At 45.1% G+C, this 57,671-nt stretch carries 57 protein-coding genes and 2 pseudogenes (1 of these 59 running past the window's edge); 31 read left to right on the top strand and 28 right to left on the bottom strand.

Annotated elements, in window-relative coordinates; all coding sequences use genetic code 11:
* On the top strand, positions 1–37 hold the end of the coding sequence (locus tag QUA57_RS02690; protein WP_333035619.1) for a DMT family transporter. The gene continues 890 nt to the left of window position 1, outside the view; the window shows 37 of its 927 coding nt (coding positions 891–927); its start codon lies beyond the left edge, outside the window; it ends in the stop codon at positions 35–37.
* 163 nt (positions 38–200) lie between these two features.
* Positions 201–1,058, top strand: a complete 858-nt coding sequence (locus QUA57_RS02685) for an Hpt domain-containing protein (RefSeq protein ID WP_333059334.1) — start codon at positions 201–203, stop codon at positions 1,056–1,058.
* Between the two features lie 138 nt (positions 1,059–1,196).
* Here the strand turns inward: QUA57_RS02685 and QUA57_RS02680 are convergent, their stop codons facing one another.
* Positions 1,197–1,571: a hypothetical protein gene (locus tag QUA57_RS02680; RefSeq protein ID WP_333035615.1), complete on the bottom strand. Its 375-nt coding sequence runs from the start codon at positions 1,569–1,571 to the stop codon at positions 1,197–1,199.
* 488 nt (positions 1,572–2,059) lie between these two features.
* Here QUA57_RS02680 and QUA57_RS02675 point away from each other — a divergent pair, with 488 nt between their 5' ends.
* From QUA57_RS02675 to QUA57_RS02665, 3 genes are all read left to right on the top strand, one after another.
* Positions 2,060–4,582: an ATP-binding protein gene (locus tag QUA57_RS02675; protein WP_333059335.1), complete on the top strand. Its 2,523-nt coding sequence runs from the start codon at positions 2,060–2,062 to the stop codon at positions 4,580–4,582.
* A 123-nt stretch (positions 4,583–4,705) separates the two neighbouring features.
* Positions 4,706–6,169 carry a CIA30 family protein gene (locus QUA57_RS02670; RefSeq protein WP_333059337.1) on the top strand — a complete coding sequence of 488 codons (1,464 nt, stop codon included), beginning with the start codon at positions 4,706–4,708 and terminating at the stop codon, positions 6,167–6,169.
* Positions 6,170–6,434: 265 nt separating this feature from the next.
* Positions 6,435–7,313, top strand: coding sequence for a sugar ABC transporter permease (locus QUA57_RS02665; RefSeq protein ID WP_333059338.1), 879 nt, complete (start codon positions 6,435–6,437; stop codon positions 7,311–7,313).
* A 158-nt stretch (positions 7,314–7,471) separates the two neighbouring features.
* Here QUA57_RS02665 and QUA57_RS02660 read toward each other — a convergent pair whose 3' ends face one another.
* Positions 7,472–8,173 (bottom strand): DUF4079 domain-containing protein, encoded by a 702-nt coding sequence (locus QUA57_RS02660; protein WP_333059339.1) that lies wholly within the window; start codon positions 8,171–8,173, stop codon positions 7,472–7,474.
* 510 nt (positions 8,174–8,683) lie between these two features.
* Here QUA57_RS02660 and QUA57_RS02655 point away from each other — a divergent pair.
* Positions 8,684–8,800, top strand: a pseudogene (locus QUA57_RS02655) (winged helix-turn-helix domain-containing protein); the annotation flags it as partial.
* Positions 8,801–8,894: 94 nt separating this feature from the next.
* Here the strand turns inward: QUA57_RS02655 and QUA57_RS02650 are convergent.
* Positions 8,895–9,317 carry a DUF6335 family protein gene (locus tag QUA57_RS02650; RefSeq protein WP_333059341.1) on the bottom strand — a complete coding sequence of 141 codons (423 nt, stop codon included), beginning with the start codon at positions 9,315–9,317 and terminating at the stop codon, positions 8,895–8,897.
* 239 nt (positions 9,318–9,556) lie between these two features.
* Complete coding sequence (locus tag QUA57_RS02645) at positions 9,557–9,763, bottom strand: hypothetical protein (RefSeq protein ID WP_333035607.1); 207 nt, start codon at positions 9,761–9,763, stop codon at positions 9,557–9,559.
* A 165-nt stretch (positions 9,764–9,928) separates the two neighbouring features.
* On the opposite strand from QUA57_RS02645, the gene QUA57_RS02640 reads away from it, so the two are divergent.
* Entirely contained in the window at positions 9,929–10,342 is a 414-nt protein-coding gene (locus QUA57_RS02640) for a peptide chain release factor 1 (RefSeq protein WP_333059343.1), read from the top strand.
* A gap of 231 nt (positions 10,343–10,573) precedes the next feature.
* Here the strand turns inward: QUA57_RS02640 and QUA57_RS02635 are convergent, their stop codons facing one another.
* On the bottom strand, positions 10,574–10,720 hold the full coding sequence (locus tag QUA57_RS02635; protein WP_333059344.1) for a hypothetical protein: 147 nt from the start codon (positions 10,718–10,720) through the stop codon (positions 10,574–10,576).
* 36 nt (positions 10,721–10,756) lie between these two features.
* Positions 10,757–12,085 (bottom strand): FAD-dependent oxidoreductase, encoded by a 1,329-nt coding sequence (locus QUA57_RS02630; protein ID WP_333059346.1) that lies wholly within the window; start codon positions 12,083–12,085, stop codon positions 10,757–10,759.
* A gap of 101 nt (positions 12,086–12,186) precedes the next feature.
* Between QUA57_RS02630 and QUA57_RS02625 the strand changes: the two genes are divergently transcribed.
* The 4 genes from QUA57_RS02625 (at position 12,187) to QUA57_RS02610 (ending at position 16,402) form a co-directional block, all read left to right on the top strand.
* The gene (locus QUA57_RS02625) at positions 12,187–13,035 is read left to right on the top strand and encodes an ABC transporter permease (protein WP_333059348.1); all 849 of its coding nucleotides are present in this window, start codon (positions 12,187–12,189) and stop codon (positions 13,033–13,035) included.
* 85 nt (positions 13,036–13,120) lie between these two features.
* Positions 13,121–13,978 (top strand): ABC transporter permease, encoded by an 858-nt coding sequence (locus tag QUA57_RS02620; RefSeq protein WP_333059350.1) that lies wholly within the window; start codon positions 13,121–13,123, stop codon positions 13,976–13,978.
* A 51-nt stretch (positions 13,979–14,029) separates the two neighbouring features.
* Positions 14,030–15,091, top strand: a complete 1,062-nt coding sequence (locus tag QUA57_RS02615) for a spermidine/putrescine ABC transporter substrate-binding protein (protein ID WP_333059352.1) — start codon at positions 14,030–14,032, stop codon at positions 15,089–15,091.
* Between the two features lie 222 nt (positions 15,092–15,313).
* The gene (locus tag QUA57_RS02610; RefSeq protein WP_333059354.1) at positions 15,314–16,402 is read left to right on the top strand and encodes an ABC transporter ATP-binding protein; all 1,089 of its coding nucleotides are present in this window, start codon (positions 15,314–15,316) and stop codon (positions 16,400–16,402) included.
* Between the two features lie 274 nt (positions 16,403–16,676).
* Here the strand turns inward: QUA57_RS02610 and QUA57_RS02605 are convergent, their stop codons facing one another.
* Entirely contained in the window at positions 16,677–18,764 is a 2,088-nt protein-coding gene (locus QUA57_RS02605; protein ID WP_333059356.1) for a thioredoxin domain-containing protein, read from the bottom strand.
* A gap of 127 nt (positions 18,765–18,891) precedes the next feature.
* Between QUA57_RS02605 and QUA57_RS02600 the strand changes: the two genes are divergently transcribed.
* Complete coding sequence (locus QUA57_RS02600) at positions 18,892–20,466, top strand: outer membrane protein assembly factor BamB family protein (RefSeq protein WP_333059357.1); 1,575 nt, start codon at positions 18,892–18,894, stop codon at positions 20,464–20,466.
* A gap of 380 nt (positions 20,467–20,846) precedes the next feature.
* On the opposite strand, the pseudogene QUA57_RS02595 reads toward QUA57_RS02600, so the two are convergent.
* Positions 20,847–21,077 (bottom strand): annotated as a pseudogene (locus QUA57_RS02595) (DUF255 domain-containing protein); the annotation flags it as partial.
* 1,459 nt (positions 21,078–22,536) lie between these two features.
* Between QUA57_RS02595 and QUA57_RS02590 the strand changes: the two are divergent.
* The 3 genes from QUA57_RS02590 (at position 22,537) to QUA57_RS02580 (ending at position 25,800) form a co-directional block, all read left to right on the top strand.
* Positions 22,537–23,262 carry a PEP-CTERM sorting domain-containing protein gene (locus tag QUA57_RS02590; RefSeq protein ID WP_333059358.1) on the top strand — a complete coding sequence of 242 codons (726 nt, stop codon included), beginning with the start codon at positions 22,537–22,539 and terminating at the stop codon, positions 23,260–23,262.
* Between the two features lie 1,034 nt (positions 23,263–24,296).
* Entirely contained in the window at positions 24,297–25,133 is an 837-nt protein-coding gene (gene crtA / locus QUA57_RS02585) for a cyanoexosortase A (protein ID WP_333059359.1), read from the top strand.
* A 169-nt stretch (positions 25,134–25,302) separates the two neighbouring features.
* The gene (locus QUA57_RS02580) at positions 25,303–25,800 is read left to right on the top strand and encodes a 2TM domain-containing protein (RefSeq protein WP_333035588.1); all 498 of its coding nucleotides are present in this window, start codon (positions 25,303–25,305) and stop codon (positions 25,798–25,800) included.
* Positions 25,801–25,989: 189 nt separating this feature from the next.
* Here the strand turns inward: QUA57_RS02580 and QUA57_RS02575 are convergent, their stop codons facing one another.
* The 10 genes from QUA57_RS02575 to QUA57_RS02530 form a co-directional block, all read right to left on the bottom strand.
* Positions 25,990–27,159, bottom strand: coding sequence for a hypothetical protein (locus QUA57_RS02575; RefSeq protein ID WP_333059360.1), 1,170 nt, complete (start codon positions 27,157–27,159; stop codon positions 25,990–25,992).
* 138 nt (positions 27,160–27,297) lie between these two features.
* Positions 27,298–28,311, bottom strand: a complete 1,014-nt coding sequence (locus tag QUA57_RS02570) for a CHAD domain-containing protein (protein ID WP_333059361.1) — start codon at positions 28,309–28,311, stop codon at positions 27,298–27,300.
* Positions 28,312–28,704: 393 nt separating this feature from the next.
* On the bottom strand, positions 28,705–29,043 hold the full coding sequence (gene petJ, locus QUA57_RS02565) for a cytochrome c6 PetJ (protein WP_333035581.1): 339 nt from the start codon (positions 29,041–29,043) through the stop codon (positions 28,705–28,707).
* A gap of 125 nt (positions 29,044–29,168) precedes the next feature.
* A complete protein-coding gene (gene psbV2, locus QUA57_RS02560) occupies positions 29,169–29,669 on the bottom strand; it encodes a photosystem II cytochrome PsbV2 (protein ID WP_333059362.1) in 501 nt (166 codons plus the stop codon).
* Positions 29,670–29,823: 154 nt separating this feature from the next.
* Complete coding sequence (psbV, locus tag QUA57_RS02555; protein WP_333035576.1) at positions 29,824–30,312, bottom strand: photosystem II cytochrome c-550; 489 nt, start codon at positions 30,310–30,312, stop codon at positions 29,824–29,826.
* Positions 30,313–30,457: 145 nt separating this feature from the next.
* Positions 30,458–30,649, bottom strand: a complete 192-nt coding sequence (locus tag QUA57_RS02550; RefSeq protein WP_333058460.1) for a translation initiation factor IF-2 — start codon at positions 30,647–30,649, stop codon at positions 30,458–30,460.
* Positions 30,650–31,032: 383 nt separating this feature from the next.
* Positions 31,033–31,983 carry an acetyl-CoA carboxylase, carboxyltransferase subunit beta gene (gene accD, locus QUA57_RS02545; protein WP_333059363.1) on the bottom strand — a complete coding sequence of 317 codons (951 nt, stop codon included), beginning with the start codon at positions 31,981–31,983 and terminating at the stop codon, positions 31,033–31,035.
* A 129-nt stretch (positions 31,984–32,112) separates the two neighbouring features.
* Entirely contained in the window at positions 32,113–32,334 is a 222-nt protein-coding gene (locus QUA57_RS02540) for a hypothetical protein (RefSeq protein WP_333035572.1), read from the bottom strand.
* 61 nt (positions 32,335–32,395) lie between these two features.
* Positions 32,396–33,226 (bottom strand): prepilin peptidase, encoded by an 831-nt coding sequence (locus QUA57_RS02535; protein WP_333035755.1) that lies wholly within the window; start codon positions 33,224–33,226, stop codon positions 32,396–32,398.
* 421 nt (positions 33,227–33,647) lie between these two features.
* Complete coding sequence (locus QUA57_RS02530; protein ID WP_333035570.1) at positions 33,648–33,908, bottom strand: hypothetical protein; 261 nt, start codon at positions 33,906–33,908, stop codon at positions 33,648–33,650.
* Between the two features lie 88 nt (positions 33,909–33,996).
* Here QUA57_RS02530 and QUA57_RS02525 point away from each other — a divergent pair, with 88 nt between their 5' ends.
* The 9 genes from QUA57_RS02525 to ssuC all read left to right on the top strand — a co-directional run bounded on the left by QUA57_RS02525 (position 33,997) and on the right by ssuC (position 44,697).
* Positions 33,997–35,574 carry an adenylate/guanylate cyclase domain-containing protein gene (locus QUA57_RS02525; protein WP_333059364.1) on the top strand — a complete coding sequence of 526 codons (1,578 nt, stop codon included), beginning with the start codon at positions 33,997–33,999 and terminating at the stop codon, positions 35,572–35,574.
* Between the two features lie 731 nt (positions 35,575–36,305).
* Complete coding sequence (locus tag QUA57_RS02520; protein WP_333059365.1) at positions 36,306–37,355, top strand: aliphatic sulfonate ABC transporter substrate-binding protein; 1,050 nt, start codon at positions 36,306–36,308, stop codon at positions 37,353–37,355.
* A 164-nt stretch (positions 37,356–37,519) separates the two neighbouring features.
* Entirely contained in the window at positions 37,520–38,347 is an 828-nt protein-coding gene (locus tag QUA57_RS02515) for an ABC transporter permease (protein ID WP_333059366.1), read from the top strand.
* A 52-nt stretch (positions 38,348–38,399) separates the two neighbouring features.
* On the top strand, positions 38,400–39,152 hold the full coding sequence (locus QUA57_RS02510) for an ABC transporter ATP-binding protein (RefSeq protein WP_333059367.1): 753 nt from the start codon (positions 38,400–38,402) through the stop codon (positions 39,150–39,152).
* A 42-nt stretch (positions 39,153–39,194) separates the two neighbouring features.
* Positions 39,195–40,016, top strand: a complete 822-nt coding sequence (locus QUA57_RS02505; RefSeq protein ID WP_333059368.1) for a methyltransferase domain-containing protein — start codon at positions 39,195–39,197, stop codon at positions 40,014–40,016.
* Between the two features lie 63 nt (positions 40,017–40,079).
* Entirely contained in the window at positions 40,080–41,288 is a 1,209-nt protein-coding gene (locus QUA57_RS02500; RefSeq protein ID WP_333059369.1) for an acyl-CoA dehydrogenase family protein, read from the top strand.
* 340 nt (positions 41,289–41,628) lie between these two features.
* The gene (locus tag QUA57_RS02495) at positions 41,629–42,711 is read left to right on the top strand and encodes a sulfonate ABC transporter substrate-binding protein (protein ID WP_333059370.1); all 1,083 of its coding nucleotides are present in this window, start codon (positions 41,629–41,631) and stop codon (positions 42,709–42,711) included.
* Between the two features lie 22 nt (positions 42,712–42,733).
* Positions 42,734–43,915, top strand: a complete 1,182-nt coding sequence (ssuD, locus tag QUA57_RS02490; RefSeq protein ID WP_333059371.1) for an FMNH2-dependent alkanesulfonate monooxygenase — start codon at positions 42,734–42,736, stop codon at positions 43,913–43,915.
* Entirely contained in the window at positions 43,912–44,697 is a 786-nt protein-coding gene (gene ssuC / locus QUA57_RS02485) for an aliphatic sulfonate ABC transporter permease SsuC (protein WP_333059372.1), read from the top strand. Before ssuD ends, ssuC begins: the two co-directional genes overlap by 4 nt.
* Before the next feature lie 103 nt (positions 44,698–44,800).
* Here the strand turns inward: ssuC and QUA57_RS02480 are convergent, their stop codons facing one another.
* From QUA57_RS02480 to QUA57_RS02460, 5 genes are all read right to left on the bottom strand, one after another.
* The gene (locus QUA57_RS02480) at positions 44,801–45,073 is read right to left on the bottom strand and encodes an acyl-CoA dehydrogenase family protein (protein ID WP_333059373.1); all 273 of its coding nucleotides are present in this window, start codon (positions 45,071–45,073) and stop codon (positions 44,801–44,803) included.
* A gap of 138 nt (positions 45,074–45,211) precedes the next feature.
* Positions 45,212–45,961, bottom strand: coding sequence for a sulfite exporter TauE/SafE family protein (locus tag QUA57_RS02475; protein ID WP_333035546.1), 750 nt, complete (start codon positions 45,959–45,961; stop codon positions 45,212–45,214).
* Positions 45,962–45,985: 24 nt separating this feature from the next.
* On the bottom strand, positions 45,986–47,194 hold the full coding sequence (locus tag QUA57_RS02470) for a YeeE/YedE family protein (RefSeq protein WP_333059374.1): 1,209 nt from the start codon (positions 47,192–47,194) through the stop codon (positions 45,986–45,988).
* A gap of 187 nt (positions 47,195–47,381) precedes the next feature.
* Entirely contained in the window at positions 47,382–48,359 is a 978-nt protein-coding gene (locus tag QUA57_RS02465) for a sulfurtransferase (protein ID WP_333059375.1), read from the bottom strand.
* A 283-nt stretch (positions 48,360–48,642) separates the two neighbouring features.
* On the bottom strand, positions 48,643–48,756 hold the full coding sequence (locus QUA57_RS02460; RefSeq protein WP_333250942.1) for a hypothetical protein: 114 nt from the start codon (positions 48,754–48,756) through the stop codon (positions 48,643–48,645).
* 354 nt (positions 48,757–49,110) lie between these two features.
* Here QUA57_RS02460 and QUA57_RS02455 point away from each other — a divergent pair, with 354 nt between their 5' ends.
* The 6 genes from QUA57_RS02455 (at position 49,111) to QUA57_RS02430 (ending at position 52,962) form a co-directional block, all read left to right on the top strand.
* Positions 49,111–49,713 (top strand): carbonic anhydrase, encoded by a 603-nt coding sequence (locus QUA57_RS02455; RefSeq protein ID WP_333059376.1) that lies wholly within the window; start codon positions 49,111–49,113, stop codon positions 49,711–49,713.
* 87 nt (positions 49,714–49,800) lie between these two features.
* On the top strand, positions 49,801–50,193 hold the full coding sequence (locus tag QUA57_RS02450) for a carboxymuconolactone decarboxylase family protein (RefSeq protein ID WP_333059377.1): 393 nt from the start codon (positions 49,801–49,803) through the stop codon (positions 50,191–50,193).
* Positions 50,194–50,237: 44 nt separating this feature from the next.
* Positions 50,238–51,242, top strand: a complete 1,005-nt coding sequence (locus QUA57_RS02445) for a 2-oxoglutarate and iron-dependent oxygenase domain-containing protein (protein ID WP_333059378.1) — start codon at positions 50,238–50,240, stop codon at positions 51,240–51,242.
* Complete coding sequence (locus QUA57_RS02440; protein ID WP_333059380.1) at positions 51,239–51,424, top strand: hypothetical protein; 186 nt, start codon at positions 51,239–51,241, stop codon at positions 51,422–51,424. Before QUA57_RS02445 ends, QUA57_RS02440 begins: the two co-directional genes overlap by 4 nt.
* A gap of 121 nt (positions 51,425–51,545) precedes the next feature.
* Positions 51,546–52,757 carry a chromate transporter gene (locus QUA57_RS02435; RefSeq protein WP_333059382.1) on the top strand — a complete coding sequence of 404 codons (1,212 nt, stop codon included), beginning with the start codon at positions 51,546–51,548 and terminating at the stop codon, positions 52,755–52,757.
* A gap of 4 nt (positions 52,758–52,761) precedes the next feature.
* Positions 52,762–52,962 (top strand): hypothetical protein, encoded by a 201-nt coding sequence (locus tag QUA57_RS02430; protein ID WP_333059383.1) that lies wholly within the window; start codon positions 52,762–52,764, stop codon positions 52,960–52,962.
* A gap of 279 nt (positions 52,963–53,241) precedes the next feature.
* Here QUA57_RS02430 and QUA57_RS02425 read toward each other — a convergent pair whose 3' ends face one another.
* From QUA57_RS02425 to ssuE, 4 genes are all read right to left on the bottom strand, one after another.
* Entirely contained in the window at positions 53,242–53,469 is a 228-nt protein-coding gene (locus QUA57_RS02425; RefSeq protein WP_172190219.1) for an EF-hand domain-containing protein, read from the bottom strand.
* Between the two features lie 66 nt (positions 53,470–53,535).
* Complete coding sequence (locus tag QUA57_RS02420; protein WP_333250931.1) at positions 53,536–53,694, bottom strand: tyrosine-type recombinase/integrase; 159 nt, start codon at positions 53,692–53,694, stop codon at positions 53,536–53,538.
* Between the two features lie 127 nt (positions 53,695–53,821).
* On the bottom strand, positions 53,822–54,856 hold the full coding sequence (locus QUA57_RS02415) for a sulfonate ABC transporter substrate-binding protein (RefSeq protein ID WP_333059384.1): 1,035 nt from the start codon (positions 54,854–54,856) through the stop codon (positions 53,822–53,824).
* Positions 54,857–54,877: 21 nt separating this feature from the next.
* Positions 54,878–55,447: an NADPH-dependent FMN reductase gene (gene ssuE / locus QUA57_RS02410; protein ID WP_333059385.1), complete on the bottom strand. Its 570-nt coding sequence runs from the start codon at positions 55,445–55,447 to the stop codon at positions 54,878–54,880.
* Between the two features lie 540 nt (positions 55,448–55,987).
* On the opposite strand from ssuE, the gene QUA57_RS02405 reads away from it, so the two are divergent.
* Positions 55,988–56,806: an ATP-binding cassette domain-containing protein gene (locus tag QUA57_RS02405; protein WP_333059387.1), complete on the top strand. Its 819-nt coding sequence runs from the start codon at positions 55,988–55,990 to the stop codon at positions 56,804–56,806.
* Positions 56,807–56,903: 97 nt separating this feature from the next.
* Here QUA57_RS02405 and QUA57_RS02400 read toward each other — a convergent pair whose 3' ends face one another.
* Complete coding sequence (locus tag QUA57_RS02400; protein WP_333059389.1) at positions 56,904–57,413, bottom strand: N-acetyltransferase; 510 nt, start codon at positions 57,411–57,413, stop codon at positions 56,904–56,906.
* Positions 57,414–57,671 lie beyond the last annotated feature (258 nt).

Genomic DNA, 57,671 nt, shown 5'->3' with positions numbered 1-57,671 from the left:
TACCCTCGGAGCAAAAAAAATTACTGTCAACAGTTAAGAGTTAACAGTTTTCGACATTGCCACTACAGTTGCCGTAAGTCAGAATAAAACAAATTAGGGCTTAAAAACCCCAATAACTCATCAGTGAAATATCGATTCAAAACTATCAAAGGTCTGAGTAATGACTAATAATACTCGGCTGCCTTTAGGAGAATAAAATTATGCTGCCAGAACAACTACAGCGGATCATCGGCTACTTTATCGAAGAAGCCACAGAACAGATCCAAATTATCGAACCCGGCTTGCAAGGTTTGCAAAACACCGTGCCAGAACCCCAAAGAATACACCAGCTCATCCGAGCCTCGCACTCGATTAAAGGGGGAGCAGCTATGCTCGGATTTAGCAGCATTCAGCGCATTGCTCATCGGTTGGAGGATTATTTAAAGCTGCTGAGAGAATGTCCGATCGCCATTGATAGCAGGCTACAATCGCTCTTAACCGAAGTTTTTGATATTTTAGCCGCCCTCGTGTCCAAGGTTTCTAAGGGTTTTGGGCTCAACCACGAAGACGCAAACCAAATGCTCTCCCTCGCCGAACCGGTTTTTGACGAACTCGACGCTTACCTGAGATTGCGAATTCCTACTCGCCTGACTGTGAGAGCTACTACGGACGAACATATTCACGTTTTCTCCGGTTACTGCACCTCCCTGAGCGAATTTTCCTCGGCTATCGCTTCGCGCGTTGGTTTGCTGGGAGGCACTATTACCCGCCACGATCAGGATAGCCAGGGGATACGCCTGTGTATTGACATTTACCTGCCGCCTTACACCAGGATCGAAAACATCCGCCAAGCTGTCGAACTCTCGGGCGCTATTATCGGGAATGTTCAGACGCAGCGGGACTTTTCGCTGCTGGCGACTGCGGATTATCCGGTTTACCAAAGTGCGATCGAACCTCCCGCAATTTGCATCGGATGCCGCTACTATTACGGCAGAAGCGATGGCGGCTACCTGCTCAACTGCACGATCCATCCCCGCGGCCCGGAAACAGAAGATTGTCGCGATCGCGAACCGGAATAAGCGCGGAAAACTCAGCCCCCGGAACTACGATTGGTCACCCGAAAAACTTTCTTCTGATACCAATATTTTCCCGGAAACATTTCACATTACCCCCTGCCTATTTTTTTTTGAGTTGCTAGATAATTAGATCTTTCTCTGTTAGACAACTAAATCCTTGTTCCTTCTGAAAGCTCCCCTAACAACTGATACCGCAACTCTAATTAATTGCATCATGCTTGCAGGATGAGCTATCGCCCAGACATTGATTGTCAGACAAGTGATTCCCATAACTAGCAAGATGTATGTCGGAGGCATGACTACCCCGATCGCGAACCAGGTAAAAACATGAAATATCATTGCTGTAGCCCAAAGGCTGGCGACAACTACAGACGCCCAAATTTGCATTCGAGGTCGGTTTAGTCCTATCAAAATCGCTGTCTGCAAAGTAGTCAGCAAGTTTGCCGGAACTAAAAAGGCACAGATAGCTATGCAGTAGGTATGAGAAAATTCAGTAACTGTATTGAAGTCGATCATCAGTCTAATTGTCGGGCCTGTTGGGTATACTTAAAGAGCTTAGCGTGACTTGACTTTCAGATCTTGTCACCATTACCTTAACTTAATATTTCAGTAAGTAGGCCGCTCTGGAGACGCATTTCTCTCCCCCTTTTGCAGCAGGCAAAATCTTACCACAAATATTAAAGTTTTGGGAAATTATTAAACATACTTGAAGAATGGCAACAATTGCTATGATAATTAACATCGGGAAACGATAGTATAGAAGAGCCAAGTCGATAAAATTTCTAGAAGGCTGAAGCGGCTTGAACAGCCACACATAGGGCAGGCTGATTTTCGACTAAATCATTTTGATGCGCTGATTCTCGGATGATTGATTCTCAGTGTCCGTCCAGGGCTCGATCCATTATGCGATCGAACAATATGAGATTATTATGGAAAAGCCAATTTGCTCTCAAATCTCCAATCATTAGAACCCTCTCGACATTTTACAGCGGAAGACAAAGAAAATGGATCTACAAATCACAATTCCCGCACTCGAAGAAGTTGACTTGACAAACTGCGACAGAGAACCCATTCACATATCGGGGCACATTCAGCCACACGGAGTGCTACTTGTTGTACGAGAACCTGAACTAGAAATACTGCAAGTCAGCGAAAATACGCAAGATTTGTTAGGAGTAGATCCGGAAAGTGCGATCGGTCGAAATTTGAGCTTATTCTTCAATCGAGTTCAACTAAAAAAACTCAAGCTTTGTTTGTGTAATGAAAACTTAAAAACCGTTAATCCCATTAAACTCTCTGTCATAAACAAAGGTAAATATTTAGAATTTGACTGCATCCTCCACCGAGTAGAAGAAGTATTGATGGTCGAGTTGGAATTAGCCACCAGCCCCGAAAATCTTTCTGTTTTTAGTTTTTATCATTCAGTGAGAGCCACGATCAGCAAAATTCAAAGCGCCCAAAATCTCAAGGAATTATCTCAAATAACTGTAGAAGAAGTCAGAAAAATATCTGGTTTTGATAGAGTGATGGTCTATCAATTTGACCACGAAGGCAACGGCGCTGTAATCGCTGAAGACAAAGCAGAAATGCTGAGTCCTTTCTTAGGATTAAACTACCCAAGTTCAGATATTCCAAAACAAGCCAGACAACTGTATGCGTTAAATTGGCTGAGGTTAATCCCAGATATTAATTATCAACCAGTCCCCCTTGTTTCAGGAAATAATGCTGTCACGACCCAGCCCCGAAACCTGAGTTTCAGCGTATTGAGAAGCGTTTCTCCCATTCACATAGAATACCTGCAAAATATGGGCGTTGCAGCTTCGATGTCAATCTCATTAATCAAAGACAAAAAACTGTGGGGATTGATTGCTTGCCACAACTATACACCAAAACACCTCAACTATGAATTGCGCGCCGCCTGCGAATTTATCGGGCAAGTAATGTCCTTAGAACTGCAATCAAAAGAAGGAAACGAAGACTACGACTACAAATTATACTTAAAATCCATTCAAACCAAGATTTTTGAAGACATATCCACGTCCGAAAACTTGTCAGAAGTGTTAGTTAAATGTCAGCATAATTTGCTAGAAGCAGTCAACGCCCAGGGAGCAGCAATAGTATTTGGAGACAATTGCTATCAAGTAGGGCAAACACCTCAAGGAGAAGCGCTCAAATACTTAACTAATTGGGTGCAAGAGCATTTAAATCAAGAAATTTTTTATACAGACTCGCTCACAAAATGCTATCCAGAAGCTGAGGAATTTAAAGACACAGCCAGCGGGTGTTTGGCCATAGCAATATCCCCGACTCAGAAAATATACGTTTTGTGGTTTCGCCCGGAAGTAATTAAGACCGTAAATTGGGCGGGCAACCCCAACAAACCAGTTGAAACCGATGAAGATGGCAACCCTCGACTGTCTCCTCGGAAATCCTTCGAGCTGTGGAAAGAAAATGTGAGGTACAAATCGTTGCCTTGGAAACAATGCGAAATAGACGCTGCATTGGAACTGAAAAAAGCAATGATTAATATAGTGCTGTGTCAAGTCGATAAACTCGAAAAATTAAATAGAGCACTAGAAGAATCAGTCGCCCGGGAACGGGAAAAAACTGCTAATTTAAAAACAGCGATGTCCGAGCTTAAGCGGGCGCAAACTCAATTGGTGCAAAGCGAAAGAATGTCAAGTTTGGGACAGTTGGTGGCGGCGGTAGCCTATGAAGTCACTAACCCGATTAACTTCATCTACGGCAATCTTAGCTATGCTAATGAATACAGTCAAAAAATGATCAATTTATTGCAGCTTTACGACCAGCACTATCCGTCGCCTTCGCCAGAAATTCAAGCACAAATAGAAGCAGTAGAATTAGAGTTCATAGTTGAAGACTTACCGAAGTTGCTGGGTTCAATGAAAGTAGGAGCTAACCGCATCCGCGAGATAGTTCAGTCGCTGCGAAATTTCTCTAGAATTGACGAAGCAGAGATTAAACCCGTTGACATTCACGACGGATTGGACAGCGCTTTGCTGATTTTGAGCAATCGACTCAAACCGAAGCCCGATCGCCCTGCAATTCATCTCATCAAAGAATATGGCTCTCTGCCTTTGGTGGAGTGTTACGCAGTTCAAATCAACCAAGTATTTATGAATGTACTGGCAAATGCAATTGATGCTCTCGAAGAGGCCTTTGTCAACAATAATTTATCCTCGCAAGCCGGGGACAAAGAAGAGCCAGTTAAGTACGGACAAATTCGGATTGTGACTGAACTTTGTCCGGGAAAAAAAGCCGTAGCAGTTCGGATCGAGGACAACGGTTGGGGCATGACCCAAACAGTTCACCAGAAAATTTTTGAGGCGTTTTTTAGCACAAAACAGGTGGGCAAAGGTGCGGGGATAGGTTTGGCGATTAGCCACGAAATTGTGGTAGAACAACACGGTGGCAAATTGACTTGCATTTCTGCCCCCGGAGAGGGAACCGAGTTGATTATTGAGATTCCCTTGAGCCAAATTCATCCGACACCAATTGTCAAGTGAAAAAAAGTCCGCGCTAGCGAAGCTATCCCAAAGGCTAGGAAATCGACCAAATTCACAAATCGAAAATTAGATTAAAATACAAAAGCAGCTAAGTAGATTTGAGCCAATTCAGAGGAAGCTAGTATGACTGAAAAAAAAACCGCCCAATGGGATGCCGGCCGGTTTCTCAAAACCTTGGCTTATTTCGGCGTCATTCCCTTCATTGGCAGCATTAGCTGGCTGCAACAACTCTTTGGAAGCAGCAGCAAAACTAAAAAAGACCAACCCAAACTGGTACTGGTAGCCGGTGCCACCGGCGGCGTCGGGAAGCGAGTTGTCAAGCGGCTGCAACAGCGGGGATATAAAGTACGCTGCCTCGTCAGAGATGCTAAAAGAGCAACAGAAATTTTCGGCAAAAATGTCGAGTTAGTCGAAGGAGATATCACACTCCCAGAAACCCTAACACCGCTAGTAACCGAGGGCATAGAAGCAGTTATCTGCTGTACCGGCACTAAAGTTCAACCAGTAGAAGGAGACACTCCAACCAGGGAAAAATACTATCAAGGCATCAAATTTTATATGCCGGAAGTTGTGGATGTTCCCGAAATAGTCGAATACAAAGGCCTCAATAATTTAGTCCAAGCTGTTCGCCGCCAGCTAATTCAAGCAGGCGAAAAAACAATTTTTGACTTCACAAAACCCAGCCAAGATTTAAAAGAAACTTGGGGTGCGCTCGACGACATTGTGATGGGCGGCACTAGCGAAAGTTCGATCCGGCTGACAGACAATACGGCTATATTCACAGGCAATGTTTCTACAGCCAACTCGGGTGGCTTTGCTTCGGTGCGTACCCGCAACTTCGATCCTCCGCTTAATCTCGCAGGATTTAGCGGCCTCTACCTGCGCGTCAAAGGAGACGGCAAGCGCTACAAATTGATTGTTCGCAACGAAGCTAAATGGGATGGAATTGGCTATTGCTATTCGTTTGATACTGTTTACAATACCTGGATTACTATCACCGTTCCTTTTGATGAGTTAATTCCAGTATTCCGCGCGAAAACTGTTAAGGATGGCTCTAAATTTGATGGCAGCAGTATTTTTTCTTTTCAGTTAATGTTGAGCAAGTTTGAATATGACGGCGCGCTCAACCCGAAATTTACACCGGGTATTTTTCAAATCGAGTTAGAATCTATTAAAGCTTATGGGGGACAGACTTTGCCGCGATTTGTGATGGTGAGTTCGGCAGGAGTTACCCGCCCTGGCCGTCCGGGAATTAACTTGGAAGAAGAACCGCCGGCAGTCAGGATGAATGATATGTTGGGGGGGATTTTGACTTGGAAGCTGAAAGGGGAAGATTGTGTGCGATCGAGCGGCATACCTTATACTATTGTCAGACCCTGCGCTTTGACTGAAGAGCCGGGAGGCAAAGCTTTAATATTTGAACAAGGAGACAATATTAGGGGCAAAGTCAGTCGGGAAGATATTGCAGAATTGTGCGTGGAGGCTTTGGAACAACCTCAAGCTTGCAACGTTACTTTTGAGGTGAAAGAGGGGGAAAATGCCAGTTCTCCCGGAGACTGGCAGGCTTTGTTTTCGGGAGTTAAATAATTATTATTTGTAGGGTCGAAGTCTAGATACCCCCTAACTCCCCTTAAGAAGGGGGGGACAAGAAATCGTTTCAAGGACTCAGCGCAGGTGCGCCGAATAGCACCCTACAAATGCGAGTTTTATAACTGGTTCCCAGGCATAGCCTGGGAATCAATTTCCAGAGGCTCTGCCTCGCTTGTGAGTAGGAAAATTGGAGGCAGAGCCTCCGGATATGCGTTACCAGGCAGAGCCTGTTAACGAGTAAAATTACCAATTACCCATTACTATGTCTGTGACTTTTTCCCGACGCTCCTTGACGCCTTATTTGTTTTTGCTACCGGCTTTATTTATTTTGAGCTTGACTGTTTTATGGCCGGCGGTGCAAGCTTTTTATTTGAGTTTTACCAACTACGAATATGATTTAACTCAAATGCCGCAGTGGGTGGGTTTAAAGAATTTTAACAGGCTGTGGGGCGATCGCACATTTTGGCAAACTTTGACGAATACGCTGCTGTATCTCGCTTGCGTTGTGCCTGTATTGGTTGTTCTACCGTTGGGAATGGCGATTTTGTGCAACCAAAAACTTAAGGGGATGAACTGGTTTCGAGCAGCATACTACACGCCGGCGGTGATTTCGATGGTTGTCGCCGGGATTGCTTGGAAGTGGCTGTTTGCTGAGACTGGACTGCTGAATCAGTTGGGGGAATTGTTGGGTTTACCTCCTGTTTCTTGGCTGGCTAATCCGAAGTTAGCAATCTTTAGCGTCATGGCGGTTACTATCTGGAAAGGATTGGGCTATTACATGGTGATTTATTTGGCAGGGTTGCAAGCTATTCCGGCAGAACTTTATGAGGCTGCTGCTATTGATGGTTCTGATGGTTTGGGAAAGCACTGGGATATTACTGTGCCGCTGATGAAGCCTTATTTAGTTTTAGTTGCGGTAATTTCTGCGATTTCTGCTACTAAGGTTTTTGAAGAAGTTTATATTATGACTCAGGGCGGGCCTCGCAATAGTTCTAAGACTGTGGTTTATTATCTTTACGAACGGGCTTTTAAGGATTTGGAAATTGGCTATGCTTGTACGATCGGGCTGGTTTTGTTTTTGCTAATTTTGGGTTTGTCGATTTTGCAAGTTAGCCTTCAGGGTTTGACTCGCAATGATTAAGATTTATGACGGATTAGAAATGACGCGCTCCGGCCATCATAAACTTTGTTTCTCGTTCTCATTCCTGTGATTACCAGGAGTTTGTTAGATTCAGAAACCGGGTTTATTGGTCTAATTTCTACTAATTTTAGACTGGAATCTCGAAGTAATGCGATCGCTCACGGTTTTGGGCAGGTCTTATTGGCGAAATCACAGGTATAAATATAGGGTTTCTGCCAGTTCAGAGGAATTTCTAATAAATCCCTGGTTCCGGTCATTCCCTGTCCCAGAAAGAGCAGCACAGCGATCGAGCTCAAGATGACATGGATAGTGCGCCAGCGATTTGAGCGGTCTTTGTAAATGTCTTCAATGATGGCAAGCGAGAAAACCATAATTAGCGCAGCGGTGATGCCAATGTAGTAGTGAGACCAATACCATTCATTGGTTCGCCGATAAACGCCATCTTGAGTGCCAAGAATTACCAAACCAGTACCTGTTAGGGTTGCAAATATGCCGCGCCATAAAGCGGGTGTAGCTCGATATAGCATGACCAAAGAGGCGACAGTTGCAACAAACATCAGCACAATGAAAATGACCTGAAACGAGTTTTTGCTCCAAACATCCTTGCTCAAAATATGCTCAAAAATCGGGTAGGCTAGACCCAACAAAGTCACTCCTACCACAGAACCTGAGAGGATTCGACCTGCTTTGACGTGTTCGGGGCCGACTACAGGTGGAATTTTGCTCTTGGTGTCGATCGCAATTTGCTTCCGACGCTGCATGGTTTGCCACCCCATATTGAGAACAATACCAAGCATAGGAAAAACAATCGCTACAGCTAAAATAGGATGCAGCAAAGCCAGAAAATCTTTAAATTCCATAGATCACCTTTTTGTTGAAGAGGGTTGGCTTCATCAACCCGGTTTTTGCGATACATAATATCATACCCGGCGATCTAAGCACAGTAAGTTTGCAGTCAGGACTAATAGTTATTATTCACTGGCATAGAGAGGATTGAAGTCCTGACTACAAACACGCTTTATGAAAGGTAACTCACCAGAAATGGTGATAAATCAGAAGCTAGGATATAGCAGTTGTCAATTGCGTGAGGTACAGCTTTCTCAATTACGCAATTACCCAATTACAATTACCTTGTTCTCAGGGAAATGAAAACTGCTGGCAGTAAGGTCAGTGGCGCTTAGCGACTAATTACCTGCATCACTTTGAGCTTAGCTGAACAGTTCTTTGTTATTCACAATAATAGGCTAATTTTTGTTCGCTAAAGCAATGTCACCAGGGATATCGCCCATCCACTGTGCTTGTACTTTCTTGTCGTAGTTGAGATAAAGCTTCCGATTAACGATTTTCTAGGCGTCACAAGGGTTGGCTTGTGCAACCTTATTGAAGTGTATATTCGTGCGTTACGGATTAAATTAGAAGCAAGTAACTCAAAACGCCTGCTGCATACTGTTCGGGGAGTTGGATATGTGCTGCGAGAGCAAAAGTGATGAGGGGCGGGTTTACAAATACTTGGGATATGAAGTATGGATACTGGTGAACCCGCTCCTATTATACTACCTATTTTTTTTGTAAAAAATAGACTTAGAAATCCGGCCGTTCCTGATAATCTTCCGCAGAACTCGGGTCTAATTCCCAGCGACTTCCATCTCGATGTTCAAGCATATTTGTTGTGTTCAAAATAGCACCATCGGCCATCTCTATGCCCGCAGCGGCTCCGAGTTCGTCAACCATATCCATGTCGGGAGTAGGCGCTGTTCCGCCCACGGATTGCTCGCCAGTGGCACTTTCTTGTTCCGCAGCAGGATCGCCATCCTCGCCGCCGATTTGGGAACTGGTGGAAGAGTATTCCGAACTGCTGTCCTGCAGGGTTGTTATGTCGTCTTGGCTCGCTCCCGGTTGATCGATGACGCCGGTACCGTAAGATTCGGTAATTTCTTGAGGCAATTCGCCCAAATTATCGCGTTCTGTTGTAGTTTTTTCGTTGCTTTTCTTTTGCTGTGCCACGATACTTGCTCCTGTTTGTTTTTGAACTACATTAAATTAAAGATGTCCGAATTTGGCTTTAACAGAATTGTTTTTATTATATTGCCATTGGCTATAATTAAGTCGTATTATAATTGCTATTTAAGCTTTTAGCTTCTATCCCAGGAAATATATTGAGTCGGCTCAGCTATTTCATTGGGAATACAAAAAGCGATCGCCCTTTTGCAACGGGCGATCGCTTTTTAATGGGGAGGGTAATTCTATTCAGGAAAATCAGGAATTATCCATTTGGGGGGTTCCGTCCGTTTCCTTCTCACCGCTTCCTCTGCTATTTCTAGCATTTTATCCAGAGAAGTATTTTCAATAAAGTTGGACGTTGCTTGTGCGTATTCCCGCTTCGGGCACTTGTCGCCCAGAACGCAGCCATTGACGCAAGCTACAGCACAATCGACAGTGTTCTCCACCATAACTTTTTTCCTTTCACGGTTCCAACAACTAATAGGCAGGTACTCTGGGGGAATTTGTCAAGAGACTGCTCTATATCTTTATTTTACTTCACAAATTGTCATCAAAGGTCGATCGCCAGGGCAAAACTGTTATAAAATCAAAGCAACCTACCTAATCTGCCGATCGTGAGTAATTTTCTGCGGCGCTTAAAGCTTTTACCTTGGCGAGAAATGCTGCAAATTGCCGCCCTCGTCAACTGCATCGTGCTTGGATTGGAGTTATTTTTAGCCTGGGGTTTCACGCAATCGCGACCAATCCGCAACGTCGTGACGCTTCTTTACAGCCCCTCCCTCGGGACATTGATACCTTTCGCTGCTGCAGTGGGAATGGGAGCTTTAGCAGTGTACTTTTTAGAGTATTGGCAACAACAATTTTTGCTCAACCGAATTAGTTTGTGGGTTTTAGTTTTCTGCGTGCTCTTGGGTTTGGTGTTAAAGTCATTCCTACCCATCCCTCCTTTATTAGCAAGTTTATCGGAAGCTGCACTAATCGGAGTTACTGTGGGAGTTTTTTGGAAGGGCCGGCCTTATTGGCGATAGTCATGCCATTTTAGATTTTAGATTTTAGATTGGCTATGACTGATGAAGATTCCGGTTTCGAGCTTGTCTACAGTTGCATTTTTTTGTGAAAATAGTATCATTAGTCATTGGTCATTGCTTATTAGTCTATATGTAGGGTGCGCCGGGCCGCGCACCTTACCGCTTCAAGCAAGAAATTCCTTATTCCTTCTTCCTTCCCTCCGTTAAATCCGTTGCCGAACTTCCTTCTTCTTATGGCAGCCAAAAATCTGGAATGAATGTTTTAGTCAAACTGCGAGTAAACTGATTAATCTTTCTCCCGATTTGAATGTGCGGTTCGTCAGCTTCCACGGGAATAATTGCCGCTTTGTTGCCGATTCTGAAACGCGAAATTACCAAATTTGCCGCTTCTAAACCAGTAACATAAGCTTTTTCCTACGACCAAGAACCGTGGCGGGTCACAACCCAATCGCCGCTCATGAATACATTATCATAACTTGTTACCGCAGGCAACAAATATTGATAGCTGCCAGGGGCAAAATGCGTCACCGCCCGCGACAGCCGAATCGCACTGCTGTCAATTACTTTGGCCTCCCGAAAAGCGGGAATGCAAGTCGCTAAATCCCGCTGAACTAAGGAAACTATTTCCTCATCTTTTAGGGGAATTAATTGGTTTGCGTGATAAAAGTCAGCTTCGACAACTGTTCCCGGTTCGTCTCGAAATTCGTCGTGCAAAGCATTCAAATCAAAAAACGTCCAACCTGTAGTTGAACTAAATCCAAAACAGGCATTGGAAGGCAGCGGAATGTCAATTTTTCTGTCAAACCACAGGCGAACAGCTAACACGTCAACGGCACCCAAATTCATCGCATCCCTAAACTCTTGGCGGCTTTGCAAAGCTGGGCTGCTGCTGATAATTTTTTGCATTCCCGTGACGCCAACTGCCAAAATAACTGCATCTGCCTCAAAGGTTTCTTCGCCGCAAACAACGCCTGTGGCTCTGTTGTTGCTGTCAACAATTAAATCAGTAACTCGCCGCTGAGTCAATACTTTTGCGCCGATTTTTTCAAGGCGATCAACCCAGGGACGAAAGATTTTTTCTCCGACTGTTCCGCGACACCAAACTACATCAAAATCAGGTTGTTGTGCTAATATGAAATAATACAGCATTCCCAAAGCTGCGGCGGCAGAACATTGTTCTCCTGGTGCAAATAAACCTACTAATAACATCGGTTCAAAAGCATCGCGGTACAGTCTTGCAGAAACGCCAAACTGTTTGAATAATTCGCGGGCCGTGACGCGATCGTACCTGCGCCAAGCTTCGTCGGAATTGTCGAAATCTAGGACGGCGTAGAGTAAGGGTAAGGCTGAAAGCCGATCGACTAATGGCAGCCTTTTAAATCGGGTGTAAAGAAAGGTTCCTAACGGTGTGGGAAGGCGCGGTTCGTCCTGAAAAATCGGCGATTCTACTTCCAATCCGGCGGGTGAATACTGACAAGAACGAGTCCAAGGCGTGAAGGGATCGAGTCCTAATTCCTTGACTAAGGAAAAGATATTTTTGTAGGGATACCAGAAGCCATGAATACCTGCTTCTACGGAACGGCCGCCGGCGGTTTTCCACCCCGCAACTAACCCACCCGGATAAGGGCCTGCTTCTAGCAGGGTGACATCATAGCCTTGCTGGGCTAGGTGATAGGTAGCGCCTAAACCGGCCCATCCTGCACCGACGACGACTATTTTTGGGGTTGACGATTCTGCTGACATTGCGTACCTCTTGATAATTTATTAATGATGACATAATTCATAAAATCCGGATTTGATATAAAATGTGTTGGATTATGTGCTAAATTTCGCTTGAGTGAATAATGAGTGTCAAAAACCGCCAGCAAACTAACCTGTTGCTGCTATTATTTCCCGCTACGGCATGGCTGATGGTTTTCTTCATTTTGCCCGTGCTAATTGTACTGTTGTACAGTTTTTTAGAACGCGGTACTTACGGGGGCGTTACTTGGATATTTACTCTCAGCAACTACCAGCGTTTGTTCAGCGGGCTTTTCTTAGGAGTAATTGGGCGATCGCTCTGGCTGGCTTTTCTGACAACCGCCGCTTGCTTGTTAATTGGCTATCCCCTAGCATTCTTCATCGCCACCCGTTCTCCTCGCTGGCGAAATGCTTTGCTTTTACTGGTAATTATTCCATTTTGGACTAATTTTTTAGTGAGAACCTACGCCTGGATTGTACTCCTGCGTAGCGAAGGAGTAGTTAACACCGCCCTGCAAAGCTTGCAAATTATTAGCGAACCGTTAAACTTGCTTTTTACGCCTTTCGCTGTGGCGATCGGTCTTATTTACGGCTATTTACCTTTCATGGTTCTGCCTTTATATTCTAGCATAGAACGCTTCAATTTTTCACTGGTAGAAGCAGCTCACGATTTAGGAGCAAATGATATTCGCACTTTTTGGCGCGTATTTTTACCATTGACAAATCGCGGTATTGTTGCAGGTTCAATTATGGTTTTTGTTCCAGCCGTCGGCGCTTTCATCACACCGGATATATTGGGCGGTTCTAAAACAGTTATGGTGGGAAATTTGATTCAAAATCAGTTTATGAAAGCCCGCGACTGGCCTTTTGGGTCGGCGCTTTCTATGCTGTTGACTGTAATCATATTGATTCCGGTTTTAATTTACTTCCGCGTGTCTGATGAAACTCAATAAGGTAAGGTATACACAAATCGTTGCAGCCTGCGTTTAGGTTAAGAGGCGCTAATGACTAATGACTACTGACTAATGCTACTGACTAATGACTAAAACAAAACTAGATTTACTCGTGCGGGCGATCGGCAAAAAGTGGCTTTGGGTACAAGCTGCACTAGCATTTGCCTTTCTTTATTTGCCAATTCTCATCTTAATTATTTACTCCTTTAACGCCTCCAGATTCAATGCCGTTTGGCGCGGCTTTACCCTCGATTGGTATCGCAGTTTGTTTAGCAATGCAGGCGCGACGATTGCTACGAGTAGCAGCGCCGGAATCTGGACAGCACTCAACAACAGCTTGCTAATTGCAGCTATTTCGACTGTGCTAGCAACCGTTTTTGGTACAATGCTCGCCCTAGCACTGGAACGCTTTCATTTTCCGGGGCGCAAAGCAGTAGAAGCTTTACTGTTTTTGCCGATTATTATGCCCGAAATTACGATCGGCATTTCGCTGCTAGTTTTCTTTACCCTAGTATTTCGGATCGTAGAAAATCTCACTGGAATTCGCCTCAATCTCGGCTTACCTACTGTAATTATCGGTCACATTGTCTTTAATATTTCCTTTGTGACTATTACTGTCAGGGCGCGTTTGGCGGAACTAGATCCTCAATTAGAACAAGCAGCTTTTGACTTAGGTGCTAACGAATGGCGGGCTTTTTGGCGCATTACTCTCCCTCTCATTTGGCCCGCTATTTTCAGCGCGGCACTGCTGGCTTTTACTCTGTCGCTGGACGATTTTGTCGTGACCTTTTTTACCACAGGCGTCGGTGCGATGACGCTGCCCTTATTTGTTTATGGTCTGATAAAATTCTCAGTGACGCCAGCGATTAATGCCATTTCAACTTTGATGTTGTTGGCTTCCTTGTTGTTGGTTGTATCATCGTTAAAAGTTCAGAAAAGTTAAAAGAATTGCTTTCTGTGTCATAATTATTTTTGTCTGCAACTAACAAAACCTATGAAACGCCTCCTGACTTTCCTACTTTTGTTCGTGATGAGTGCAACGGTGGCTTTCGGCTGTAGCCCCACAGGTGGCAACCAACAGCAAGTGCTCAGCATTTACAATTATGCAAGTTATATCGCCCCAGAAGCGATCGCCCAATTCGAGAAAGAGAACAATGTTAAAATTCAATATGACACTTTCGAGAACAGCGACGCACTCTATGCCAAACTCAAACAGGGCAACCCCGGTTACGACTTAATATTTCCCGCAGATTACATGGTGAAAATCATGATCGCAGAAAATATAATTGAGCCGCTGAACTTAAACAATATTCCCAACAAAAAGAACCTAGAACCTAAGTTTATAAATCAAGCTTTTGACCCGGGAAATAAATATTCCCTGCCATACCAGTGGGGAACCATGGGGATTGGCTATAACGTGAAAACAATCCAGGGAGAAATTAACAGTTGGGGGGTGATGTTCGACCCGAAATATACCGGGAAAGTCGCGTGGCAAGACGATGCCAGATACACATTAGCAGGAGTTTTAATGTATTTAGGATTTGACCCAAATACAACAAATCCCGAAGAGATTAACAAAGCCCGCGATTTGCTGATTAAAAGTAAAAATATCATTGCAGCTTTTGTTCCCGACACCGGGCAAAATATGCTAGATCAAGGAGAAGTAAATTTGGCAATGGAATGGAGCGGTGATATTTTCCAAGTGATGACAGAAAATCCTAATCTCCGTTACGCTATTCCCAAAGAAGGAACAATCATTTTTTCTGACAACATGGCCATTCCCAAAGGTGCGCCCCAGAAAGAGTTAGCGGAGAAATTTATTAACTTTATTTTGCAGCCCCAAGTCGGCGCCCAAATTTCCAATTTTACCCACTTCGGCTCGCCGAACAAAGCAGCAATCGATCAAGGTTTAATCGACCCGAAAGATTTGAAAAATCCTCAAATTTACCCGCCGGCTGAGGTGTTTGGCAAAATGAAATTATTGCAGGATGTCGGGAAAGCAACCGCATTGTACGATCGAGCTTGGACGGAAGTTAAAGCAGGGGCCGGAAAGTAGATATAAAACAGGTTCCTGCCCGGGCTGGTTCACTTAAATTTTTAGTTTGCATTGAAGTTGCACCATCGTCAAGAACGGGCTCTTCGGCCCGTTCCACAAAACTTAATTTTCTTGGGGAACCAGCCGGAGAGCCCGTTCCCAAACAAGTAATTGAGAATGGTGCAAGATATCAGTTTAACGGGACTAGAACTCAAATTTTTATTACTCACACATACTAACACAATGCACTCTGTCGAGGTTTTAGAAGTTTCCAAAATATTTAAAAGTGTCCGCAGTAAAGATTTCTTAGCTGTAGATAACATCAACCTGAAAATTTACGATCGAGAATTCTTTTCTTTACTCGGCCCTTCTGGCTGCGGCAAAACTACAACTTTGCGAATGATCGCCGGTTTTGAAATTCCCACAGCCGGGGAAATTTACATTCACGGCCAACCGATGCAAAATCGCCCGCCATTTCACCGCCCAGTAAATACGGTATTTCAAAACTATGCTTTATTTCCGCACATGACAGTAGCACAAAATGTCGCTTTTGGGTTGGAAATGGAGAATATGCCTCAGACAACAATTCGCGATCGCGTTGCTGAAGCCTTAGAATTAGTACAGTTAACCGAGGTAGGAAAACGCTATCCCCGCCAACTGTCAGGGGGACAGCAGCAGCGAGTAGCATTAGCAAGAGCATTAGTCAAACAGCCGTCTGTTTTGCTATTGGATGAACCCCTAGGAGCGCTGGATTTAAAATTGCGTAAAGAGATGCAATTAGAATTAAAAAAAATGCAGCGAAAATTGGGAATTACGTTTATTTATGTAACTCACGACCAGGAAGAAGCGCTAACGATGTCGGACAGAATTGCAGTGATGGATGGAGGAAAACTGCAACAAGTCGGCACGCCTGTTGATATTTATGAATATCCTAAAACGCGGTTTGTTGCTGATTTTATTGGCGACAGCAATTTTTTAAGTGGTCGAGTAGTAGAAAAGCAAAACGGTAAAATAATCGTGTTGGTTGACCAGCAGTTGCCAGTGTTAGTTGCGACAGCAGAAGATATGCCCGCTGGCAAAGTTGTCACCCTAGTGTTGCGGCCAGAAAAAGCTGCTATTTATCCGGCTAATTATGATGATGAAAATAGCTGGCCGGGAATAGTAGAAGAGGCTATTTATATTGGCACTGATACGCGCTATACGGTGCGGTTGACTGCTAAAAGTTCGATCGCCCTTCGCCGACAAAACTTGCACAGAGATGATTTGCAGCGACACCAAGTCGGCGACAGCGTTCGAGTCGCAGTGCCGCCGGAAAGTATCTACATTGTTTGACACTTAAGCGGGCTGAAGCCACTGAGATTCTGCAGACAGAGTAAGATTACTTACTGTCCGAAGTCTAACTATCGCTAATGTCGTCAAGCACCGTCTAACCAGTAAGGTTAAGTCCAAGCTACATGACACTGGAAGACTTAGTTGAGATTTTGGAAGATTGAGGGGCAGACTGAAGATGCGATTCCTTCCCGGTAGAAGATAATCTACTTCTTACTTCTGCTTCCTCCTTCTTCCTTCGCGTCTTCGCGGTTCAATAATATAGACTGTATTGGTGCTAAACTCGCGTTTGACTTTGCAAAATTTCCTCCAACAGTCGCTCTTGACTTTTCGCAGGTTCCTTGCAAGTCAAACACTCGCAAACTAACCCGATAACACCTTCAGGCAAATCAGCCTCAATCTGACAGACAGCAGTCGGATAATACTGGGAAATCAAGCCAGAAATTCGATCGGGAGTCGTGCGAATCAGGGTAGAATGCTGATACCAGTCGATCGCCGAAAGTAGACTCGGACAAGCTTGCGGAGCATCTTGCACAATACTGCTGAAAGCTTGCAAACCTTGCTCGGCGCGATCGAGATATTCTAAATTCGGAACCAATAGCGCGAGGCGAACCAAAGAGGCGATCGCAATTCCATTCGCCGCCGGAGTTGCATTGTCTATATAGCTGCGTTCCCGCACCAACAAATCTCCGCTAGCATCCTTAGCAGTATTGTAATATCCTCCCAATTCCACGCTCCACAAAAACTCATCAAACTCTTCTTGCACCTGCACAGCTTTCTCCAACCAAAACTGAGAATTAGGCAACTGTTTTGCCTCTTCCCCGTTGCCTAAAGTCAAACTCGCTTGGTGCAAATCTAACAAAGCTTTCACAAACAAAGCATAATCTTCCGACTGCGCCGTTACAGCAGAGTGCCCGTCATAATTCAACCGCTGAAACCGCCCATCCGTCCACTGATTGTCTAAAATAAAATTAGCAGTTGTCACAGCTAATTCTAGATATTCCCAATTTCCAAAAACCGCTGCAGCGCGGGCTAAACCAGAAATCATTAAGCTATTCCAAGCAGCAATCATTTTCGTGTCAGTAACGGCGGGAATTCTACCCGGCCAACTGTCGTTTTTAGCTTCTTGATTGTTGCGGGCTGGCGGAAAGGTTTTTACACTATCGGGATTGCCACCGTAGCGAACAGCAAAGAGTTTAGCCAAAGCCGTTTCTACCGTGTCGCTCAGTTTTCCTGGATGGCGGCGCTGTAATACATTCTTGCCTTCAAAATTGCCGCTGCGGCTAACAGTAAACTGTGCTTTAATTTCTGCCAATTCCTCAGCAGTTAATAGTTGTTCCAGTTCGGCATAACTCCAGACATAAAACGCTCCTTCTTCCGGTTCAAATTCTTCAGAAGTGTTAAAGCTGTCCGCATCCTGTGCAGCATAAAAATAGCCTGTTGGCGCAATCATTTCTCGCTTCAACCATTCTACTGTCCCCGCGATCGCAGTTTCCAAAGCGGGTTCTTGTATTCCCGCGCTCCACAAATTTGCTAAATACTCAACAATTTGACCGTTGTCATAGAGCATTTTTTCAAAGTGTGGCACAGTCCAAGTCGCATCAACCGTATAGCGGTGAAATCCGCCTCCTACGTGGTCATAAATGCCGCCCAATGCTAAGTCTAATCCGCGCTGAGTGCAGACTTGTTTGCTGTCGTGTTTTGATTCAAAATTAAATCGCGTTCCCCGCAGAGCTAGCTCAGCATAAGGTATCATCGGAAAACTGGGGCCGGGGTTGCTGCCCGCAATAATTCCGGTGTTGAGCTCTAAGCCTTTTTGAAAGAGTTCGCGATTTAATTCGGCGGTTACTCCTGACAGCGCTGCCGACTGTTGGAGGTTGCCTAAAATCTCTGCTTTGAAGGCTTCTACTTTGCCTTTTTCTGTGTCGTAAAAGCGGCGAATTGCTTGCAAAACTTCTAAAAATCCCGGCCGTCCATATCGCGGTTCTACGGGGAAATAAGTGCCTCCGTAGAAGGGAACTCGCTCGTCTGGAGTGAGAAAAACGTTGAGCGGCCAACCGCCTTGACCGGTCATCATTTGCAAGGTTTGCATATAAATGCTGTCGATATCCGGGCGTTCTTCACGATCGACTTTTATCGGTATAAAATGCGAATTCATGTATTGGGCGATCGCGCGATCGGAAAATGCTTCTCCTTCCATCACCGTACACCAGTGGCAGCTAGAGTAGCCAATTGACAGGAAAATCGGTTTATTTTCGCTTCGGGCTGTTTCCAAGGCTTCGTCGCACCAAGGCCACCAGTCGATCGGATTTTCGGCGTGTTTCCGCAGGTAAAGGCTTTGGGATTGAGCAAGACGGTTGACCATAATCAAATCCACTTTAACTCGTGCTGAGTAAGCTTGTCAGTTCTCTAGCAGTTTAGCGCGAGATGTTTTAGTTGAGTTGTCGCTGATAATTATGTTTTAATATTAAGGCTGATTATCTCGATCTAATATGAGCTTATCATCTCGGAGAACCTTCAATCAACAGCTCGGACAATTTTTGCTGAGTGCTGCTGTTCCTCCTGCTGTTATCAAACTGATCCAAACTGAATCCTCGGATCAAGCTTTATTAGAAACTAATCTTAACAATTTTTTGGCTAAAGCAGACCCAGAAATAGAATTATTAGTCCCAACATTTTTAGGTAATGACAAGCGCCGCTTTTACGGCAGAGGTGTTCCGAAAAGCTTGAATTTAATCGACAAATTTAAACTAGGCGGCGGCCGGACTTTTCTGGGAAGGCGGTCTGTAGTTTGGAGCGGTGCCGGTTGGACAGGACAGCCGACAATTACCAGAGACGGGGAAAAAACTTATTTAATTATAGGTGCTTATGACCACAATTTGCGAAAAATAGATATTGCTACCAATAAAGAAGTTTGGCGCTATAAATTTGATGATGTGATCAAAGGATCATCAACGATTTATATCGATGCAAAAGCGAGCGCTGAAAACAGAATTGTGATTTTGCAAGGTAGCCGCAGTGGCGGGGGTGGCAAAAAAGTAGTGCCGAGTTTTAGGGCAATATCTTTTAGAACTGGCAAGGAACTCTGGAAATTGGACATCAGGAAAACGCCCAGCTACAGCCGGGATAATGACAGCAGCGCCTTGGACATCGGCGGTGGAGTTTTGTTCAATGCGGGGGAAAATGCGATCGGCTATTTTCTCGATAGTTCCACAAGCAATGCAAAAATCAAACAAGGCATCAAGCAGCCAAATATCTTGTCGGAAGTACAGCTTTATGCAGCAGCAGATATCAGCAAGCACCGCGGCAACTTGGTAGCGGAATCATCGCCATCAAGGCTCAAAGATAGAATTTTTATAGCTGCTGGTTCCGGTCATATTTACGGTATTAGCATTGCAACTAAAAAGATAGTCTGGGATTTCTATACAGGTTCTGATTTGGACGGAAGTGCTGTAATTTCTAAATCAGGTAAACTGTTCTGTGCCATTGAAAAACAATACATTCAGGGCAACGGCGGAGTGCTGAAGCTGAATCCAAATAAAGAACCGAATGCCAGTGTTGAATGGTTTTTGCCGACTGGAAATCGCCGAGTTTCTAGCTGGGAAGGCGGGATAATTGGCTCGGTGGCGTTGAATGACGAGTACAATTCAGGGGAGTTTCCGGCGCTGTTTGCCACAAATGCACTCGACGGCAATTTGTACATCGGTTCCCAAGATATGATTACAGGTAAAAAAACTTCTGTGCCTTGGCTAAACCAGTCTTACGATACTCCGGTAATAGTATTTAAAAAAGCGATTGGTTCTTCAATTTCGACTCCGATTTTTACCGATGGCAATAAACTGATCAGTGCGGGATACAACGGTGTTTATTTGTTCAATTTGAATTGGGAACGAGCGAAGTCGGGGGATCAGAATGCTTTGAAAAATGCTAAAGGGGAGTTTTACCGTTTGAAAGTAATAGAATCGGGGAGATTTAAGCCGGGTTTGTCATTTGAGGCGACGCCTGTAGTTTGGGACGGAATTGTGAGGATTTGCGCGAGGGATGGCTGGATGTATACTTTGGGGTGAACTACCTACAGTCTTGGCGACTGTCGGAAGTGCGATCGCATCCTCATTTTCTAGATGTTGAAATCCGCCAATCCCACTACCTGCAGCTTAACTGCGCTTATCGGAAACCTGTTAGAGCAATCCTCGCATCATTTGTGAATTTCTTACTCCCTCCCCTTACTAAGGGGAGAGTTGGGATGGGGTAAAAAATTTACGACTTATTTAGGATTGATATAGCAGCAGTGCACGAGCTTGATTGGTCGCTGTTGATTTTATTTACTAACGTGGGGCTTAGGATTGTGGCTGAATGCTTGGAATGTCGATCGAACTGAAGGGGAAGAGTACGAACAAGCGTTTCAGCGGTGGCGGTTGAAGAAACAGGTGGGACAGTGAAAAGCGCTTTTTATCGGTATAAAGTGCGAATTCATGTATTGGACGGCGCGATCGCAAAATGCTTCACCTTCCATCACCCTACACCAGTGGCAGCTAGAGTAGCGAATTGACAGAAAAATCGGTTTATTTTCCCTCCAGGCCCTTTCTCAGGCTTCGTCGCACCAGGCCCACCAGTCGATCGGATTTTCGGCCTGTTTTGGCAGATAAAAGGTTTGGGATTGAGCAAAACGGTTGACCATAATCAAATCCACTTGAACTTTTGCTGGGTAAGCTTGTCAGTTCTCTAGCAGTTTAGCGCGAGATGTTTTAGCTGAGTTGTTGCTGATAATCCTGTTTTCAGATGATCGCTGATCATTTATATGTCAAATTAGTTGATCGTCTCGGAGAACCTTCAATCAACCGCTGGGAAAATTTTAGCTGACTGCGACGGTTCCTCCTGCTGTCCTCAAACAGTGCCAAACTGAATCTGGGAATTGACGAGTGAGAAACCCGCTCAAACCTTGATATTTAGAGGGTTTAGGCTCTTGAACCTCCCTCAAGAGAGTAGTAATTATTACAAATTTATTGACAATTTTGATGGTAGCGAACGCGAACGATCGTGATTAGACCCTGCAAAAAGTCTAAAAATTAGCGATCGCACACACACATTTTTTTGATTACAAGCTACTCAAACCCTTACTGCGTCAAGTATTTCTACTTGCTTATCACCCGTTAAATCTTGGAATCGAGCTTTTTCGGAAAAATAATATTAACCAATTTTTAGCGAAAGCAGACCCAGAAATAGAATTATTAGTCCCAACATTTTTAGATAACGACCACCGCGCCTTCTACGGTAGACCCAGGACAGTTTCATTCTCTTGTAGGGGCAGCAAAGAGTGGCTGCCCCAATCCCACCAAATGCCTAACAAATCCTGGATGGGTCGGGTCGGCATTCTGGGCACGACCCGTACAAAAAGCTGGTTTCCGTGAGAATGAAACAGCCCTGACGGTAGAGGTGTTCCGAAAACTATGTCCCAGAAAGTCGAGTCGTCCCTTTACTGGGCCAAAGTTCCGGCGTCACAGATAATAACGAGCACCGAAACCAGTGGTCTCTAAACTGAGATGTTGCACCACGATCAATAAGCCTGTTTTGGGCGGGCTCTGCGGCCCACCCCCTACTCCCCACCAGAAAACTCATTCTTTGTGGAACCCGCCGGAGGGTCGGTTCTTGGTAATGGTGCAACATATGAGTCTAAATGGCGCTTGTTGCTGAATCCGAAAGCGAGAATCGACGCACCGAATACGATCCAAGATTTTGTCCTGAGTTATAGTCCAGATTCCGCAGCTTCAACTGTCACCATCGGTTTTTACCTATTTTTACCCAGCAATCAAGCTATCACTTAAACTTTTCTACCGTACATTAACGGATCAAAAACTTTTTCAGGACATAATTTAGAGCTTAAAAATAGTTTCATCAGTAATTATGCTGTGTAAAAACCCAGTTTAGGGAGCGGGGTTATAGCTTTTTGAAAGAGAGAAAAGTTAGGACTAAAATCCGGGTGGCAGCACCCCTATTTTTTGATGTACGCCATAGCAAATAGCTAGCTACAACTCATCAATTTAGGCATTTTGGTACATCCAATAAGCGTATTCGGAATCTTCATGGAATCTTTATCAAAACTACTTGCATTAACTTGTGCTTCGGTTTAGATTGAATATGTGAAGGAAAAAAACCTGCTTCCAGTCAACTTAAAACTAAAGGTATCAATCATGAAATCCCCATTAAACTTAGTCAAATATATTTTAGCCGTTGCCGGTGTCGCCGCCGTTAGTGCAGTATCCGCAGCACCTGCCTCTGCCTTCAGCTTTAGTAATATTGCTAGCGATAATACATCGGGAGATGCCTATGTAAATAGCTTTAGCTTTGATGTCCTAGATCGTGGCTCCAATAACGTTTTATTCAACATTTTCAATAACAATAAAGACAAATCCGCCGCCGATATCTTTATTGCTGCAGTTCACTTAGACACAGGTTCTAATACCAATTTATTGAGCGCCTTTGACATTATAAATGGTTCTGGTGTTAACTTTACAAAGGGAGCTACTCCTCTGCCACAAACAAATAACCTTGCTACTCCTTGGTCTACGGATTTTGCAGCTGGGATAACTGGTACGCGGCACGGTGTCCAAGCTGGTGAGGTTTTGGGATTGAGCTTTACTGGAAATTATAATAACGTAGTTTCCGCGTTGAATAATGGTACTTTGAGACTAGGGATGCACGTCCGGGGTATTGGTAGCAAGGGCGATAGCGATGTTTTTGTCAGCACCGGCACTAGCAACACTGAAGCTACTCCTGAACCTTTAACAATGCTGGCTGCTGGAGCCGCTGTTGGGTTTGGTACTATGTTCAAAAAGCAACGCGCTCGGGCTCAAAAAGCTGAATAGGCGATCGTTTGAACTGGTTTTCGATTCTGGCTTGATGCCAAACTGATTATTTTATGTTCGAGCTAAAAACCTGGTTTCACCAAGAAACCAGGTTTCTTAGTATCTGATAGCGCGCCACCGTGAAAACCCCAGACTTGAAAGCCTATCTCAAGGGAGCATATCATATTTGTTGTAAAAACACTTATTCTGGCTCCTTCCTTCTTCCTCTTTTCTCCTAGCTCCTGGCTCCCATTTCTAGCTTGGCTGCAAAAGTGAGATGCTCCCCATCTCAGTCAAATCCCCCTAGACAGCGCATTTAAGAACTACCGTAAGGCTGTTTCTGAAGCATTTCCGATATATACCAATCCTTGCAAGAGTCGTAAATTTTTTACCGCACCCCAACCCACCCCGAACCCGCTCTGAGGAAGAAATTCACAAATGATTTAGGATTGCTATAAAGACACTGAGATTCTTGAAAAGCAGAGAATCACCCTTGAGCATGGCTCGAACTCTAACTCGCTCAGCCGTATTTACTCAAACCTCAGTGTCACACCATGCGCGGTGCTAATTGCATCTAGTCTCAAGAAATCCAACCCTCAATGAAGCTACTTATTTTTAATTTTTGTTGATTCACTCCCTTTTTAGTATTTGCTTACAGGGGCCAAGTAAGTAAGCGCTAGGCATCCAACCAATCATTTCCAGTAGCAGTCTTTTCAATAGGTGTCCTAATGCTGAGCTATGCGTTGCCTCTGAGTCTCACCATCCATCAAATTCCCGAGTGTCTACTAACATCATCTCCCAGATTTACGGCTTTTAAAATCCCCCGAGTCCTTTCCGTAGGAGGGGTTCAATCTACTGAGTTGTCCCCATCCCCTACTATTTTTATGATATGATCTAACAAGAGTCTGGACTGTTTTTAGTTCCTAGTCTGAAACCCGGGATTTTCCGTTGGTACTTCGATTGCCGAATCGCCGGGAAACCCTTATTCTAGGGTTTGCAATCAAAAACTGTCCCCAGTATGGCTCTCCTCAATCAACTAATAACTAATATCTAAAATGTTCAAGAGAAAACTTTTTTGGCTCATCATTATCGCCACAGCTTTAGTAACTCTGAATATGACACTCCTGTGGAAACTGGGGGATGTTGCTCATTTTTGGATGAGTATAGTTTTTTGGTTCGCTGTGGGTTCCCTGCTTTGGGACAACCACCATCTTCTCAAACAGAGTGAGATAAAAAGTGACTTATTATCGACAGTAGCAGGGACGCTATTAATAGCTTTTATTTTATTTAAAAGTGCTGCGGTTTCCAGTAAATTCGATCCTTTTTTAAGACTTGCACCTTTTTTGTCGGGTTTAGGTTTGAGCCTAATTGCGGTAGGTTTTCAGAACTTAAAACTATATTGGCGTGAATTGGTAATACTATTTTTTCATGGCACCCCCAGTGTCCTTACGTTACCTTTAGTGGATTTTGTTACCTCGCTTACTGCTAAATTTGCTTATTATTCTTTGTGGTATGTCGGTTTTGATGTAACACGTGACGGTAATTATGTTGCTTTACCGACAGGAAGGGTGTTGGTAAATGGGGGTTGTTCGGGTATAGAGGCAATGAATTATTTATTAGGTTTAGCTGTAGTTTGTTTGTTGATGTTTCCTACTAAACAAAATAAGGCTTTGGTAATAGGTGTCGCTGTCATTTGTGGTTTTATTATTAATGTTTTTCGAGTGGCGGGAATGGCATTGTTAGTTGCATCTCATCGCCTAGATTTGTTTAAATATTGGCATGAGGGTGAAGGTTCTTTAGTAGTGGGAATGCTTGCGGTGGTGTTGTTTGGGCTCTTTTATCAATTTATGTTGAAACGAGATAGCAAACTTAGTCAAAGTTCGGGAAATTAATTAGTTGCACTTTGAGGAAATATATGGGTTCTTCGATTTCCCCTCCCATAGTCAGGAGTCTCGCTCACTCAAATCTCCGGGTGTTGAAATCCGCCAATGTCACTACCTGTCGTTTAACGGCGTCTATATCTATCATAGAAAGGATGTCAGAAATTATAGGAAACCTGTTATGGCGACAAATGAAAGTCAAATAAATCAAATTTACGGTTCAGAGGATGCTCAAGGTATTTTACAGCTTGCGATCGCGCGGCGACAGGATGAGGGGGAATTATCCAGAGTGCAGCTTTTCGAGATTGCAGCGGAATTGGGCATTTCCGAACAGGATATTGTAGCGGCGGAACAGCAATGGTTAGCAACTAGAGGAGAATTTCAAGAAAAGCTGGTTTTTAACACTTTCCGTCGTCGTAAATTGCAGAAAAATGTAACAAAGTACGGCATTATCAATACTTTTTTAGTTTTGTTTAATCTAGCAGGAGCGCACGAGCTTTCTTGGTCACTGTTCATTTTACTAACGTGGGGATTGGGATTGTCGCTAAATGCTTGGAATGTTTATCAAACTGAAGGAGAAGATTACGAAAAAGCGTTTCAGCGGTGGCGGTTGAAGAAACAAGTCGGAGAGTCTATTGGTACTGCGACGAATAAGTTTATGAAGTGGTTGCAGTCGTGATTTTCTCTTAAGAAAAAAGCGATCGCTTTTTCTTCAAATCAACTATCGCCCATACAAACAAATAGCAAAAGATAACTATTATGCCGGAAAAAACTGGGGCAAATGATTAATAACTGCTGTAATTTTATCCGATATTTAAGTTAGCTCCGACATTATTAGCTGCCCTTCTCCCGCCATTTTCATACATCATTAGTTCGTACTTTTGGCAATTATTTCCAAACTACTGAGAACAAAATTGTGAGGGAGTAGCTGATCAAAAGCAGCGCGAGATTTCCGGCAGGCCTCAGCAAAATCGTCATCCGAAAGTTTATCGTGAAAAGCTTGGACATAATCTCCAATCCGATGCACTTCCGAAAAAGGAACGATCACGCAAAAATCTTCCCATTTCATACCTCTCAACTCCGGTAACGATTTATTGGTATCAATGAAAACCGGAATTCTCCCTGCTGACATCACCTCCCCGAGATGGTAACAGCCATTATCGTCTCCCCTCATCGCCAAGATATAAGCATTATTCTCGATATTTTCGATATACTCGGCTCTTTGGCGGTTTCTTTCTTCCACTGGGAGACTAAAAAAATCTCCCTTTCTTTCAATCACAGATATTTGTAGATTTTTCGCTTTTCGCACTTCTTTAATTATTTTTTTTCTGACTAATCGTGCAATCAACCTTCGCATTCCCAAATTCAAATTACGATTAACAAAAAGGTTGCATGCCATCCAGTTAACCATAGAATCCGAAAATTTAATATAACGTAATATCAACGTATTTAGTCGGGATGGATATTCAACATTTCCCACAAAACCGACAGTAGGTATTGATGGTTTTGGCATATTTACCTTCTCTCCCAGGTCATAAATCCATGGGGGTGTGGGTATGGATTTTTCTTTTTTATCACGGTAAGTTGCCGAGGCAAACAAGATTTCTCCTGGATAAGCCTGACACTCTAAACAGTTTGCAAAGGTGACGAGCGTCCTTTTTGATCCTAATACTTGGCGCCGGAATTTATGTAATTCAGCTTCCTTATGAAGGCCATAATAACTTGAAATAAAATGTGGAGTTACCACAATCTTGCCTGCATCTGCCAAGTCTGTAAATCGGTGAATCTTGACTACCTCCGGTAATTTATCCCTGAGCAAATTCCAAAACTGTAACTGTGGATTAGTGTCCGGCGGGCTGAGGTGCATTAGCAGTGGGGCTGGGCGTACCCCAGGAAGTAGTAAATCTTCATTGATCCATATTTCCAGAGGTTTGTTCAGTTGGTCACTCATTTTTTTCTTCAGAGTAAATTTTTGTTTACTTTCAACCCAAATCTTGACAGGCGGGGGACTCTCCCCGCCGCCACTGAATTTTAACATAGGCAATCAAAATTTTAAGAGCAGGGGGTAGGGTACCGCTAGTATAGAGCGTCTTACGTTTAATTAGAACGAGCTACTTCTGTGTTGCTTGCAGTTGCACCCAAAGTGCGCCCAAGTTTAACTGCAAACCCACTAAAATTACTGCGGCGAATCTTGCTTAGCCGCATCTTCAACCACAGGATGAATTAAAGCAGATCGCAAACCTTGCCGCATTTCCGAATTCAAATACCTGCGTTGCAAAACCTGCCATTTTTGCCAAGCTGCGTAGCGATTTTCGGCCAACAAACCCGCCAACTTGGGCAACTCTTTTTTCAGATCGCGATCGACAAAATCTGTCAGAAACTCGCCTAAAACTTCACTGTCTTGAATATCGCCCAAACATTCCTGAATAGCTTTCACATCTTCGACATAAACTTCGTAAGTCTCGCTGTAAAAATCCCCAAACAGATTCATCAAATAGCGAACCCGCTTCGCTTGCTTCCGCAAATCGTGCAGAATAGTTCCCTCGGCTGCTAACTTCTCTTCGACAGCCTCAGCATTTAAATCATCAACAACTTTAACTTTGCCATCTTCATATTCTGTACCCAACAGCCAAGCCGGATGTAGGAAAAACTCGCTGACTTGAGGTAACAGTAAATCTGGCAAAACCTCAGCAATTGGCAAATGTTCGATCGCCTGAAACTTCGGTTTTTCCAGCCAATCCTCGATCGACTGCTTCAGCGATTCGTAGCTTTTGTGTTCTAAAATCGCCCTCACCCCTTTTAAAGCCCGGTGGCGCTGTTTGAGCAAATTCGACAAAGCCTTATCCAAAACTTCCTGTTCGTCAGCCGGCAAATTCGGGTAATAGCGGTTTTGGAGACTTTCGAGCATCACATCCAAATCCCTGAGCGTTCCCAGAATCCGCCCCACCTTACCAATTTTACGTTCAGAAGCCTCTTTTGGCCAATCTAAAACCGGAGCAAAACCAGTCACAGCCGATCGCAAACGTCTCAATCCCACGCGCATTTGATGAAGTTCTTCCGCGTCTTTGTCTTTGATAACTTCAGCCTCGTGTGCTACACTTTTGCGGAAATATTTCTCAATCGCTCCAGATGCAGCGTCTCCGAGAGTTTTAACTTGAGTTTTAACTTTTGCTGATGTTTTTACGTTCATGGCAGGTGTAGATTCCACTTTGCATATCGACTTTAATCTCGATTTCAAAGCTTTGCTAATAAGGGGTTATATCCTAGCACACACTTTTAATTTAGGAAGCGCAACCCGAATAAATCTTAATATAAAGTGCTTGACAATTTCTACTTAATCAGCATTTAGGAATCTAAAATTTTCAATCTAAAATCTAAAATCTAAAATCTAAAATCTAAAATAGAATTACCCTCCCTCGCCCTTGAGCTAATAAAAATTGGATTTCTAGCGCGCTTTCCCAAATAGGTTAAGATCGCTGAAAACCGATATTTATTCGCCAAAGGGTGAGAGAGGGTGCGATCGGGAGGACAAGTTTTAAATTAAATCAAACCCGCCCAGGCTGCCCGACTTCAAAGAGGCAGTTTAGCCTTTCCAGTCTTTCTCAGATTGCTCGAGCACGTAGGTTGCTACATCCTCGATTTGTTCGGGCTTCAACTTGGCGCCGAAAGCAGGCATAGCATTTTTGCCCTTAGTTACCTGAGTGGTAATAGCTTCCAGAGAATTCATACCGTACTTCTCAAGAGCTTCCTTTTTCAGGGTTTTCATGGCCATAACCACGTTGCCGCCACCGATGTGACAAGCAGCACAGTTCGAGCTAAAGATTTTAGCTCCTTTAACCGCATCACCTGCCAAAGCAGGGCGACCAAAGCCGACGGTAAAAATTGCGAACGCTAATAGGGCGATCGATAAGAGTCTTTTCAACGCAGTTCTCCTCTAATGGACACGCAAATGGTGATTCTTTAGATATTTTACCTGTTAAAACAGGCGCGATCGCGCAGTCGTATCGCCTTCTTTCGAGTAATTTACCACTTTTTGGCAGTGGCAGTTCAACTCTCAAAATTCTCCACGCCCCAGCCCGGAGCTTTCTGAGCAGCCCGGATCACAAAAGCCGCTAAATTTTCAATCTCAGCCTGTGGCATCCAGCTTTCCGGCACTTGGCGGCACCAAAAAGTCTCCTCAGTACCGTCATAAGTCATCGGTTCTCTCAGATACCCCACCAGACTATTGATGTTGTTGCGGGGAGGCGTTGCCCCTTTAAGGTCAGCCAAAGACAGAGATATCGTCGGATCGGGCAAATTAGCTCCTCCGACGTGACAATTAAGGCAATTTTGCTCGAACAATACCTTGCCCGCAGACAAATCCTGAGCCGAAAACAAGCGAGTATGTCCCTCAGAGTCCAACTCCAGAGCCACAGGTTCGCTGGCTTGTAAATACCTATTCACGTAAGAATCGGCAGCAGCCAAAACAGGTTGAGGAGCCAACAGCACGATCGGCAAAATAATTAACATCCCCAACAGAAAGCAGACAAAAGCACCACGACGCAGCATGAGGGACTACAACCTTTTGCGATAATCAATGAGCCGGAGGTAAATTTTAGATTTCAGATGTTAGAGCGAAAAACGACCAGCCAGCAATTCTTGCCGAACTTCAGCCCTCTCCCAATCCAACATCCAAAATCTAAAATCTAAAATCTAAAATCGATTAGCGAGCGCCTTTGCCACCAGCCCACTGCTTGGAGACAATTTTCGGCTGCAACAGAATGTGACCGGCAATCGCGTACAAATCGTCATCCGAGAGATTTCTCATCTCAGCGAAAATATCCGCACTCTTCATGCTCGGATGCAGTTCCGAAATTTCCTCAAACCCGTCATAAGTGGTGGGATTTTTCATAAAGTCCACCAGCGACTCAATATTATTCCGGGGCGGGTTAGCCAAAGCCAGAGTTTCCGGGCTCAAATTCACGTTCGGGTCAGTTTTTGTCATGCCCGCAGCGTGACATTGAGCGCAAGCCGAATTGAACAGGCGTTTGCCTTGCTGAACTTGTTTGAGGCTCAGCACTACCGGAGCACCCTTGTCATTCAAAGTCACAGTGCGAAGTTCAGGACTCAGTTCGACAGCCATCGCACTGCTGACAAATAACTGAAAGCTCAAGAATACAGCGGTCAGAGCAATGAAATATCTTTTAAGCATGGTTCTCCTTAAAAAAATCCGGCAAATTATTGAACGCTAAGAAATCGTACCTGGCAAACAGATGTGTGTTCAAAATTCCCTGATTCTGCAACAACTGGCGAAAGTTTGTGCAGCCATACCTTTAAAGGTAGAGGAATTTTGCGAGCTAATCTGCAAGAAGTTTTGAGTCGCGCCTTTTTTCGAGAGTGGACATAATTGCCTTAACATCCTCCAAAGCCAAACGGGTTTGAGGGTGCTTGTAGGCAATTTCCAACTCATCGCACAAGCGGATCACTTCTTCAACAGGGACGTTGAAGTCCTCTGCTATTTCTGCGATGGACAGGTCTGCAAAACCCATAATTTTTAGGTCGCTGACAGGTCAAAATTGAGTTGACGGCTATTAACTGAAAGCCGGACAATTTTAGAAAGCGCTGTTAGCTTGTTTTGTTAGTTTGTTCTGAGATTTTGTTCGATCTATCGCAAGCTAACTAACCGCTAACTGCTACTAGGCATTTTTGCCCAGCCAAACTCCAGGGCCAATCAACTTCCGATCAATATCATCCCACTGCTGCGTCGTTATTACCAATAGGAGTTGCGCGGATGGGGCTCAAAAGCCGGTGTCTGCGTGAACGTCTCGTTACCAAACTCAATATTGTTGGTAGAAGCCGGGTTTTTCGCAATTCCTCAGCAATTTCCTCTGTGCCCCGCACTCACCAACAGACAATTCTCCGGCGCAGCAGCTTAGGGAGAAAGTTTGAAAGCGTGAGTCTGCGGGGGCAAAGCGTGGTTATCGCTGCCATTGAGGGCGGGGAATTCCGAGTCTGCCAAGAAAGGCTGGGGCTGGTGGAGGCTGATGAGCTGACCGAGAGTTTTCTTTAATTGAGTCCGGGGTACAATCAAGTCTACAAAACCGTGGGCGAAGGAGTATTCGGAAGTTTGATAATTTTCCGGCAGCTTTTCCCGCAGAGTTTGCTCGATTACCCGGCCGCCCGTAAAGGCCACAGTAGCTTTTGGCTCTGCAATTATAATGTCTCCCAGCATGGCAAAACTGGCGGTGACGCCGCCGGTGGTCGGGTGGGTCAAAATCGGGATGTAAAGCAGTCTCGCTTCCCGGTGGCGTTCCAGAGCCCCGGAAATTTTAGCCATTTGCATCAAGCTGAGCATTCCTTCTTGCATTCTTGCACCACCGGAAGCGCAGACAATGATCACGGACAAGCGTTCCCGCGTGGCGTATTCGATGAGGCGAGTCAGCTTTTCTCCGACAACTGAGCCCATGCTGCCGCCGATGAACTGAAATTCCATGACTCCGAGGGCGACTGGCAAATTTTCTAGTTTGCCGATGCCTGTTTCTACGGCGTCTAGGTGGCCTGTTTTTTCTTGAAATTCTCGGAGTCGATCGCTATATTTTTTTCTATCACGAAATTTCAGGGGATCGGTGGCGTGCAGTCCTTCGTTAAGGGGCACCCAGGTATTGGGATCGATCAACTGCTCGATGCGATCGTCACTGTAAACTCTGATATGATGCCCGCATTCCAAGCAAACCATTTGATTTGCTCGCAGGTCTTTGGTATAACTCAGGGCATCGCAAGCTTCGCATTTATTCCAAAGTCCGTCCGCAATTTCTCGTTCCGGCCGTTCTTGGGAGTTCGGTACTGATTTTCGTCGATTTGCAAACCAATCAAATAGAGACATTAAAACTTGGTAATTGGTAATTGGTAATTGGTAATTGGGAAGTGGTAATTGGTAATTAGTAATTGTTAGTTGTTAGTTGCTAGTTGTCAATTGCTAGTTGTTCAGTGACTAATGACTAATGACTAATGACTAATCACCAGATTCTGGCTCATCTTCAACTGGACTGATGAGGAGCGATGCTGTTCGCTGGTGTTCTGGAAGAACTTGCAGGGCTGTAGCACTTCCAGCCCCGAAATAAGATGCTATGCCCAAGTCTACAATCCGGGCCGGGATTTCATGAGCAGCTAGGAGCTGCTGCATTAATTCCGCTTCCCAACGAAAGCTAGTAGTTGTAAGTGTAATCCAAGACACGGAACAATTTTACCAATTTTTGAGACAATTTTATGTTCGATCGCGCCTGACTACGGGCACATCAGAAACTAAAATTCGGGAAAAACAACTGCCAGTAACTAGATAAGATCGCTTCGCCCCACAGAGCAGTAATTGCTGTACCGAGAGCCAGAAACGGGCCGAAAGGCATGGGTTGACGCCGATCGAGTAACCCGATAGCGATCGCCCCCCCACCGACAAAAGCCCCGGCGACACAGGCGATAAATCCCGCTAGCAGCAAGTATTTCCAACCCAGCCAAGCTCCCATCAAGGCGGCCAATTTTGTATCTCCGGCGCCCATAGCATTCTGCCCCAGCCCGATCGTCCCGGCAAGTCCGATCGCGTCAAACAGCCACAACCCGACAACTGCTCCCGCGATCCCATCGAGTACCAGATAGTGTATCGAGTCGATCAAACTAAATGTCGGCCACCAACCTTTCGCCACCTGGAAAACCAATCCGAGCACCAAACCCGATCGAGTTAAAGAATTAGGCAAAGTCATTGTATCGCAATCAATCAAAGACAAAGCCAACAGCCAGCTAAACAAAGCCCAAAAACCAAGAGTTTGCACTGTTACGCCAAACCGCCAAAAGATTAGCAAAAATAGCAAACCCGTAGCTGCTTCCACCAGTGGATAACGGACAGAAATCCCACTGTGGCAGTGATTGCAGCGTCCCCGCAGCCATAGCCAACCGAAAACGGGTATATTTTCGTAATTTCTGAGTTGATTTAAACATTTGGGACAGCGAGAAGGAGGGTGGATCACCGACAAACCCGCAGGCAACCGATAGACTACCACATTTAGAAAGCTGCCAATAGCCGATCCGACAATAAAGACGATCGCCGTGACAAGGCAATTAAAGATTATTTCCATTAAGTTGACTGTTGACTGTTCACTTTTGACTGGGGTTATGTATCAGTTGTCAGTTGTCAGCAGCGCTGTTTCATTCTCTTGTAGGGGCAGCAAAGAGTGGCTGCCCCCATCCCACCAAATGCCTAAAAGATCCTGGATGGGTCTGGTCGGCATTCTTCGCACGACAAGAGTCAAAACGTGGGTTTTCCTGAGAATGAAACAGCCCTGAGTTGTCAGTTGTTAGAGCCTGTACGGTCAATTACCCATCATAAAAGGTATTAATAGTCAAAAATGCAAGTTTTCATAAAATCCTGAAAACATGGCTCTTCACGAGAAACCTATTTTAGTGCGAGCGTTCGAGCGGACATAATATTAGTTACTAATTACCAATTACCAATTCCCTATGCTCAATTATCAATTATCACCAATGACCAATTAGCAATTAATACATTTGAGATTCAATTTCGTCAAAAGTAACAAAACGTTCACCCGGCAATAAAATCGGCTGCGAAGCAAAAATTACCTGGCCTCGATCGCTTCCTTGACTGACAACTACACCCGCCGGACGCTGCATCTGCTCGGAATGCACTTTCAGATACATACCATAGGCCGATCGAGCAGCTCGGATCAAATCGGGAGCTAGCAAGCTGTGAGTCTCGGAAGTTTCTATAGTGGGTTCTGGGTTGGGCTGGTATGGAGTCACTGGAAACTTATCATAATGGTATAGGTCGAGTTATTGGTGTAGCATCTCGATTGATCGAACTTACCCTATTTTTTAAGAATAAACTTAGGTGGAAATTATTAATAGATTAACCTACAATCCTCCCTTGGCTGCGATCGAACTGCGACTGCGATCGCTCCTTTCGGCTCAACTGTACGCTGCTGCGTGGGTAGATCCGTCCCCCGCAACGCTAATGGGGGTTTTCGATCACCTGCGAACTCTGCGCTACATCCTCCACGACTACGTGCCTAGGCCAGTGTCCGAATCTCCGCCCAACCCGGGCGAGGTGCGCTACCAGTGGCAAACAGGCACCTTGCTGTTCACCGATTTGGAAGGGTTTACGTCGCTGTTGGAAGCAAACGCGGCCCAAGGACGCAAGGGAGCTGAAACGTTGCTGGGCGTGATTAACGACTATTTTGCCTCGATGATTGAAATTGTCAGCAAATCGGGCGGGGATTTGCTGGAGTTTACCGGAGATGCCATGCTGGTGCAGTTTCTGTCAGGAATTCACCAAGAGGATACAGCCAGGGCGGTGCGGGCTGGTTTGCGGATGCAGCGGGCGATGGCTGAATTTGCGAATATTGAAACGGCGCGGGGTGTTTTGTCTTTGAAGATGCGGGTGGGCATCCACTGCGGCCGCTACATTAGTGCTGACATCGGTACACCGCAGCGGATGGCTCACGTACTGCTGGGACATTCAGTCCAGCAAGCCAAGCAAACTGAGGGTTCTGGGAGTGTGGGGCGGGTGTGTGTGACTGAAACTGCTAGAGAGTCTTTGGGAGAGCAATTTCGCTTTGAACCCGGGAAACAGGGTTATTTTTTGGTGGCGGACGATTTCACGGACGATCGACTCGGAGAGTATGATATCACTTTGACTGGGCGGCGGATGCCGAGTTCGGTATTGCTCGATCGCAGCGTTGCGGGCTTGGTAAAAGAAATCGGGGAAGCTGTGAATCGGCTTGAACCTCTTGCTAGTTATATTCCCAACACTATCCTGAGACTGCTGGTGGAAAATGCAGACAGGCGGAAAATTCCGCCGGATTTTCCTGAACCGACCGTGATGTTTGTCAACTTGATAGGTTTACCGGAGTCTGTGGAGAAAGCTTCGCCGGAGGAAGAAGTCAACCTGGTAGTGGGTTTTTCTCGGGTGTTTGCGTTGATCGATGCTGTAGTCTCAGCTAAAGGGGGCGTGTTGCAAAAAGTAACGGCGCACTTAGATGGTTCGGATATGCTGATTTATTTTGGCGTGCCCGACGCTCACACGGATGACACCAGCCGCGCGGCTAGTGCCGCGATTGCAATCCGAGATATCATTGCAGGTTTGCCTCTGGTAATTATCGCGGGTGAAGAAATAAAAGTAAGCTGTCAAATTGGGCTGTCCCTGGGGCCGGTGTTTGCTGCTGAGGTTGGGGAACCGCGAGGGCGCAGGGAGTTTAATATCCTCGGGGATACGGTGAATACGGCTGCTCGGTTGATGAGCAAGGCGGGGGAAAACCAAATTTTGATTGCTGAAAGGGTGTATGAGTCGATCGATCTCAACTTCATTTGTGAGGCTTTGGGATCTGTTGCTCTGAAGGGGAAATCTGCTCAAACTCCGATTTTTGCTTTGCAAGGTGCAAAAGGGGAGAAGGGAAAAGGGGGCGTTTAAATAACTTTGCTGGCTAATAATGGCATACTACTGGTCAATTGAGAGCATGACAAACCATTACCGCATCATTAATCATTAATAATGATGCGCGAGCGTACCCCAAAATATTTAAATACGGTAAAGCGATAAAATTAGCGTATATAGCCTGTAATACTCCAACAACGATCGCGATCGTTGGTGCTGGCTTTAGTGGTTCTCTAGTAGCGACTAACCTGTTAAACGGAACTTACCCCCTGCGGGGGTAGTTCTGGGGGCTGTATTCTTTGTCCCGTCTCGGTTTTAGCGACTTGACTGCCGACAAACCGTAGTCATTTATTTAAGATTTTATTAATATTTAGACCCAGAGTATTGTTCTCTGATGAATTTAAGCAAAAACTCCGCCACATAAGGGTTGTAAGAGATTGTAGTCATGTAAAAGACTTGGACGCTCCGGGCAAGTCTCACCTCGCAATGGTTTCAGACGGAACTTACCCCGCACACGGGGTCAGTCCCGGTTAAAAACAGCTAACCGCCCCCTGCTAATCAAGCTGATTGAGCGCGATCGCCATATTGGCAAGGGAGTTGCTATAGCACCACCAACAGTCGAGTTAGTCTTTTTAACCATTGATCTTGAGTGTGCCTTGCTGTATGATAAAATTCAGCTATACTACGGTAAGCCAATCGATTTATAGTATAAACTGCGTAAGTCCTAATTAAACGAGACATTTAGCAAGGAATTGAGGAGATGAATCATGAGCAAGTGGTTTGCCATTGCCAGACGTAGGTTGCTGCTATTTTTTATTTCTGGGGTGTTTCTAGCGGTATTAGTCAATGCCTGTACTAATTCTGCCTCTCCTGGAACTGGCACTACAGCAGCATCGCCAGGCTCATCTCCTACGGCAGTTCCTACGGTAGTACGTTTAGATTATGCCTACTACAATCCTGTCAGTCTTGTGTTGAAAGAGAAAAACTGGCTGGAGGAAGACTTAGCCAAAACCAATATCAAAGTGGAATGGGTTCTCAGTCAAGGTAGTAACAAGGCATTAGAGTTTCTCAATGGCAGCAGCGTTGACTTTGGCTCGACTTCTGGTGCTTCCGCACTGATTGCCAAAGCCAATGGCAATCCCATCAAGTCTATTTACGTTTACTCGAAGCCCGAATGGACAGCATTAGTAACTACGGCGAATTCTTCCATTCAAAAAGTCGCCGATCTAAAAGGCAAGAAAGTTGCAGCAACGCGCGGAACAGATCCGTTTATTTTCTTGTTGCGTGCCTTGGATCAAGTCGGTTTGACTACCAAAGATGTAGAAATTGTGCCTTTGTCGCACGCTGACGGTAAAGCTGCCCTTGAGAAAGGCGATGTTGATGCCTGGGCTGGTCTCGATCCATTTATGGCACAGACAGAAGTAGAAAAAGCCTCGAAACTCTTCTTCCGCGAGCCCAAACTAATTAGTCAAGGCTTTTTGAATGTCCGCGAGGCATTTGCCAAACAATATCCTGAACAAGTTAGTCAAGTGCTAACCGCCTATGAGAAGGCACGGAAATGGGCGATCGCAAATCCTAGTGAACTCAAGCAAGTGGTGATTAAAGCATCGAAGCTGACAGAAGCGGTAGCAACTAAACAATTAGAGGAGCGAACTGATATATCAAACTCATCGATTGGTGACGAACAAAAAGCCGTTATTAGTGCTGCTGGGGATGTCTTGAAAAAAAGCGGCGTGATCGAGGATTCCGTTGATGTCATTACAGTAGTTAACAATTTAATCGATCCGCAGTATGTGGCAAAGGTTGCCAAATCATAAGTAAAAAAAATCTGCTGTGGATATACACCAACTCACCAACGCATATCAGAAATTTAAAAATTAAAAATTAAAATTTTAAAAATAAATTCATCATTTTTAATTTTGCATTTTTAAATTTCAATTCCGAGCCAAAGCTATCTATGCAGAACAGCAAACACTAAGTTATGGAACAAAGACTTGCGATCGCAATACCAAGCGCACAAACAGGTAATATTTGGCAATTCCTCAGCCGTCTGGGCAGAGCAAAAGGCTTGCTCTTGCCAGTCTTTCTCTTACTATTGTGGGAAAGCCTGTCTAGGTTTGGCTTGGTTGCTCCTAACTTGTTACCTGCTCCCTCAACTATTCTTACAACAGTTTGGCAACTCGGTGCAGCAGGGGAACTATGGCAGCACATTGGCATTACACTCTATCGAGTCTTTGTTGGCTTCCTAATTGGTACATTTTTTGCCACTCTTCTAGGAGGATTAACAGGCTATTCTTGCCTAATTTACGATTTACTCGACCCGCTTTTGCAATCACTTCGTAACATTCCTTCGCTGGCATGGGTGCCACTATTTATCCTCTGGATGGGAATTCATGAGCCTTCCAAAATTGCTTTGATCGCCGTTGGAGTCTTCTTCCCCGTTTACTTAAATCTGATGAGCGGCATTCACAATGTCGATCGCAAATTGGTTGAGGTTGGCAAAATCTATAGACTTAATGATTGGCAGCTTATCAGTCGCGTGTTCTTACCCGCGACATTGCCGGCCTACATAGTCGGTTTGCGAAGTGGCTTGGGTTTGGGCTGGATGTTTGTCGTAGCGGCTGAATTGATGGGAGCCAGTCAGGGCTTAGGCTTCTTATTGATCGATGGGCAAGCGACTGGACGACCCGCCATCACCCTCGCCAGCATTCTCTTGTTTGCGATTTTCGGAAAAGTGACTGACTCAATTATTGGCATTGCATCGCATTGGCTACTCCATTGGCAGGATGTTCACGCTTCCAACCATTAGTTCAAAGTATTAATTTCAAGCATTCATTCAAAGCGCCAAGGAGGAAACATATATGCTAATCATCGAAGGACTGCATAAGCGATTTAAAAATGGTTTTGTAGGATTGGAGTCTATTGATTTAACTGTTAATCGTAGCGAGATTGTTAGTTTAATTGGTACGAGTGGTTGCGGAAAAAGTACACTTTTACGGATCGTTGCCGGATTAGATATGCCAACTTATGGAGATGTGCAAATTGACGATATTCGCATTAACAAACCTCATCCAGAAATTGGTGTAATATTTCAAGAACCTCGGCTGATGCCTTGGTTAACCGTCTGGGAAAATGTGCAGTTTGGTTTGCATCATTTACCGAAGGATGAACGCAAGGCACGGGCAAGTGATGCTCTAGTTAAGGTTGAATTACAAGATTTTGCTCGTTTGCTGCCACGCCAATTATCAGGAGGAATGGCTCAACGGGTGGCGATCGCCCGTGCCCTCGTCACTAATCCTTCTATTTTATTGCTAGATGAACCCTTTAGTGCTCTCGATTCCTTTACTAGAATGCAACTACAGGATCGTCTGTTAGAAATTTGGCAATCCGATCGCCAGACTATTATTCTTGTGACCCATGATGTTGAAGAAGCACTGATTTTAAGCGATCGCGCGATCGTTATGCGTGGCAACCCTGGACGCATCCATATCGAGCTAGATATCGATATTCCCCGTCCCCGCAGGCGTACCGATCGCAATTTGCAATATTGGAAAGAAAAATTATTGAGTACCTTGGATTTATCCAATACGCAAACTGTTCCTTTAGAGGTTTAAATCCCAAGCTAGAGCGCAATTAATATCTAAGAAAGTTAAATCATGACTGCTAAATTATTCCCAAACTACGATCCTACGCTCTTTCAAGGAGCTATTTCTTATTACTTGCAATATCGACCGCGCTACCCAAATGCTCTTTACGATTTAATCTCACAGGAATTTCAATTAGACGGGCAAGGCAAGCTTCTCGATCTCGGCTGTGGGATTGGCTTGGTAGCGATCGCCTTACACGATCGATTTAAATCTGTTTTGGGTATCGATCCCGATCCAGAAATGCTCGAAGTTGCCAAGCAAGAAGCTAAACTGGCTCATGCTTCAAATATCGCTTGGGTAAAGGATTTAGCAGAAAATATTTCCCCGGGAATTGGTACATTTTCCCTTGTCACCATTGGTCGTGCTTTTCATTGGATGGATCAAGAATTGGTGCTACAGCGTAGCTACGATTTGCTCGATCGCACCAGTAACGCTAATAAGGGGATAGCGATTATTCAAACTGAAAAAGATATTTGGTCAAATGACTCTGTTTGGGCACAAAATGTGCTAGCTACGATTAAACGGTGGCTAGGAGAAGAGCGCCGTGTGGGATCGAGTAGCGTTCCTTTGCTCTACAAGTCTGATTTAGAAGTTTTGGATCGATCGCCATTCGTTCGGATTAAGCGCCATAAGATTGACTTTCAAAAACACTGGACGATTGATAATTTTATTGGTTATCTCTACTCCACCGCTTACTGCCGTCGTGATTACTTTAATGGCGATACTTCCGTATTTGAAACGGAAATTAAAGCAGCAATTCTCAGTGCAGAACCTTCAGGTCAGTTTGTTGAAGATGTACCTATTTCTGTTTACTTGGGTTTTAAGGACTGACCAACCTACAGGAATCCTAAATCATTTGTACCTCATTACTTCCCTCAATTTTGTATCATCAATATGAAAACATCCCTTGCAGACTCGAAAAGCACAGCACAACAAGACAGCAAGCAAGATTATGTAGCGATCGCGAGATCGCTTGCTCAAGAATTTGCTGCTACTGCCATCGAACGAGATCGTGTTGGCGGTACGCCAAAGTATGAACGCGATCGCATTCGTTCTAGCGGTTTGCTCGGTTTGATTATCCCTAAAGAATATGGCGGTATTGGCGAAACGTGGATTACTGCACTCCAAATTTCCCGCGAGTTGGCAAAGACTGATAGTTCTCTAGCTCATGTTTATTCCTATCACCATTTAGGGGTGGTTATCCCGCATCTTTTTGGCACGGAGGATCGCAAGGCACAGTTCTACAAAGACACAATGACAAACAATTGGTTTTGGTGCAATGCTCTCAATCCTCTCGATCGCCGTGCCACTTTAACTCCTGATGGTACAGGCTTTTTACTGAACGGGATAAAAAGCTTTTGCTCTGGCTCTAAAGATTCAGATATCTTACCCATCACTGCGGTTCGTCAAGATACATCTGAACTCACAATTATTGTAATTCCCACTCAAAGAGAGGGTGTAAAAATCCATGACGATTGGGATAACATCGGGCAACGTCAAACCGATAGCGGTAGTATTAGCTTTGACCAAGTGCGCGTTTATGACTCGGAAGTGTTTGGCGATCGCACCCGTGCTGATATTCCTTTCCGTACTTTACGAGCTTGCTTGACGCAAATCAATCTTGCCCATATTTATCTGGGTATTGCCGAAGGAGCATTTGCTGCGGCCAAAGACTATACTTGCACCCAAGGACGACCCTGGTTGACTTCCAATGCTGCTAGTGTGACGCTTGATCCCTACATTCTGAAACACTACGGAGAAATGTGGGTCGATCTGCAAGCGGTTAGCAGTTTGACCGATCGAGCCGCGGCCATTGTGCAAGCAGCTTGGGAAAAAGGCATAGATTTAACAACAGAAGAACGTGGAAAATGCGCGATCGCGATCGCCACGGCAAAAATTGCTGCCACAAAAATAGGTTTAGATGTGACAACTCGCATTTTTGAAGTGATGGGGGCGCGTGCTACCACCAGTAAATATGGTTTCGATCGCTACTGGCGTAATCTCAGAACGTTTACGCTACATGATTCTGTTGACTATAAAATTCACGATCTGGGTAACTGGGTACTCAACGATCAGCTCCCCAATCCCAGCTTTTATACGTAAAAAACATCCTTTTTAAAGGATGTTTTATCTTCACTCGGCGGTATCTCAGCTTTTTATGCAGATAGCAGCAGGGCTAGATGCTACTTTTTCTTCTGCGCGTGCAACTGATACATTACCACTGAATATTAATCATTCAAGTAACTAGATAAGTCAGACAAGCAAAAATTTACACAATGTGCTTGCATTTTTGAAGTCCTTTGTGGAATAATAGGAGCTTGTTAGAGTAAACTACGGTTACTCGGTCGGCTTATAGTAACTTACTCATCAATAATGATTAGTTCAGCTTTTACATGGTTATTGCGTTTTTTTGTTTTCAATACTTGAAGCTTAGGAAGGAACAGTGTTAACCCGATTAAGAGAAAACCCATTTTTAGCTAAATTGAGGCATTTTGGGAGCAAACTCAAACCTAGTTCAATCAAGACCTTTGCTTTGCTTTTTGCAGTTGGCTTCAGTTTGAGTTTAACCGTTTCTGCCTGTAGTCCTACTCAGCAAACAAATACAACTACTGCCCCGACTTCTGCTGCCACATCGGTGGCTAGTTCTAACTCACAACAAAGCAATGTAATTAGGATCGGCTATCAAAAATATGGAACCCTAAGTATCCTTAAATCACGGGGAAGTTTAGAGAAACGTTTGGCTTCCCAAAGCACTTCTGTACAGTGGCTTCAATTTCCCGCTGGCCCTCAATTACTGGAAGCTTTGAATGCAGGCAGTATTGACTTTGGCCATACAGGAGAAGCGCCGCCTATTTTCGCGCAAGCTGCTGGCGCACCATTGGTATATGTTGCTAATGAGCCTCCTAATCCTAAAGGTGAAGCTATCTTAGTACCGAAAGATTCTCCTATTCAAGATGTGGCTGGGTTGAAAGGCAAAAAAGTTGTATTTAACAAAGGTTCAAATGTGCAATACCTCGTGGTAGAAGCATTAAAAGCAGCCGGATTAAAATATAGCGACATTCAGCCTATTTATCTGCCCCCAGCAGATGCGCGGGCAGTTTTTGAACAAGGTAGTGCTGATGCTTGGGCAATTTGGGACCCGTTTTTTACAGTAGCGAAACGAGCTACAGAATCTCGCGTTCTTAAGGATGGAGAAGGGCTGGTAGCTAATCGGGAATTCTATCTAGCTGCCAAACCTTTTAACGAGCAATATCCTGACCGGATTAAGGCAATTTTAGAAGAACTTCAAAAAGTAGATGAATGGGCGGCAGCTCAACCAACTGAAGTGGCAAAACTGCTGTCTCCTGAGCTTGGTATTGATGTTCCAACTTTAGAGGAAATCTCACGGAGACGGCCTTACGGTGTGCAGCCAATTACGGATGAAGTCGTTACTTACCAGCAAAAAGTTGCTGATACTTTCTTGAATTTGAAGCTGCTTCCCAAACAGGTAAAAATTAGCGAAGTGGCTCAGGTAACTAAACAATAAATAGTGATGGAGACTCAGGAAAATGGAATTATTTTGGTTTATACCAACTCACGGAGACGGACACTATTTAGCGTCAGGAATTGGAGGGAGAGCTTGCAGTTTCTCCTACTTAAAGCAAATCGCCCAAGCCGTTGACAATTTAGGATTTACGGGTGCTCTGCTGCCGACTGGACGCTCATGCGAAGACGCATGGGTAGTAGCTTCATCTCTAATGTCTGTAACGGAAAAAATGCGTTTTTTAGTTGCGATTCGCCCGGGATTAATGTCTCCTGGGGTAGCAGCACGGATGGCAGCAACGTTTGATCGGTTATCTAACGGACGCTTATTGATTAATGTGGTGACCGGCGGCGATCCGGTAGAATTAGCAGGAGATGGAGTGCATCTCAGTCACGATGCTCGTTATGAATTAACGGATGAATTCTTGACAGTTTGGAGAGCGATGCTTGAAGGTAGTAACTCCAATAACGTGCGAGATAAAGAAGTCGATTTTAGCGGTGAATATCTCCAAATTAAGGGCGGTAAAGTTCTCTTCCCACCTGTACAAACTCCCCATCCTCCCTTGTGGTTTGGCGGTTCATCGCCCATAGCACAACAAATTGCGGCTAAGCATATTGATGTCTATCTGACTTGGGGAGAACCGCCGCAACAAGTGGCAAAAAAAATTGAAGCTGTGAAAAAATTAGCAGCAGAACAGGGTAGAACTGTGCGGTTTGGGATTCGCCTTCATGTCATTGTGCGCGAAACTGAAAGCGAAGCTTGGGAGGACGCAAATCGGTTGATTAAATATGTCGATGAAGATGCGATCGCAGCCGCCCAAAAAGCTTATGCCAGAATGGACTCTGAAGGGCAAAAGCGGATGACAGAACTGCACGCAGGCAACCGCGAAGCTCTAGAAATTAGCCCCAATTTGTGGGCTGGAATTGGGTTAGTAAGAGGCGGTGCCGGTACTGCCTTAGTGGGAGATCCCGATACCGTTGTTGCACGAATGTTGGAATATTGCGAATTGGGAATTGAAACTTTCATTTTTTCCGGTTATCCCCACTTAGAAGAAGCGTATCGAGTCGCTGAATTGCTATTCCCCCGCTTGCCGTTGAAGAACCAACCACCTGCAAATCAACCGCAAATGTTTAGTCCTTTTGGCGAAATTATTGCCAACGATAAGTTTCTCCAACAAAAACAAGTTATTCCTACGAGCGCATCATGAACAAAAAATGGCTCAAAAATCCCTATTTTCAGCAGGTAATTCCCTGGATTGTACCGATTGTGCTGATTGTTAGCTGGCAACTTTTAGTGCAGGTGGGTTGGCTTTCGACAAGAGTTTTACCCGCACCAACAGGTGTTTTAAGTGCAGGAGTTAGATTGGCAATTACCGGGGAACTGTTTCACCATATCGGAATTAGTGCTTGGCGTGCTGTCGTTGGTTTCATCATCGGCGGAGGAATTGGTTTAACTCTTGGTTTCCTCAGCGGTCTTTCTCCAATCGCCGAAAAGCTGCTAGATACTTCTGTACAAATGGTTCGTAATGTTCCCCACCTCGCCTTAATTCCCCTAGTAATTTTATGGTTTGGAATTGGCGATGTAGCTCGGTTATTTTTGGTGGCTTTGGGTGTGTTTTTCCCAATGTATATCAATACATTTCATGGCATCCGCAGCGTCGATGCCGGATTGATTGAAATGGGAAAAGTCTATGGTTTGAGTCCTACATCTCTTTTGTGGCAAGTTATTCTGCCTGGGGCTTTGCCTTCAATTTTGGTAGGCGTGCGATATTCTTTGGGGATTATGTGGCTGACGCTGATTGTCGCAGAAACAATTGCTGCGGATTCTGGTATTGGTTACATGGCAATGAATGCTCGCGAGTTCTTGCAAACTGATGTTGTGGTGTTGAGCATTATTATGTATGCTTTGTTGGGTAAGTTTGCAGATGCGATCGCCAGAAAGTTAGAAAAGAAATGGCTGGCTTGGCATCCCAATTATCAGCCCGCTTAGCTATAAAAAAGCAGGAATAAGAAAGAAAAATGAGAGTGTCCCCTTTTTCTTTCTTAGTTTCTCTAGAAATGCTGTCCTTCACGATCTGCTCAGTTAGTGTTTTTTACGTATAAAAGCTGGGATTGGGGAGTTGATCGTTGAGTACCCAGTTACCCAGATCGTGAATTTTATAATCAACAGAATCATGTAGCGTAAACGTTCTCAGATTACGCCAGTAGCGATGGAAACCATATTTACTGGTGGTAGCAGGCGCCCCCATCACTTCAAAAATGCGACTTGTCACATCTAAACCTGTTTTTGTGGCAGCAACCTTTGCTGTTGCGATCGCTGCCTGCTCCACAACTTCAATGATCTCCAGTCCTAATACACGATCCATGCTGAATGTTTTCTCCTATTGCACCTCCTGGCTACTCCACGGCTTTGGAGGCGCTCACTGCCTGTGAGTCGGATTTTGAGCTTTTTAGCCAACAGGTCTATGAAACTCACGACCGTGAGAGCGAAGACTAGGAATTTTCTATCCCATCATGGTTTTGACGGCGAGGATTACAACAGTCGCCAAAAAAATCCGACGTAACCAGCGATTGCTAAGTTTGAGAGCCACCTGTGAGCCGATGATGCCCCCAATAAACATGGCAATACCTAAGATGATGCCCAATCGATAATCAACGATGCCAGCCGCTGTGAAAACCCCCGTTGCAACGAGCGAGGAAAAGATATTCACCAGCTTGGTTGTAGCGATCGCTTCCACAAAAGTCATCCGAAAGAGCGCCACATAGGCAGCCGTTAGCAAGGTGACGTACCCACCACTGAAAAAACCACCATAGATACCCAGCCCAAACGTTGCCACATAACCGAGTAATTGGGCTGCCCGTGATGGGCGATCGGCTGCCGGAAGAACGCCACCTCGATGATTCGCGATCGAGAAAACAGCAACCGCAATCATGGCAGCCGAAACAATCTGCGGTAAGGACTTTGACGGTATTACCAGGACTAATCCTGCTCCTAGAATTGAGCCAATCAGAGTCAGCCCAATCAAGAGAGGCAAGCGTCTTAGATTAATCGTCTGTTGCTTCAGAAACGGTAACGTTGCACCAATACTCATAAACGTGAGTGCCAGCATATTAGTGGCTAAAGCCGTGCGCGGTGCAATGCCCATTTGCAACATTACAGGCACCGTAATTAAGGAGGTGCTGCCTGTAATCACGCTGATCGTGCTGGTCGCTAAAAAAACTGTAATCAGGATCAGTAGTTGAAGGGAAACCATATGGGTTCTATAAGTTCCCTTACGCTAATTGGGTAGCCTAAACAAAGGTCGTAACCGCACCCCGATCGCAGTTCCCAGGAGTGCAGCCACAATCCACAGCCAGCCGTGCAAACTGGTAGACGCGATCGCCCCAAAGAACCCACTCACATTGCAACCGTAGGCAAGAAATGCACTGTAGCCCATCAGTAAGCCACCTAATATCGCCGCCGCTAGAATCTGTTTGGAAGGCCCAAAAGTTGGAACCCATCGCCCTGCTAACCCTGCAGCCAGCAGCGATCCTAGAACGATCCCACCATTCATCACCGAACTGGCATCTGCAAACACGCCATTCGTGAGAGCAGCCTGAGCGTTGGCAGTCTTCCAAAATGGGCTGCTGGTAGAGTCCCACCCCAAAAACGATGCAATCTCAGCCGCCCACAGCGCAAAGCCCCAGGTAATCCGCCAAGGTTGGCCAGACACGATCAGCGTCAGCCAGTTGAGGAGTGACAGCGCTATCGCACCTGTGAGTAGCGACCAAGGGCCGTAAATTAGCTGAGTTAGCGAGGAGGGGAAAAGCGGAGGGGAAGAAGTTAGGGGAGGAGAAGAAAGAGCTTTTGCAGAAGGGAAAATACGTTGGAGAGTAACAAACAAAGCAGCGAAAATTGTCAGTTGCAAAACCACTGCCCAAAACCAGCCAAGATTATCCGCCAAAGAAATCGCCGGCAAAGCAGGCAAATTCACCCACAACTGTCGGGTTAAGCTAGCTGCAAATGCCCCAATGCAAAATGTCACCAGCGTCACCAGCAGAGTGAGACTGCCAGAACCAACGGTATACAAAGTACCACAACCGCAGGCCCCCCCAAGCTGCATCCCAATCCCAAACACGAAGGCGCCGATCGCCCCTTGAACGCCTACAGGAGAAACAGCACCCCGCACTTGCTGCCCAAATACGGTTCCGGCTGCCAGAGTCGGCGCAAACAGAACGGTAGCGATCGCCAGCATGATAATTTGTGCGATCGCTCCCCGCGCGTCTTTATGCACAAGTAACTTGCGGTAGGCACTGGCAAAGCCAAAGCTAGAATGGTAAAGTGTTAGCCCCAGCAACCCACCAATCAAGAACAATAGGCTTTGCTGCCAACCATAACGATTGAGTGTAATTGCCCCAACAGTAAAAAGTGCTAAGGCGATCGCAATTATCAAGCGATCGGGACGAAAAGGAGCCCATAACGGCTCACCAGAAACTGATGAACTCATTTTTACTACTTCTTAGGTGGGCTCTTCGGTTGTTCCGGTGGCGGATCGCAACTGCCTAAAGCGGGTTGACTTAGCTGTACAAAATCAAACCCAAATATTACGGCCACAGTAGCAAAAAGAACAAGTGATGAAATCAAAACTTTCATACATTACACCTTTAAATGTTGAACAGCTTAGCAGCAAATAACTAAACTTTTTCCGGTCCAGTTTCAACTGGCAAATTAGACGTACTGTACTCAGTCCAAGAACCGTCGTAGATCCGAACTTTAGGATATCCCAAAAGATGTTTTAGCACGACATACTGTAATGTTGCTTCACGCCCAGTGCTGCATGACACAATCACATCATCTGAAGGCTTAATCTTCTTGTCCGCCAATATTTTGCGAATCTCATCCAGTGACTTCAACTGATGAGGGTTTTTGAGAGCCTCCTGAGAGTTCTCGGCTTCCGTAAACGTAGGCCAGGGAATATTTTTCGCACCAGGAATGTGCCCATTGCGTACCCAGAGATCTTTCTCACCTCGGAATAAATCACCTGGTCTAGGATCGATAAAAACAACACCTGGTTTACCAATTAATTCTCCAACCTGTTGAAGGTTAACGCGAATTGAGGGATTATCTTGAACCGCAAACTGTGTAAACTTGTATTTGGGATATTCCTTAACAACAGGTTGCCCAGAGGCTTTGTATCCTGTATATCCCCCATCTAAAATTGCAATATCTTTTACTCCCGATCGCTCTAGTAAATAGGCAACCATTGTCGCGCCTAAAATATCTCGTGCATCGGAATAAACGAGAACGCGACTGTTACTGCTAACACCCGATCGAGAAAATATCGAAGCTAATTTCTGGGTATCCCAATACTGCACGGGCAAAAATCCGTCGGGACCACGAAATGCAGTATCTGCAATGTGTACGGAGTTTGGAACATGGCCTCCAATATACTCCAGAGGCGCATTTCGCACATCCAAAATTCGCAAATTTGGATCTTTTGCGTTGGCTGTTACCCAATTGGGAGAAACAAATTGAATTTTGGCACTGGGGGTTGCAGTCAGCGGTGAAATCGAGAAGAGTGAAACTCCCAGCAAGGTTGCGATCGCTGCTATTACCAAAACAGAGGGTTTGAGCGATCTTTTCCAAATTCCCCGAAAAAATCTCAAATTCATAACTATAAATCTCCTTAATCAGATGGCATCAACAAGTCAATAACCCAACATTCATTAACGTCAAAAGAAGGCAGGAGGCAGGGGGCAGTTCGTTAGAAACACCCCAGAAATCAAAAATAGCAGTAACCTACGTCTGGCAATGGCAAACCACTTGCTCATGATTCGCCTCCTTAATTCCTTGCTAAATGTCTCGTTTAATTAGGACTTACGCAGCTTATACTGTAAATTGATCGGTTTACCGTAGTATAGCTGAATTTTATCTTACAGCAAGGCACACTCAAGATCAATGGTTAAAAAGACCAACTCGACTTTTGGTGGTGGTATGGGCAACTTTGCCAATATGGCGATCGCGCTCAATCAGCTTGATTAGCAAGGCGCGGTTAGCTGTTTTTAACAGGCGAGTCGCTACTAGAGAACCACTGAAGCCAGCACCGACGATCGCGCGCTCGTTGTTGGAGTATCAGAAATCATCAGTATTGTCGGAACCATATCAACATCAAATAGAAGAGTTCGGCTTGTCAGTATTTGAAGTTGTCACAGTCATTAACTGACCGACACCCCAAATAGACGGTGTTTTGCCGATCGCTTGCAGAATATGGTCGTGGGCTGCCATCACTGCCCTCAAGATGCAAAAGATATCTATAGGAACAATTTAATAACGGTAATAGTGGTAAAATACGGTTTACTTACCGAGATACAGTATTTTAACATTGCTTGCAATCATAATTCAACAATTTGGGAAAATTCAAGCATGAGTCAAATTCTGCAAGAAGTGCTGTCTGCTAACCAGGAATATGCTGCGACCTTTGGCAACAAAAGCAATTTGCCCCTACCTCCTGGTCGTCGCTTTGCCATTCTAACCTGCATGGACGCTTGCCTCGATCCAGCAAAATATGCTGGGCTGGCAGAAGGGGATGCCCATGTCATTCGTAATGCTGGAGGACGGGCAAGCGATGACGCAATTCGATCGCTCGTAATCTCTTACAAGCTATTGGGAACTCGTGAATGGTTCGTCATTCACCATACGGATTGTGGAATGCAACTCTTTACCGACAGCATCATCCGAGAACTATTGACAAACAGCCTGGAAACCGCTGTAATCGACGAAAATGGTTGGCGAGATGTAGGGCAGGGTTCAGGTTCGACAGAAGGTGAATTTGTCGATTGGTTAACGTTCAAAGATTTGGCAGAAAGCGTGTTTGTGGATGTCAAACGAATTCGCAACCATCCCCTTGTGCCACCAACTATTCCGATTTATGGCTTTATCTACGATGTGAAAACAGGGCAATTGATTGAAGTACCCAGCGCAACGGGCGTCGGTCGAGCAACAGTTCCAGCGATCGCGTCATCGTAAGGGAGGAACGCAAAAATGCAGAATGCTTTGCGGTTTTCTCAACTATGAATTAGTGCTTCTCACCCTCTCACCATTATTATTGCAGCTATGACCCATTTGATTGAATACGAAGACGCAAGTGATGAAGTACGCGCAGTGTATGACGACATTCGTGCGACACGCAAAACCGATTACATCAACAACTTTTGGAAAGCGATCGCCAACCATCCGCCTACCCTGCAACGTACCTGGCAGAATGTGAAGGAGGTGATGACGGCTCCCGGAGAACTCGATCCCCTGACCCGCGAGTTAATCTACATTGCTGTCAGCGTGACAAATGGTTGCCCGTACTGCATTTCATCTCATACAGCCTCCGCGCGAGCCAAGGGAATGGATGATGCCATATTTGGGGAACTGATGGCGATCGTGGCAACCGCAAACGCTACCAATCGACTGGCAAATGGCTATCAAATTCCGGTGGATGAACAATTCAAATTATAAAAGGCGTTCAATCTTAACTACTTAACTACTTATAATCCATCTCTATGGCAACTGAATTAACCGTAGATGTTTCTCAGATTCCCGTTATTGATATCAGTTCGCTGGTATCGGGTAATCCCGTAGATACAGTTGCAAACCAAATTCGACAAGCTTGTGGTGACACAGGTTTTTTTTACATTGTCGAGCATGGTGTAGACCAAGGCTTGCAAAACCGTTTGGAGCAACTCAGCCGTCAGTTTTTTGCTCAAGATTTAGAAACTAAAATGCAAATTCGGATGGCGCTGGGAGGTCGGGCATGGCGCGGCTACTTTCCGGTTGGAGGTGAACTGACGAATGGTAAACCAGATTTGAAAGAAGGAATTTATTTCGGATCGGAATTGAATCAAACCGATCCGGCTGTTCAAGCGGGCGTTCCCATGCACGGAGCAAACCTGTTTCCAGATATTCCTCTTTTTCGCGAAATAATACTAGAATATCTGGCGGTGATGACTCAACTGGGTCACGCAGTAATGGCTGGAATTGCCCTGAGTTTGAACTTAGAAGCATCTTACTTCCGCGATCGCTATACGACAGATCCCCTGATTTTATTTCGCATCTTCAACTATCCACCACAAAGCAATCTCCAAGGGCAATCCTGGGGAGTGGGAGAGCATACCGATTATGGTTTGCTCACGATTCTCAAGCAGGATGATTTAGGTGGGTTGCAAGTGAAGGCAAAATCAGGCTGGATTGATGCTCCGCCGATCGCCAACTCATTTGTTTGTAACATTGGCGATATGCTCGATCGCCTCACAGGTGGACTTTATCGGTCTACTCCTCATCGAGTCAAGAATGTGTCAGGACGATCTCGCCTCTCATTTCCCTTTTTCTTCGATCCCAATTTCAATGCTGAACTCCACCCGATCGAAATCAAGGGAGCCATCGTCGATGATAACAAGAACGAACGTTGGGATAAAGCCAGCGTTCACGAGTTTCGCGGCACTTACGGCGATTATGTCCTGAACAAAGTTGCAAAGGTTTTTCCCCAATTGCGCCAGGAAGTTTTTTGACCAATTTTAGTGGTTGGAGTGTCAGATTAATAAGTCCAGTTTTGCTTGGTTTGCAAGCTACAGGATTAGATGTATCCACCCACCTGCCTCGACGGGTCACTCGTGAGGAATTAGTTGGGGCTGTGTCCCTGGTTTGTGATGTGAGTGATTTGGCTCCTCCTGAAGTGGCGATCGATCGATGAGATGACTGCGCCCTCCCAGCTAGAATTTGATGGCAGCACGGGATGTCATTCTTGAAGACATTGAGAAATTAATTGGTGAACTGAAACAAACAAATTAGAGAATTGAGTAGAGATTTAATCTATGACTAATGCTGCAGAAAAACAGGAACCGTCTTCATCAGAACTCGCGAAACCATCGTACTCACTTTGGCAACTGACGCTGTATTTCCTCAAATTAGGCAGCTTAGGATTTGGAGGACCGATAGCCCTTGTGGGTTATATGCACCGCGACCTGGTTGAAGATCGGAGGTGGATTTCCGAGGCAAGTTATCAAGAAGGATTAACCTTAGCTCAGGTTGCCCCTGGTCCACTGGCTGCCCAATTAGGGTTCTACATGGGCTATGTCCATTACGGCATTATTGGTTCTACCCTCGTTGGTATTGCCTTTGTCTTGCCCTCCTTTTTGATGGTTGTGGCATTGGGATGGGCTTACACCAATTATGGGGGGCTGAGTTGGATGCAGGCAGTATTCTACGGGGTTGGAGCTTGCGTCATTGGCATCATTGCCCTAAGCGCCTACAAATTGACGAAGAAGACCATTGGCACAGATTGGCTACTTTGGGCAATTTATGTGGTTAATGCTGTCTCGACTATCGTCACGCAATCGGAACGAATCGAACTCATCCTGGCAGGAGGAATTCTCACTTGGTTGATCGCAGCACCGCCTAAAAACTGGTTTAAGGGTAATAAGCTCAATAGTTTCATTGGCTTACCTCTGATACCGATAGTTGCATCTGTGCCATCTGCCTCTTCTGGTTTGCTTTGGCAAATCTTCACCTTTTTTGGTATGGCGGGTTCATTTGTATTTGGCAGTGGGTTAGCGATCGTTCCGTTCCTCTACGGTGGAGTGGTTAAGCATTATCAGTGGCTTGATGCTCAACAGTTCCTCGATGCAGTAGCAGTGGCGATGATTACGCCAGGTCCTGTCGTCATCACAACTGGGTTTATTGGCTTTTTGGTGGCTGGTTTTCCTGGCGCTTGTATGGCGGCGTTGGGAACGTTTATCCCCTGTTATCTACTCACGATTATTCCCGCCCCTTACTTTAAGAAGCATGGCAAGAAGCCCGCGATTGCTGCCTTTGTCAACGGTGTGACGGTTGCTGCAACAGGCGCGATCGCTGGAGCCGTTGTGGTTTTGGGACGACAATCTCTGCGAGATATTCCAACCGTTCTGATTGCTGTGGTGACGCTGGCTCTGCTATGGAAATTTGGCAAAAAGTTGCCAGAGCCTATCATCGTTGTAGTCTCCGGGATCGTTGGATTAGTGATTTATCCGCTGACGCATCCAGTGTAGATGGATGGCATCAATCCTGAGTGGAGTTGAGAGTCGATCGCAACAGACAGGGCGAGCTATGAGTGTTAAGGGAGCGATCGTCGATGACAACAAGAACGAACGCTGGGATAAAGCCAGCGTTCACGAGTTTCGCGGCACTTACGGCGATTATGTCCTGAACAAAGTTGCAAAGGTTTTTCCCCAATTGCGCCAGGAAGTTTTGTAAACAGTCACCCATTGGTGACAAGTTAAGGCTCAAAGCCAGTTGTCAAGGGGATTTTCGGAGGTAGCTCAAAGAAAAAAGTTCTCCACTGCCGACATTATAACTCTAATGTCAACTGGGGCTTAAATCCCTGCCAGATGAAAGGATAAGAAGCAAGTTCTTATCCTTGGTAGTCAGCGATCGCTTTTTGCCCTATAACTACTGCAACTATTACCAGGGGAAGACACTCATCCACTTGGATAAATGATTTTATTTCAATCGCTGCTGGCTGGGCGATCGCGCTTATTCTAAATTCCCTGCTTTCTTAACAGCTTGTTTCAAGTCTTCAAAGGTAATATTACCCTCTTCATCTCGATACGTCGCTAGCAGTTCCGCGGGGCTAGTACCTGTTTCTGCTAAAATGACTGCATTTAACCCAGGACTTAAAAAAAGCTCATTACTCGATATTTTGCCATCTTGATCGCCATCCAAGGCATTAAAAAGAGATTGAAGCTCTTGCTCAGTTGCCATAAGTTTCTATTTGAATTAGTTTTTTCAATTCAATATCCCATAATGTTGAAAAAGATGCAAGGAAAGTTACCTTTTACCCTGGCAGATACAAGCTGTTGCTGTCGTTTGGGCGTGTGCGTATAGATACCTGGAAGTAGTCGCTACCGATTCATGCCCTAACGTCTGCTGCACCAAATGAATCGGCGCGCCCCTGTCTAGTGAATGCGAAGCGTGGGCGTGACGCAACCAATGGGGCTGACCTTTCCTGTAATCCCAGCGCGGTTCCCCAGCATCGTCTTCACCCCCGCTATTTGGAAGGTAGAAGATATCAGGTGTTTTGCTTTATCCAACATTTACCCACAAGCGGGGATTTTTAATTACCTGGTTTCCAAACTACTTCTTCAACTTTGAGCTGCTTGGGAATTAAGCCTAGTTCAAAAAAAGTATCCGCAATTTCCTGTTGCTCGGCAACCATATCAGCTTGGATCGGTTCAAATCCATAACTCCGCCGTCGAGTCACTACATCTAAGATAGAAGCATCAATTTTCAGAATGGGAGCGAGAATCTTAGTTACTTCTTCAGGATTCGCATCCGCCCAAGTCGCTACTGCTTGAGTTTCTTCTCTAATTGCCTCAATGATTTTGACATTCGGCTGAGCAAATGACTTATTAGCTAAGTAAAAATCGCGGTTAGCGGCTAGTCCTTTACTATCTTTAACAACACGAACATCTTTTTGCGCTTGAGCTGCTGCATAAAAGGGGTCCCAAATTACCCAAGCATCTACGTTACCTTGTTGAAAGGCGGCTCTGGCATCGGCTGGTGTCAGGTTTGCCGGCTCAATCTCAGCCCATTTTATCCCGGCGGATTTCAGTGCTTTTGCTAATAGGTAATTGGCGCTTGAACCTTTTGTAAAAGCTATTTTCTTACCTCGCAAATCTGCCAGGGTTTGAATTGCCGAATTAGCAGGAACTAAAATACCTGAACTGCGGTCTTTGGGGGCGCTACCGCCAATGTAAAGCAGAGGTGCGTTAGCAGCTTGGGCAAAGACTGGAGGAGCGTCCCCGGTACGCCCGATGTCGATGCTGCCAACGTTTAGTGCTTCCAGCATCGGGGGGCCTGATTGAAATTCTTTCCACTCAACGGATACACCTAGAGGCTGCAAGCGTTTCTCTAAACCGCCTCTAGCTTTGACTAGGGTGAAGGGGTCGAATTTCTGATGACCGATGCGGACTACCTTAGCTGCAGTTGCTGTGGGGGAAGCGGCGGGGCTTGCAGAGCTGGTAGGGGGGGGAGTATTGTTACAGGCGGCGATCGCCCAATTCAAGCTGATTCCTAATAGAAATAGCACTGCTAGGGAAAGGTGCGATCGCCATAATTGAGCAAGGAATGAAATCAGTCTTTTGAGCATAAACAATAATATTGTTTGTCGCTAACTTTCCGATCGGAGACTTCCAACTAATTCGGGTTTGCCACTGTGTAACGCACCAACAAACTCTTGCAACTGCGATCGCAGTATTTGTTCTGTTTCCTCTTCAAGTTGTACGCTTGTTTCGTCATAACTTTGGATCTGCGTGTCTAAAAGATAGACACCAGACAAGATATGACTAGCGCCCAGCTCGGATAACACTGGTTTGAGGGCGTAGTTAATTGCTAATAAGTGACCCAGCGTACCTCCGGTGGCTATGGGGAGAATAACTTTACCAGCTAAACTCTTCTGCGGTAGCAAATCTAAGTAAGCTTTGAGTACGCCTGTGTAGGCTGCTTTGTAAACAGGTGTGGCGATGATTATGCCCTTGGCTTCTACTACTAAATCATTGACTGCTTTTAAGTCTGGGTTCGCGAATTGTCCGTAAATTAATACCTCTGGCGGGAGATCGCGGACGTTGATAGATGCCGTACTTAATCCCTCCTTCTCGACTGCGCGGCGGGCGTATTCTAGCACGGCAAAGGATCGGGATGGATGAGACGGGCTACCTGCGATCGCAACAACATTAGGCATTTAATAGTCCTCCTATTTTTGACTCATTTAAAAATGAACGATTTACGGTATCGCTAGCAAATACGGTAAATTGGTAGGTTTACCGTATTTTATAGATAGTAAGCTAGCACGGTCAATTTTAAAAAGCAAGTAAGTTGAGATGTAAAGTTGGATAACTCTTATACAAATTTTGTGCGATCGCGAATCTCGGCGGGAATCAACTGTCAGGTTTTTTCTCCCAGATACAGCATAATCCCACCGGACTCAAAAACAGAACCTTTACAGGAACAGGGTTTGCTTGTTCTTAACAAGAATTTATCAAAGCCCCAGAAGTTGGGCAAAAAATTATCTTGCTTTTTGTAGATACCTATGCAATAATCTTGTTTAATCAAAAATACTGTAACTTGACTGACTTACCGTAGATTAAATCAAGAAACGCTAATCTGCTATTCACCAGCACCGGTGAGTAGGAGACGAATTGGGATTTGCTCAACAGCCACCTTTGACAGCGGAAAAGGTTTTGAGCCTGTGGCATAGATCGCGATATGGAGGTTTTTTAGAATGGAATCACCACTCTCAGGAATAGGTCTAGAATTAGTAGAACTCCAGAAGTCATTTGGAAATATTAAAATTTTGCGGGGTATCAACATAGAAATAAATCCCGGAGAATTTGTAGCAATTGTAGGTCGCAGCGGATGTGGCAAAAGTACCTTACTGCGCTTAATCGCCGGACTAGAAGTTCCCACTCAAGGCACTGTCTTTCTAGATGGAAAGCCGTCCCGCAAACTCAACTCTAAAGTGACAATGATGTTTCAGGATGCACGGCTACTACCTTGGCAAAAAGTGGTGGCAAATGTGAAATTAGGGCTACTCACGACCAAAGAAAACACGCACTGCAAAGCGATGCAAGTCCTTCACGCGGTAGGGCTTGGCGATCGCGCCAACGATTGGCCGGCGGTACTCTCCGGCGGTCAAAAGCAGAGAGTTTCTTTAGCAAGAGCCCTTGCCTGCGAACCTCATTTACTGCTGCTTGATGAACCCCTCGGCGCGTTGGATGCTTTGACTCGCATTGAGATGCAGCAATTGTTAGAAAATTTATGGCAAGAAAAGGGATTTACCGCGCTACTGATCACTCATGACGTAGAAGAAGCAGTGGTGCTAGCTGACCGAGTTATTTTAATAGAAAATGGTCAGATTGCAATGGACTGTTCTATTGATATGCCGCGACCGAGGCAGAGAGGAAATGCTCTATTTGCTGCGAAAGTAGAGGCGATTTTGCAGCGCGTTATGGGTCAAAAAGAAAGTAGCAGAGATGCAGAAAAAGTTGCAATAGGTAGGTACAAAAAACCCAACTATGTAAAGATGAGTAAATACGGATAACGGATCTACCAAGGTAACTCAGATATGGGCGCTCGTTTAATAATATTTCTGACTCGCGAGCTCTTCCTCAGCGAATCCGATCCACCCGCATTTGATATCACTCGCATATCCTAAACTCCGATCGATACTTCACCGTTCCGCTGCAATCCTCCAAAGCTCCACTTTCTAACTCCAAAACCATAAAAGCTTCATCGGGCACATCATATTCACATTTCAAGCTCTTTCTACTAGCAGGAATGAACCCAAAACGCGAATAGAAATCTGGATGACCTAGCACAACCACTGCCTGAAATCCCGATCGCCTGCACTCTTCTAAACCGTGCTGGATCAACAGCGTTCCTATACCTTGGCGCTGATATTCGGGAAGAACTGCGACTGGTGCCAACCCCAGAATCGACAAATTGCTAGAACATTTTCCTTCGACGACAACCGGACTGAAGAAAATGTGTCCGACAATGCGATCGGATTGTACGGCAACGAAGGAAAATGTAGATGCAATTCCCCGCAATCTATCGACTAAGTTTGCCTCATTTTCTCGCCCGAATGCCGCCATATTAACTTGTCGAACAGATTCTAAATCTTCTGGCTTTTCGGTACGGATATACATAGCTTAGATTAATGGTTTGGTGGCCGATCAGGCAGACAAATTACTACATAAACTGTTTCTATCTTTCGACCGCGATATTAATCAAATTATAGCGCCCCTGAAGCCTTTTTCCTCTTTTTGAGTTATATATTTTTGGCAACCAATTATACAACGACTTGCAGATGAATGCCAAATCGTCGCCGGGTGCATCTCAGTTTTGCACATATATCAAGTGGAAAGTTGACCATTGAGATAAGCACAGCGCAGAGAAAGAATAGA

The organism is Microcoleus sp. Pol7_B2 (assembly GCF_036701035.1).
Lineage (GTDB): Bacteria > Cyanobacteriota > Cyanobacteriia > Cyanobacteriales > Microcoleaceae > Microcoleus.
The sequence above is the reverse complement of the archived record's forward strand: the minus strand, read 5'-3'. Positions and strand labels throughout refer to the sequence as shown.

Coding starts and splice junctions, on each gene's coding strand:
- QUA57_RS02685 (WP_333059334.1), top strand. CDS start 201: ATGCTGCCAGAACAACTACAGCGGATCATCGGCTACTTTATCGAAGAA.
- QUA57_RS02680 (WP_333035615.1), bottom strand. CDS start 1,571: ATGATCGACTTCAATACAGTTACTGAATTTTCTCATACCTACTGCATA.
- QUA57_RS02675 (WP_333059335.1), top strand. CDS start 2,060: ATGGATCTACAAATCACAATTCCCGCACTCGAAGAAGTTGACTTGACA.
- QUA57_RS02670 (WP_333059337.1), top strand. CDS start 4,706: ATGACTGAAAAAAAAACCGCCCAATGGGATGCCGGCCGGTTTCTCAAA.
- QUA57_RS02665 (WP_333059338.1), top strand. CDS start 6,435: ATGTCTGTGACTTTTTCCCGACGCTCCTTGACGCCTTATTTGTTTTTG.
- QUA57_RS02660 (WP_333059339.1), bottom strand. CDS start 8,173: ATGGAATTTAAAGATTTTCTGGCTTTGCTGCATCCTATTTTAGCTGTA.
- QUA57_RS02645 (WP_333035607.1), bottom strand. CDS start 9,763: ATGGTGGAGAACACTGTCGATTGTGCTGTAGCTTGCGTCAATGGCTGC.
- QUA57_RS02630 (WP_333059346.1), bottom strand. CDS start 12,085: ATGTCAGCAGAATCGTCAACCCCAAAAATAGTCGTCGTCGGTGCAGGA.
- QUA57_RS02625 (WP_333059348.1), top strand. CDS start 12,187: ATGAGTGTCAAAAACCGCCAGCAAACTAACCTGTTGCTGCTATTATTT.
- QUA57_RS02620 (WP_333059350.1), top strand. CDS start 13,121: ATGACTAAAACAAAACTAGATTTACTCGTGCGGGCGATCGGCAAAAAG.
- QUA57_RS02615 (WP_333059352.1), top strand. CDS start 14,030: ATGAAACGCCTCCTGACTTTCCTACTTTTGTTCGTGATGAGTGCAACG.
- QUA57_RS02610 (WP_333059354.1), top strand. CDS start 15,314: ATGCACTCTGTCGAGGTTTTAGAAGTTTCCAAAATATTTAAAAGTGTC.
- QUA57_RS02605 (WP_333059356.1), bottom strand. CDS start 18,764: ATGGTCAACCGTCTTGCTCAATCCCAAAGCCTTTACCTGCGGAAACAC.
- QUA57_RS02600 (WP_333059357.1), top strand. CDS start 18,892: ATGAGCTTATCATCTCGGAGAACCTTCAATCAACAGCTCGGACAATTT.
- crtA (WP_333059359.1), top strand. CDS start 24,297: ATGTTCAAGAGAAAACTTTTTTGGCTCATCATTATCGCCACAGCTTTA.
- QUA57_RS02580 (WP_333035588.1), top strand. CDS start 25,303: ATGGCGACAAATGAAAGTCAAATAAATCAAATTTACGGTTCAGAGGAT.
- QUA57_RS02575 (WP_333059360.1), bottom strand. CDS start 27,159: ATGTTAAAATTCAGTGGCGGCGGGGAGAGTCCCCCGCCTGTCAAGATT.
- QUA57_RS02570 (WP_333059361.1), bottom strand. CDS start 28,311: ATGAACGTAAAAACATCAGCAAAAGTTAAAACTCAAGTTAAAACTCTC.
- psbV2 (WP_333059362.1), bottom strand. CDS start 29,669: ATGCTGCGTCGTGGTGCTTTTGTCTGCTTTCTGTTGGGGATGTTAATT.
- psbV (WP_333035576.1), bottom strand. CDS start 30,312: ATGCTTAAAAGATATTTCATTGCTCTGACCGCTGTATTCTTGAGCTTT.
- QUA57_RS02550 (WP_333058460.1), bottom strand. CDS start 30,649: ATGGGTTTTGCAGACCTGTCCATCGCAGAAATAGCAGAGGACTTCAAC.
- accD (WP_333059363.1), bottom strand. CDS start 31,983: ATGTCTCTATTTGATTGGTTTGCAAATCGACGAAAATCAGTACCGAAC.
- QUA57_RS02535 (WP_333035755.1), bottom strand. CDS start 33,226: ATGGAAATAATCTTTAATTGCCTTGTCACGGCGATCGTCTTTATTGTC.
- QUA57_RS02520 (WP_333059365.1), top strand. CDS start 36,306: ATGAGCAAGTGGTTTGCCATTGCCAGACGTAGGTTGCTGCTATTTTTT.
- QUA57_RS02515 (WP_333059366.1), top strand. CDS start 37,520: ATGGAACAAAGACTTGCGATCGCAATACCAAGCGCACAAACAGGTAAT.
- QUA57_RS02510 (WP_333059367.1), top strand. CDS start 38,400: ATGCTAATCATCGAAGGACTGCATAAGCGATTTAAAAATGGTTTTGTA.
- QUA57_RS02505 (WP_333059368.1), top strand. CDS start 39,195: ATGACTGCTAAATTATTCCCAAACTACGATCCTACGCTCTTTCAAGGA.
- QUA57_RS02500 (WP_333059369.1), top strand. CDS start 40,080: ATGAAAACATCCCTTGCAGACTCGAAAAGCACAGCACAACAAGACAGC.
- ssuD (WP_333059371.1), top strand. CDS start 42,734: ATGGAATTATTTTGGTTTATACCAACTCACGGAGACGGACACTATTTA.
- ssuC (WP_333059372.1), top strand. CDS start 43,912: ATGAACAAAAAATGGCTCAAAAATCCCTATTTTCAGCAGGTAATTCCC.
- QUA57_RS02480 (WP_333059373.1), bottom strand. CDS start 45,073: ATGGATCGTGTATTAGGACTGGAGATCATTGAAGTTGTGGAGCAGGCA.
- QUA57_RS02475 (WP_333035546.1), bottom strand. CDS start 45,961: ATGGTTTCCCTTCAACTACTGATCCTGATTACAGTTTTTTTAGCGACC.
- QUA57_RS02470 (WP_333059374.1), bottom strand. CDS start 47,194: ATGAGTTCATCAGTTTCTGGTGAGCCGTTATGGGCTCCTTTTCGTCCC.
- QUA57_RS02465 (WP_333059375.1), bottom strand. CDS start 48,359: ATGAATTTGAGATTTTTTCGGGGAATTTGGAAAAGATCGCTCAAACCC.
- QUA57_RS02455 (WP_333059376.1), top strand. CDS start 49,111: ATGAGTCAAATTCTGCAAGAAGTGCTGTCTGCTAACCAGGAATATGCT.
- QUA57_RS02450 (WP_333059377.1), top strand. CDS start 49,801: ATGACCCATTTGATTGAATACGAAGACGCAAGTGATGAAGTACGCGCA.
- QUA57_RS02445 (WP_333059378.1), top strand. CDS start 50,238: ATGGCAACTGAATTAACCGTAGATGTTTCTCAGATTCCCGTTATTGAT.
- QUA57_RS02435 (WP_333059382.1), top strand. CDS start 51,546: ATGACTAATGCTGCAGAAAAACAGGAACCGTCTTCATCAGAACTCGCG.
- QUA57_RS02430 (WP_333059383.1), top strand. CDS start 52,762: ATGGCATCAATCCTGAGTGGAGTTGAGAGTCGATCGCAACAGACAGGG.
- QUA57_RS02425 (WP_172190219.1), bottom strand. CDS start 53,469: ATGGCAACTGAGCAAGAGCTTCAATCTCTTTTTAATGCCTTGGATGGC.
- QUA57_RS02415 (WP_333059384.1), bottom strand. CDS start 54,856: ATGCTCAAAAGACTGATTTCATTCCTTGCTCAATTATGGCGATCGCAC.
- ssuE (WP_333059385.1), bottom strand. CDS start 55,447: ATGCCTAATGTTGTTGCGATCGCAGGTAGCCCGTCTCATCCATCCCGA.
- QUA57_RS02405 (WP_333059387.1), top strand. CDS start 55,988: ATGGAATCACCACTCTCAGGAATAGGTCTAGAATTAGTAGAACTCCAG.
- QUA57_RS02400 (WP_333059389.1), bottom strand. CDS start 57,413: ATGTATATCCGTACCGAAAAGCCAGAAGATTTAGAATCTGTTCGACAA.